Consider the following 57,671-nt stretch of genomic DNA (forward strand, 5'->3'; position numbering starts at 1 on the left):
ACCCTGACCGCTTACCTGCAACACTTTGGTGACCTGCAGCAATGTGCTAATGTACTTTTTATTCATCGAAATACCTTGCGCTATCGACTCGATAAAATCCAGCAGATCACTGGCACCAATATCAATCAACTCGATGGGTTATTGCAGCTCTATATAGGCCAAGTTATGCTTAAGCAAACTTAACAACGGGAACAAAATGACATTCGCCTCTACACGCAGAACAGGTTTTACCTTAATTGAAATGGTTGTGGTAATCATTGTGCTTGGGATCATAGCTGTTATTGCCCTACCAAAGTTTGTTAATTTTCACTCCGATAGTAAAGTCGCGACCCTAGATGGTATAGCTGCCGCAATGAAGAGCGGCTTAGATTTAGTTCATAGCAAAGCCGTAATTGAAGGTGAAGCTAAAGGCGCTGGCAGTATTGAGCATGCAGGCATTACGATCCCGCTCTATAACGGTTACCCCGCCGTCGATGGCACTGACAGCTTCGATGAGCTAAACCGGCAGGTACGCGCTTGGCTTGATATCGACTCTGTCTCGCTCACCACCATCAAGCTTGATAACAACGCAGCGCCGTTCTTTATCGACAAGTCCACTGCCAATAACCACATTTACATCTTTTTCTCTGAAGATCTAAATGATAAAAGCGTTAGCTTTAACTGCCATATTCGCTACGAAAATGCGATTAACAGCACTGAACCTGTGATTACCGTAAAGCACAGTGACTGCTAACAATTAAGTGCCGATTTGCGGCGCTTATCTCTTAATTAAGCTCCCCAGCGACTTACTGTGCAAATGCACAATAAAACTTTTTATTTCGGGTAAAAATCAGTGAGCTTCACCAAAGAATTATCCCCATCGGCACCGCATAATATTCCAGCCTGAAATACCTTGGTACGCTGTCTGTTTCAGTAATCCCAACTTGGCAAAAAAACCTTACATATAATAAAACATACCCATACAGGGACCCCTATGAGCCTAGTACTGATCTTATTGGCCGTGATTGTATTTATCGTCATTGCCACTGCAAAATTCAAATTACATCCGTTTTTAACCCTTATTCTGGCATCGTTTCTTGCCGCCTTTGCCTACGGCCTACCGAGCGCCGATATAGCTAAAACCATCACCTCGGGTTTCGGCGGGATCTTAGGCTACATTGGTCTAGTTATTGTATTAGGTACCATCATAGGTACTATCTTAGAAAAGAGTGGCGCGGCTATTACCATGGCTGATGTGGTGATTAAAGTCTTGGGGAAACGCTTTCCAACACTCACCATGTCGATTATTGGTTACATCGTTTCTATCCCGGTATTTTGTGACTCAGGCTTTGTGATCTTAAACTCGCTTAAGCAATCGATGGCCAATCGTATGAAGGTATCGAGTGTGTCGATGAGCGTAGCTCTAGCAACGGGTTTATACGCCACTCATACCTTTGTACCGCCAACGCCAGGTCCTATTGCCGCAGCGGGTAACTTAGGTCTCGAGTCGAATCTTGGCTTAGTGATTTTTGTCGGTATCTTTGTAGCTGCAGTTGCAGCCCTAGCCGGCACCCTATGGGCTAACCGTTTTGCCAATGTACAGCCTGACGGCGAAGATGCTGAAGAATTACTAAATCAGCAAGATGACTTTGATAATCTAAAGCAAGCTTACGGCGAGCTGCCAAGTGCGACTCGTGCATTTGCACCTATTTTCGTACCCATCTTGCTTATCTGCTTAGGGTCAATTGCTAACTTCCCATCGGCCCCTATTGGTGATGGCGTACTTTTCGAAATCCTATCCTTCTTAGGCCAACCTGTTAACGCACTAATGATCGGTCTATTCTTATCATTATCACTGCTAAAAGGCAGCGATAAGGTCAAGGAGTTTAGCGACCGTATTAGCCAAGGCTTAGTGGTTGCTGCACCTATTTTGCTTATCACTGGTGCGGGCGGCGCATTTGGCGCGGTTCTGAAAGCAACCGACATTGGTACATTCTTAGGTGAGTCACTTTCAGCATTGGGTATTGGCATCTTTATGCCTTTCGTGGTCGCTGCAGCGCTTAAATCAGCCCAAGGTTCATCAACGGTGGCACTTGTGGCAACCTCGGCGTTGGTTGCCCCTATGCTAGGCGATATTGGTCTTGCAACTGATATGGGCCGAGTACTGACTGTTATGGCGATCGGTGCGGGTGCAATGACAGTGTCACATGCTAACGACAGCTTCTTCTGGGTAGTGACTCAATTTAGCCGTATGAGCGTTAAGCAAGCCTATAAAGCCCAAACTATGGCAACGCTGATTCAAGGTGTTACCGCCATGGCATTAGTTTACCTACTCAGCTTAGTGTTGTTATAAACACTAGCTGCTGTGAATTAGGCGAGCATTAACATGCTCGCCTACTCTTAATCTCGCTAATGATGTAAACAGCGACTTTATGTGGCTGGTCTAAGTTCCCATACATACCAAGATTAGTCTGACTCAATTAATTAGATTTAGTCTTATAGGAAAACTGCATGAAAATTGTGATAGCCCCCGACTCTTTCAAAGAAAGCCTAAGCGCAATGGAAGTGGCTAATGAGATTGAACGTGGATTTCGCAGCGTACTCCCCACTGCAGAATATATCAAAGTTCCGGTTGCCGATGGCGGCGAAGGCACAGTGCAGTCGATGGTTGATGCCACCAAAGGCACGATTATCACCCTAGACGTCACAGGCCCATTAGGCGACAGAGTTAGCGCCTTTTATGGCATTTTGGGCTCGGGCTATCAGGGCAATAAAAAAACGGCCGTGATTGAAATGGCTGCAGCATCAGGGCTGCACTTAGTTGCCGAGGACAAACGTAACCCACTCATAACGACCAGCTATGGCACAGGTGAATTGATTGTCGATGCCCTTAATCGTGGCATTAAACATATCATCATAGGTCTTGGCGGCAGCGCCACTAATGATGGTGGGGCTGGTATGGCGCAGGCCATTGGTGCCCATTTACTCGACAGTAAAGGTAAAACCCTATCGGTGGGCGGCGCAGCCCTAAAGCAATTAGCCAAGCTCGACTTAAGAGACTTACATCCATTAATCAATGAGTGCAGCTTTGAGGTCGCCTGTGATGTAAATAACCCACTATGTGGAGACAAAGGTGCATCGGCTATATTTGGCCCACAAAAAGGTGCAACTCCAGCTATGGTTGCTCAGCTCGATACAGCACTAGGTCATTACGCCGATATCATCACAAGTGCTGGCATGGCGGATAATAGAGACATCCCCGGTGCTGGAGCCGCTGGCGGCATGGGGTTGGGCGTAATGAGTTTTTTAAATGCCGAGCTAAAACCTGGTATCGATATCGTGATGCAAACAGTCAATCTAGCTGAATTAGCTCAGGATGCCGATCTGGTCATCACTGGTGAAGGCCGCCTCGATAGCCAAACCCTACACGGTAAAACACCAATGGGCGTTGCCGGAGTTGCTAAGGCGCAGGGGATCAAAGTCATTGCCATCGCAGGCTGCGTCAGCGATGACGCCAACATACTACTTGAACATGGTATTGACGCGCTGTTCTCGATTACTCCAAGGGCTCTTCCGCTTGCAGAGGTGCTTAATAGCGCCAAGCATAACCTTTACAGTACAGCTAAAAATATCGCCGCGCTTTATGCGCTTTCGGCTGCTAAATAAAGCGTACATTAGCGGTAATGATGTTCACTTTAAGAAGTTAATCAGAGAAAACTTGATCACTTCGAAAGATCAGCATCGACCACAGACGACACGTAGAAAGAAAAAAAGCCATCCCGCGTATTTTCTTCTCTTCGTGTCTATTTCTTCAAGTACAAATCTTCAAGCCCTATTCTTCGAGTTCAGTTATTAGAGCCTAGTACTCAGTCCATTTATAAGAATCTCGAGCCCAGTTCTTCGAGTCATTTGCTTCATATCCTTTGTGTAGCAAATAAAGTGTAAGCGCTTCGTGGTTTATTGCCTTTAAAGCAAAGTATTCAGACACAAGAATGCTCCCTAAAGCCGCTATTTTTCGGCAATCAAGTCGCCACCATTAGTTTTCTACTTGATGCGCTATAAAGCATAAAGTAAAGTGACCGTCCGTTTCGATAGGCTGTTCAGCTCAGCAAAGCAGCGCGATTAGTAGAGAAATTTAGTCCCATGACAGCAAGAAAAGCCACCGCATCAGAAGAAGCGTTACTGCGAATTTTTACGGTTCCAGAAGCCCCAGACTCGACCCTCAGTGTCATTGAGCAAAATATCTCGCAAAATCTAATGGGTTTCTTGCAAGAAAGCGTTGTGGCTGTCGAGAAACCGCTTTCTGAAGTTGAACTGGACTTTCAACAGTACCATATTCCTGCTGCGCCGCAGTTTGTCTCCGATTATGCCGACAACATGATGCAGACCTTAGTGGCTCACTCTGTACACACCTCTGCGCCAAGCTTTATCGGTCACATGACATCAGCACTACCTTACTTTGTTTTGCCTCTATCTAAGATGATGGTAGGGCTTAATCAAAACTTGGTCAAAATAGAGACATCTAAGGCCTTTACCCCGCTAGAACGCCAAGTACTCGGCATGATGCATCATTTGATTTATGACCAAGATGAAAGCTTTTACCAAAGCTGGATGCACAGCGCCAATGTGTCTTTAGGCGCATTTTGCTCAGGTGGCACAGTCGCTAACATCACAGCCTTATGGACCGCACGCAACCAACTACTTAAGGCCGACGGTGACTTTAAAGGTATTGCCAAACAAGGCTTACTTAAAGGCCTACGCCATTATGGTTATGATGACTTAGCAATCTTGGTCTCAGAGCGCGGTCACTATTCGCTTGCAAAAACTGCAGACTTACTCGGTATTGGCCGAGAGAACATCATCCAAGTGCCTACATCAGACGATAACAAGGTCGATGTGCTTAAGATGCGAGAACTCGCTAAACAACTAGATGCAGACAATATTAAAGTCATGGCGATTGTTGGCGTTGCCGGCACCACAGAAACCGGTAATATCGACCCATTAAATGATTTGGCCGATCTCGCCACAGAGCTTAAGTGTCATTTCCATGTCGATGCAGCTTGGGGCGGTGCGAGCTTATTATCCAATAAGTACCGTCACCTGTTAGCAGGTATTGAGCGAGCCGATTCTGTCACCATCGATGCTCACAAACAGATGTATGTGCCTATGGGCGCGGGTATGGTGCTATTTAAAGACCCAACCTTTGCTAACGCCATTAAGCATCACGCCGAGTACATTTTACGTCAAGGTTCGAAAGACTTAGGCAGTCAGACTTTAGAGGGCTCTCGCCCTGGTATGGCAATGCTCGTGCATGCTTGCCTTAAAGTCATTGGTCGCGAAGGTTATGAGATCTTGATTAATAACAGCCTTGAAAAGGCGCGTTACTTTGCCGATTTGATTACCACAGAAACCGATTTTGAGCTGGTGTCTAAGCCTGAGCTTTGCTTACTTACCTATCGTTATGTGCCACAATCGGTACAGCTTGCGATGGCCAAAGCTCGTGAAATAGGTGATACAGCAACACTCGCACAGTTCAATGGTTTACTCGATGGCTTGACTAAGTTTGTGCAAAAAACTCAGCGCGAGCAAGGCACCTCATTTGTATCTCGAACCCGAATTAATCCTGAAAGCCACCAGCTAATGGATCTCAAAGCCGTGGTATTTAGAGTGGTATTAGCCAACCCACTAACTAGCCATGACATTTTGCAGCAAGTGTTAGCCGAGCAAGCCCAAATAGCCAAGAGTGAAACTCGTTATCTACCTCAGTTGCTCATACTGGCTCAAAGCTAAGCGGAAAAGCAATTCGCCCCCTCATTTGCTCCATGAGCCATAACTCTTTTCTATAACTCTTTGCTATAACGAAAAAAGCCCCAAAAGGGGCTTAATTCAACAGTTTTAATTACTGGTGCATCTTCTTAATTAGCGCTGCACGTTCGTCGTAATCTACTTTATGACAACCAGAACAACTGTCTTTTGAAGTATTCCAAGGCTGAACATACTTACCGTCTTTAGAGAAGTTTTCAGGGCTAGACGCTGGGTGTTCCAAATTAATCCTAAAGAAGTGCTTGTTGTTAGGCATATGGCAGCTTTCGCACTTAGCCATAAAACTATGCACCTCGAGCTCAGGTGTGAACGGCTTATCATAGTGACAATCAACACATTGCTTAACCATGGCATTTTCATGGCCCGGCTGGTCATCATTGATCTTAGATTGGTGCGGGTTATGACAAGTATGGCACGCCATATCATGTTTCTTACCCGTCACTACGCCCGTATCGGCATCCATTCCTAATAGTGCATCGCCAGCCACTCGACCACCAAGATCATAAGGTATGGTTCGGCCACCTATGGTATCGCCGCCAAAGTCTTGGTTATGCTCACTGATAAAAGTTGGAAACTTACGGTTGGTCTTTTTACTGTGACATTCAGAGCAGGTAATGGCCTTACCGAACGCCATATCCGCTTGCTGTAAATCTGATGTATAACGGCCCTGTGCAATACGGTCAATATCATCTGCTGACTGAGACTTAATATGCTTACCACCCGCGCCATGACACGCTTCACATTGAATTCCTGTCATCTCAAACGTACCTTCGATGCCAACTAAGCCATCTTGATGATTCGGGTTGAGTGGTGAGTCGGGCGTGTAATCTTTCCAGCCTGTTGTATGGCAGTGACCACAGTCAAATGAATGAGAGTCTGGATCACCACCCGGAGCATAGCCCATAATGTGGTCAATAGAGAAATCCTCACCATTTTCTGGTAATTCCGCTCGAACGCCTGTGCCAGACAGAATGTAGCCATTACTGTCTAGATACATTGCTGTACGATAATAGCCACCAATTACATAACTGACTTCATCCCAGCTATTCGGAGTGCCCACACTGTTATCTGCGCCATATAGCAACTCAACAGACCCCTCTAATGATGAGAAAGGAAACTGTGGCGCTTCGCCATTTTCAATCTTACTTAATTTAAAGTTGTGCCCTGTTTCTAAGAACGTTTCTTTATCGGTATGACAAGTTAAACAAGTTTGTGTTCCTACGAAACTGCCAGCTTCAGTAGCTTCCGACACCTCGATTGTCACTGTCGAGAAATCTGTCGCCCCTTCTGGATCAGCAACAGTATAACTAAACACTACTGTGCCTGGTTTCTCTGGAGTGAATAGTAGCTGGTTGTCCTTAATCACGCCCTCGCCACTACCTTCAGTTAACTCAACCTCTGTCAGCGTTAGCGCATCGCCATCAGGATCCGTGTCATTAGCGATGGCATCTACCATCACCGAAGTACCTACAATCGCGGTAGCCACTGTAGGCTGAGCAATAGGTGGGTTATTGTCGCTTGGCGCTGGTGGAACGACATCATTGTTGTCAGAGCCACAGCCCAACAAGATACTTATCATACTTGCCAGCAACACTTTTTTATATAAAGCGTTTAATTTGTTCATCATGATATTCCCTGCAAAATTATCATTGCACTTATATTTAATTTTTTATGTTTGCACAGCTAAAATCGATCACTACATTCAGAAAGTAGAAATGCTGATTTAATAAAATTAAGATGAAAGCAAATCATTCTACTGCTCGACATTTCTGCTAGAGAAGTTGAAAAAATTCTTATTTTCAATCTATTAAACTTTCATTAAGCCGTAAAAAACCATCCCGCCTGTATAGGACGCATAAAGGGTTAAAGAAAGAGTTAATTTGGTTATCTCAATTTTATTAAGTTGAAAATAGCTAATTAACAACCGAGCCGTAATGGACTTTTCATCCCTAAAATGGTGTTTTTCGTACCTAGCAACAACAATGTGAGCTTGATGGCTTTTTAATGGGTAGCATGCATCCTGACACAGGGTCTCTGCATCAATGTGTAATCGAGTGACTTAAAGAAATGAGTTAAGAGTTGGGTACTGCCGCATTGTCTTTAAATTGAGATGGAGTCAACTGAGTATGACGTTTAAAAAACTTCACAAAATAGGTCACGTCATCGAAACCCAAGTCATAGGCAATCTCTTGAATTTTAGCGCTACCGATAGTTAATCTTCGTTTTATCTCAAGAATGGCATGGGCATCAATCAGCTGCTTGGTTGTTTGGCCGCTGGCTTGCTTACAAAGTAGATTAAGTGATTTATATGAAATATGTAGCATTTCAGCGTAGTCTGATGCATCTCGGGTATGAGCAGCATTACTCTCGATAAGCAATAAAAACTGTTGAAAACGAAATGCCTGAGTTTCGCTTAAATGCTGCGCGTCGGCTCCTCTCTCCGTCGCTAAAGCAACTAATAATGACGAGAATAACAGTTGTACCAGTAGCAGAGACCCAGCTTCGTTCTCCTGTGCCTTATTTATCTCCAACAGTAGATTATTGCAGGTATCGACTAGTAACGAGCTCAGAGTCAAAAGCGGCTGTTGAGAGCTAACTAAGTGAGTGGGTGTAAAAAAGGGAATACGGATATTGGTTAAAATTGTATTTAAAAAGTCTTCGGTAATATTAATCATTTTTCCTTTTGGACGACTTTTCAAATCGAAGGCATGTACTTGGTGTTTATTGACAAAAATAAAACTACCTTGCTTAAAAGGGTGATATTTAAAATCAACAAAATGGCCCCCTTCGCCCTCCGCTATATAGATAAAGCAAAAGTAATTAATTCTATGAGGTTGAGACGGACAAAAATTACACTTAGATAGTTTTCTATAAAAATGCTCTAAATCTAATATCTCTAGACCTGCTTTGTGAATATTAGGCGCTCTAAACTCAATACTTGGAACACTCTTCATTAACTTAACCTACACCTCAAAACACACAGCGCTTGGGATAAAACATCAACAACTACTTTAGCGGACTATCTAATAATGAATCCAAAGAGGCAATAAACATGAGAACAAATCAATACCCAGCTCTCAATATTTAGTATAACTTCGATTGAAAATGGCTAAATTTAACACGCATGATTAACTATATGCCAACAATCGCTAAAGGCGAACGCTAGAAAGATAAAATGGAGAAAGAGGCAAGGATGACCAACCTAAACAATGGACTAAACAATGAGCTAATGCTTGAGTTAACAAGCCTTGGCTATCAGGTGGAAGAGCAAGGTAATAAGCTTAAAGTAAAGCTTGGAGGATTAGCCTATCCCATCTATATAGACTACGACTTGTGTAAAAATCAATTCATTGTAAACACACGCGATATCATTAACTCTGCCTTTTCAATTGCGTGGTTGTTTTTTGCACTCAACAATACTGGCTGGAAACAAGCGCTATTATTATGCATGGCAGTCTTTTATCTTTTAAGTCTAGTACTTACTGAGCTCAAGTCGCAGCCATTAAAGCAACGAGTCCGCCTATTTAACAAAGACTCTGTCGCCAAATTCTCCCCGCAATAAGCCGGGTTAGTCAACTAGCGTCTCCTCTTTGTTTTCATTAAATAAAAACTTATACACCTTGAATAAACAGCAATAAGCGAGCCGGTAATGAGTATTTAAACGAGGCAGATCTCATCTGCAAAAACAGCAGGAAGCTGATTAACCTTAGAGTGATACATGGCCATATCTGCTTCATTCAATATTTCTATCACTGTTCTAGGCTTGTTCGCATCATAACAACTAATACCAATACTCGAAGAGATAAAGAATGTCTTGCCTTCAGACTCGATTGGCGCTTCTATTAATTGCATAATAGAGACAGCAATCTCCTTCAATGTATCTCTGTTGTAATCCGTGATGATACTGATAATAAATTCATCGCCGCCTAGCCGATATACGCGTCCAAAGGCCCCAATGCTCTCGGTGATCCGCTGCGCAGTGGTTTGTAATACTTCATCTCCAGCTAAGTGGCCATAGTTATCATTGATGGCCTTAAAGCCATTAAGATCAAGCATCATAAAGGCAAACCTATCGTGTTTGTTATTCTCAACTTGCTGAACAAACTGATTAAACCGGACTCGGTTCGGGATCCCGGTCAATGCATCAGTCCGCAACTGCTGCTCAACAGACTCTCTCGCCGCAATTAGCTCACTGATATCCAATGCCGAACATTCGATTTCGTCTTTTATTCGCTCGGAATGATTAATTTGGAAATGCTTTACCGAGCCTTTAACTCTTATCGAGTATTCAAAACTATTCCCACCTTTGCTCTGTAGCAATTTGGACACAAACCGTTTCAACCTAGCTGCATGAACACGATTTATCGTGTCTACATCACTCACTAATTGAGTACATTTGTTATTAGCTCTAATTATTTTGCAGGTTTTGACATCTAGCACAAATAAACAGACCTGGGTCAAATTATAGGTTCGTGAGTAACGCTCTTCACTCTGCTTTAATTGATTTCTTGAGTTAAACAAACGCACTCGCATCATCTCTAAAGAGGAAAAAATCGCATCAATTTCAATAAATTTATTGTGTGTAGGGGGGGGAGTTTCAAACTCGCCACTGGCAACTAAGCGAGTAAAACGATGGACATCTTTAAACGGCTTTTTAAAGATGGAAAGTATTTTATGACTAAAGAGAAACGAGATAAAACTCACCAACACCACAAAAAATAGTGTCTTAGGTAAAACAGCAGAGTAAACATGTGAGCTTAGAGCGCCATTATCTTTATAAATCACTAACTGCCCAAGCCTGTTATCGGTAGAGTCTATAATCGGGTAGCTCAGTAATGTTAGTTTCTCCGAGTTAGTATTCGAATTAACGACCTCCGCCAAGGTCATGGAATAAAGCTCTGACTCCAACTTTACAGCTCGAATATAGTCTAAACGCGAGAAATCGTTAACAACGAGTTCAGCTAAAGGAAGGTTAAATTCTACGAGTGATTTTTCGGCATTGATTAGCTGCTGCAGTAAGACCTTATCATACAAACTCAGCCACTCATCCTGCTCTGCTAGCAAGCTCTTTGTAACGATAAAACCGCCAATAACCAGCATTGGAACCAGAGTTATCACTATGTATAACATAATGAGATGAGTAGAAAGCCTTTTCATCTTCCTATCTCACATTGTGTCGATATTTGACGGGAAACAGGATTGTTTTTGCCTTTAAGCTGAATGATAAGATCGTTAATTTGTTGTGTATCATCACTGCTTAAGCTGGCATTTTCAGGATTTACGGTGATTTCAATAATGCCTTGCTTGATGCCAAAATGCTTTTCGTTGCTATTCCAGATCCCATTTTTTAAAAACATCAATGCGGCAAAAATGGCTTTATCAGAACGCTTCTCAAATGAAGCCAGCAAGGTGTCTGGATATAGATGGTTACTATTAAAGTCGACTCCAAAACTATAGTGCCCAGCACCTGACTCTTTCATGCTATCCATGACCGCTTTACTCGCATTACCAGCGACAGGAAAAACAATATCGACCTGACGATTGACCATCTCTTCGGTTAACTTTCTAGCCGATTCGAAGTCATCCCAAGACAAGACCCCATTATTGATATAACGAGTAGATAAACGTGCCTTCGCATTGGCCTTTTTTAAACCAAGCTCATAGCCACAACGGAACCCCTCTATAACCGGAATGTCTATCGCACCGATGAAACCGACATTATTGGTTTTAGTTTTTAACCCCGCAATAAAGCCAATTACATAAGCCCCCTCAGCATGGTTAAAAGTAAGCCCTAAAATGTTGGGAATATCATAAGCCACATCTAAGGAGATGAATTTAGTGGCGGGATTCGCTTTTGCGATATTGCCAAAAGTCTCTATTGAATTTGAGTCTTGCACTACGATTGGACTAAAGCCTGCTAGAGCACTTTTTTCGAGCTCTTCAAGATAAAGACCGTTATCTCGTTTTAATCGCACTTGTTCCACAGGTATTGATGACACATTTTCAAAGTCTTTGATCCCTTGCTCAATCATATGTAGAAAAGATCCCTCAGCCACCTCTCCTTGGAAGAGTACTAAAGGTTTTATCTCTTCTTGCGTAGCCATGACATGGGAGGAAAACGTTGCGACCAAAAACAAGAACCAGGTTTTAATCATGAATAATGTCGACTATCTATTAGCCTTAATCCGAGGCCAATAAACTCAATACTTAATATATGGGGTAATGTTGTTGATTATAAGGATAAAAGAGGATTTGAAAAATGCTTACTGATTGGAATTTGTGAGCTCAAACTAGAAATAGATCACCGCTCAATAAAAACGACATCTATTTCTATGATATTGGACATTTTGCATCAATCTAATGTGGCAACGCGGCCTGGTGAGCTTTGATAAAACGATCCATTTCGGCCTGAGCTCTTTGCTGCACACTTGCTAAGCTGTCATCGACGCTCATAGATTCGACCACTTCGTAGTAACACTTAATTTTAGGCTCTGTTCCCGATGGTCTTACTATTACTCGTGCACCATTTTGCAAACGATAAATCAACACATCGCTGGCAGGTAGTGCTATATCTTCTACAGCGCCATCGCTATCTGCATCAGAAAAGAAGCGCTTACCAATACTGATATCGTCAGTCGAAACCACTTTGTGCCCTGCTATTTCCGTCGGTGGGTTATCACGCAAATAAGCACCGATATTGGGTGTCGTAGGTTTCAGTGCAATACTCACCTGAGCATTGAGATGGAAGCCATGCTCACGATAAATACACTCAAGCCTGTCCCAAATCGTTTGCCCTTGGCTGGCGAGCTCTGCAGCTAATTGCGCAAATGCAACCAAGGCTGATAAGCCATCTTTGTCCCACACCATAGAGCCTACTGTGTAACCCAGCGCCTCTTCGTAAGCGAACAAGAAACGATTATCATCAGTCTCTTCACTCATCCCCACGTTGGTTAACCACTTAAACCCCGTCAGTGTAGTTCTGCATGTCGCATGTAAACTCTGAGCAATTTTTGACAGTAAGCTTGACGACACAATGGTGGTACAGGTTAATCGCTCATTTTCACTGGCATGAGTCAGCAAATAATGGCCAAATAGCACACCAACCTGATCGCCTGTCAGCATTTGGTATTCGCCATCATCTTTTCGCACAGCAACCGCAAAACGGTCGGCGTCAGGATCGTTAGCGCAGGCAAGCATGGCGCCGTGTTTTTTCGCCTCAGCCATGACCATATCCATAGCGCCCTTCTCTTCCGGGTTTGGAAAATTCACCGTTGGGAAGTCACCATCAGGCTCAGCTTGTTCTGCAACGCTATACACTTTGGTAAACCCGGCATCGTTAAGCACATTCAGTGCCATCTCATTACCCACACCGTGCATTGCCGTGTAGGCTAAGCTAACCGAGTTGGGTTGAGTATGGTTTTGTAATACACCGGCTTGATTAACCCCTTGCCGATAAGCGTCATAAAAGTCATGTTCTAGCATCACTAACTGACTTGTTGCCTTGGCTTTATCTGCATCAAGCAATGCTATCGCAGCGGTCGCGGCTTTATCGATACAGGCGGCGATACCACTATCATGTGGCGGGATGATCTGCGCGCCGTTGCCCCAATAGACTTTATAGCCATTGTATTGTGGTGGGTTGTGGCTAGCGGTAACGACTATGCCCGCTGCGGCACCAAGATGTAACACACCAAAAGCCACCAGCGGAGTGGCTGCAACATTAGCGGTTAAGTAAACCTTAATCCCCATTGCGGTTAATACACCGGCCGCATCGTGAGCAAACTGTTTGGAATCATGACGGCCGTCGTAACCAATAATCACACCTCGGGTAGCAACATCACTAATTTGCGCCTTTAAATAAGCGCCAAGGCCGGCTGATGTTTGCTGAACGACTAAACGATTCATGCGAGTAGGACCCGCACCAACCACACCACGCAGCCCTGCGGTACCAAACTCCAGCCGTCCTGCAAAGCGTGCTTCGAGTTCTGCGCTATTATCTGAGTCTAATAGTGATTGCAGCTCCTGTCGCATCAAGGGATCGGGATCGCTCTGTATCCAATGCTTTACTCTCAATGATAATTGCGTATCCATAAATCGCTCCATTTATTGTCGATGAGGTAATGGCCACTGAATAAAGTTGAATCCGGTGTAGCGCATCACGGCTAAAATATGACTAAATACTAAATTAAACACTAAGCCTAGCAGTTAGCAAGAACAAGACAATTTGCATTAAATTTTCATCACATTAGAACCGCCCATTAGCCGCAAAAAAGTATTGCTGCGATTAGACGTTTTACTCATTGTTCCGACATTTAATAGAAAACAGTGAAGCAAGAGCCAAACGTCTGCTAATAGTGTAAAATTACCGACTTGCTCAATAACCCTTTGCTGCGAAACTCAATCATGACCCCGTTAAAAATAGAAACTCATATCAAAGTGCAATCTAGCGATGTTGATGCGGCAAGCTTGCTCGCTGAAGAAACGGGCTTATCTAAGCAAGTTATTAAGCAAGCGATGCAAAAAGGAGCGGTTTGGCATGGCCATGGTAAACAAACCAATCGACTTCGCCGCGCAAAAAAAGCCTTAAAGGCTGGCGATGAACTGCATCTTTATTACAACCAAGCCGTCTTAGATGAAACCGTGGCCGATGCAGAGCTCTTGTTTGATCAACAGCAGTATAGTATTTGGTACAAACCTTTTGGTATGCGCTGCCAAGGGTCGAAATGGAGCGACCACACCACCATTAATCGCTTTATAGAAACTCAGCTAACACCTACTCGTAACGCGTATATTATTCATCGACTCGACTTAGCCGCAACAGGCCTTATTGTACTGGGGCATAATAAAAAGGTGACTGCCGCTATTGCCAAACTCTTTGAGACCCGTGCACTAGATAAGTTTTATCAGGTGATTGTTGAAGGCCAATTTCCCGATGGTCAGATCAGCATAGATACCGATGTCGATAATAAAAAAGCCTTATCTCATGCCCATATTCTTGAGTACAACAGTGAACTTAACCAGTCCAAAGTGCAGGTAAAAATTGAATCTGGTCGTAAGCATCAAATTCGAATCCATATGGCGAGCCTTGGCCACCCCGTGGTCGGTGATAGGCAGCATGGTAATGGCAGCGAGCTCACGCCTAACTTGCAGCTCACATCCTGCCATTTAAGCTTTGCTTGCCCCGTTACAGGTGAAGATAAAGTCTTTGAATTGCCCCAAGCTTACCGCCCTGAGTTTCAATCGCGCTAAGATCTGGCTATGAGTGAAAACTAAAAGCCCACTTTAATGGCCAATGCCGTTCACTTAAGGACTTACTCAGAGAAAGCTGGGTTACTTAGAAAGATAAGAATCGACCACTGAGGACACGAAGAGCACGAAGAAAAGCTAGCCCAAGCTTTTTCTTTTCTTCGTTTCCTCTGTGTAGCAAACGAAGTGAGCGCTTCGTGGTTTATGGCCTGTAAAGCAAAGAGCCCTGTTTGTGCTGGGTTCTTAGCACTCTGTTTTGAATCAGCTTTGGGCTTAACTTATCGGCATTACACCTAAAATGGGCATTGTCTATTTCGACTCTTTGACTAATCGCGATTAAAGCTCTTACTCATCGACAGGCTTATCTTCAAGTCGTTTCTTACCTGAGAACATAGCAGAAACTATACCTGGCTGATGCTTAACTTCAGCGATGACTACTCCAATAATATGAATAAAAATCAGTAGCATCAACAAATAAGAACTATATAAGTGTACCTTTCCCGCCAAACTCTTATAAGGCTTCATCTGGGCAACTTTATCAGAGTTAACTCCAGTATCATCATAGGGTTTTAGCGAGATAGGATCGACACCGTCGGCAGCAATATAACTAGTGATTGTCGAGCCAAAAGGCGGATAAAAAACATCGGTTCCGGCTCTGAATAATCCCGTTGCAGCAATAATTATTAGTAATACAAATATCACGCTAACAGCAAGCTTACCGAGCGGGTTGTGGCCTAAATACTGTGGATTCTTGCCCGCCATTAATGCTTTTCGATAATCACTTGCAGCCTTAAAACTAGGCCTGATATGCGAAAGCTTGGCATAACCATTACCGATAACGCCCCATATCAAACGTACAAACAGATTAATGACAAAAAGATAGCCAATAACAATATGCACCTCTTTAAGTTTTATCTTCGCTGCTAAGCCGCTTATGCCAAGCTCGGCTTTAAACAACATGACTAAACCGACAAACATCAGGCAAGTGATTAGAATCACGTTAACCCAATGGAATATGCGCACAGGTTTATCCCACACTTGATAAATGGTTACCACTTCAGTATGACTTTGTTGCTTATCACTCATCGACTTTCCCCCGAAAATCTTGGTTCACAGAACATTTAAAATTCAACAATAATTATCCCGATAGGATACGCCTGTAAGCGTTTTTTTCAGTAAATAATTGTTTAAAGAAGAGAGATGTTCTAAGTAAAGCATAACATCCGTCCTAGCGCTCAACATGCTAATTCCGTGCGCACTAAAAAGCGTAAAACCATATAAAAGAAACTAAGTTCGATTCGAAAAAATGACCTGCTCTCTAAGCTGTGACCATAATGGGTATTTAGCCATGACTTTGCTAAACATTGGACTTTGCAGATAGCTGTTTAACCACTGCCTAACATTCGGGTAAGGAGAAGCTAGGTACCATTGGCGTTCAACCCGTGCAAATTGGCGAATAAAGGGCATGATGGCGAGATCGGCAAGACTGGGGCTTGTGGTAAATAGATATGGATTGGTTGTTAGCCTCTGCTCCAAAATGTATATGTAACGCTCGCAGGCCTGTCGAGCACTGGGCAAATCTTGATCATGATAACGTTTAGCGCTGCGATACAAGTCTAAACTCTGCTTAAAGTCTGTATCAAAAAGCGCTATCAAGTCGAACATATCATCCCGCAGAGTAAGATCGAATGACATTAGATAATTAGCTGAGTCGTCATGTTCAAATGCCCACAACATAATATCTAAGCTCTGCTCTAAAACCTCACCGCTTGGGAGTACTAAAACAGGAACTGTGCCTTTAGGAGAAGCCAAAAGCAATTGACTGGGCTTATCGGTTAACACTAACTCCCTAAGCTGTACCGATTGACCTGACACATAAATCGCCATTCTAGCCCGCATCGCGTAGGGGCAATTTCGCAAAGTGTATAGCACTGGTAAAGTCGCAGGTGGACACATTTCGCTTTGACTCCTTAGTGACAGCAAACATTTTCAAATTGACAGTTTAATTCAATCTCTATCGAGTAATCTGTCCAGTAGTGACTAACTTGTTTTTTATCTATGATAACCTTAGAGTTATCTATTATCTGCAATAAAGATTAAATCACTCACTGACGACGATTTATCTACCAGCATTGCAACCATTTACAAGCGTCGAAAGAGGGTTTCGTGGATAAACTTACCATCGCAGTGGATTTTTTGTTAAACCATAAACTGCTACTAACCGTACTCGTTATTGTCTTAATCTCAATGATTAAGCGTCTGGTCATTTCCCAAATCCGCGGTGATGTAGCATTCTTAACTGAAGTCCAACGTAAGTGGATGTCACGCACCAAAAACGGCACTTTCATCTTAATCATCGTTATTTTATTTATGTTATGGCAAACCGAGATCAATAAATTTGCCCTATCAGTAACCGCAATTGCTATTGCCTTTGTGGTCGCATCAAAAGAAATTATTCTATGTTTTACAGGCTCAATCCAAAGAGCCAGTTCACGCTCATTTGTGATTGGTGACTGGATTGAGGTTGGCAAGATCTGTGGTGAAGTGATTGAGCACAACTTAATGGCAACGGTTATTCAAGAAATTGATTTACACCATGGTCAATATCACTTCACCGGTAAAACCGCGACTCTACCTAATAGTATGTTCTTTAGTTATGCGGTTAAAAATCTCAACTTTATGAAACGCTATGTTTATCATGACTTCTGTATTACCGTAGTTGAATTTGTGAATTTGTACCCGCTGTTTCCTGAGTTACACGAGAAGATTGAAGCCCATTGTGAAGACTTTAATGAAGTAGCCAAACGTTATAACGGTGTAATTGAAAAACACGCAGGTGTCGACTTACCGGGCTCAGAGCCGCATATTCATATCAGTAGCGGCATAAACGGTGAGCAATTTGTGCATATTATGATTTTCTGTCCTACTGAACGCGCCATTCATTTAGAGCAGCTTATTCGTGAAGACTTTATGATTGCCTACCACGAGACATTTGGTAAAGACAGATTGCTCTAATCACTAAGTGATTAGTACTAAAGAATAAAAGACGTAGCATTTTATCAATGCTACGTCTTTTATTTTTGGCTAGCTTGTTATTTACCTTGTACAGAGACGTGGCTAAAGGATCAGTCCAGCTTTAACCAGAATTCTTGCTCCTTCAACTCACCATTTTCTGTGCGCTCTGTGCGCCACTCTTTTCCCTCTATGATATAAGTAAACGCGAAGGACTCTCCTGCTTTTACACCAAATGAATTCAAATGCGGATATTCAATATAATCAGTAGCCGTAAATTGATAATAACCAGTGGCAGCCGCCCAGAACTCAAGTTCGGGCTTCGCCTCGGAACCGATATTTTTCATCGTTGTGAAACTAAAGTGATTAGCGGAGATCACCTTGATTGAGCTGAGCTTGAGATCTGCGTATTCAACCCATTGGCCTTTACCATCTAAGTACTTTCCGGAAATTAACTTCCAGCTGCCAATGAATGGGTTAATCTGCTCAGCAGCCTTCAAGGGAGTGCAAATAACAACAAATGCCAGCAAAACCTGACTTAACAACACCAAAAACGATTTCATAACTCCTCCATGAATCTCAATGCTTTTTTAATATCCACTCATATAGTAAATTAATCGTAAACGCTATTAATAACCAGTCAGTCTAGCCTATTATAAAAGTGCAAAACCAATTCACACATAGGGTCACCAACAAGGTGAATATTGAGCAGACCACAACTCAGTTAAAACATAATATAGCTTTATATCAGTCAGTTGATAAACAAATCTTATTTTCCCAATAAAAAAACAGCAAATATATTGCTGCTTTTACATTCATGAGTTTCGAGTATTATCTAGGCCTGCTTTATTGTAAAGACGCCTTAAGCTGCACCATTCCCTCATCGATACTGACTAATGCTTGGTAGCCCAGATCGCGTTTAGCGGCGCTAATATTGAAGTAGTGACTAGTCGAAAGCTGCTTTGCGACAAAGCGGGTCATGATGGGTTCATCTTTTTTACCTAGCAAAACATATACAGACTCAAGGACACAGCCAGCAATATAAGCAATCTGGCTTGGTACCCTTTTAGTCACCGGCGGTAGATTTTTACAGGCAAGTATTTTATTGAGCATGGCCGCCATTGTGATCGGCTCATCGTTACTCAAGTAATAGGCTTTCCCCGCGCAAGCGGCCTGGTTCGCTTTGTCATTTTGACTCAGTGTTAATGCCGCCAAAATATGTGCATATGCCGCGTTACCCACGTAGATGGTATCGACTAACTTATCCTCATTTCCTACCAGTTTGAGCCTGCCCGCCTCGGCGCGCTCAATCACTCGTGGCACTAGGTGTGGATCCCTTGGCCCCCAAATGAGATGTGGCCTTAACGCTGTAGTCCCCAAAAGCTTGCCATTAGCAAGCTCATCGCCATTGGCGCTGAGCATCATCTGCTCGGCTATTGCCTTTGACTCACCGTAATAATTAAGATACCTCTCAGCATAAGGCGCAGACTCATCATTACCCGCCTCATCCACACCTGCAAAAGTCACGCTCGGGGTGCTGGTATAAACTAGACGTGCAACATTGCAGCTTTTACAGGCATCAATAACATGCCGAGCACCATCAACATTGGGTGAGAAGTAACTCTGTTTGCTGCCCCAAACTCCGGCTTTCGAAGCAACATGAAACACCAAGTCACAGCCTCCCATAGCCTCGAGCAGTGCGCGTTCATCAACAATATCTCCTTTTACCATCTTCACGCCCATGGCGCTCAATGCAGAATATTCTCCGCGAGCAAAGCCTATAACCTCAATGCCAACGGCTAACAGCCGCTCACAAATTGCTTTACCTAAAAAGCCTCCCGCACCAGTCACAAAGGCGCGAGTCACATTTTGCTTAAGTGCTAAAAGTGCGGCTTGCTCTTGAGGTAAATAGTCGTCCAGTGCAGGAGTTTGATGCTTGATAGCGAATGACAAAATACACTACTCCTTTATCTGCTTTTGCGCCCAAACAGCTAACTTTTCACGAAAAATCTTAGCGTTGTGGCGAATATCTACAGGGAAGTCAGGATGAATGAGAAAGCGCTCAATCCCTTGAGTCTGCTCATGCTGCTCTGCAATTGCTCTAAGCTCACTGTAAAGCACTGCCGATAGCGTGCAGGCAACAGATTGCTTAAGCTCTATACAGATAAGCGGCGTGACTTTACCTGCCACCATCACCCCCACTAAAGCACTACGCTTCACATCCTTGTGGGTATTAAAAATACGCTCACAAGGAATAGAGTGATACCGTTTGGCTGTATTATTAGTTGCAGGTAAAGCATCAGCATCGACTCGATGAGCCTTGCGGCCACACATCCACAGTAAGCCGTCATTATCGAGGTAACCTAAGTCACCCATGCGGTGGCGAATACTGTCACCATCTTGGATTTTTGCCACTTGGGTTGCGCTGTCTCGCTGATAATAGCTACGGCTCACCATAGGGCCTTTTACAACGATTTCGCCAATGGCATCGGCTGGTAAACGTAAACTGTCATCCCATTGCTCAATCGGCTGTTCATCAATCTTAATAATGGCGATATCGACGCCATCGACAGCCTTACCGACACAAATTCCACCGCCGTTATTTGTCTCTGTTGTGGTATCAAACAACGCCTTACTGCCAATTTTACTAATAGGTAGCGATTCGGTCGCGCCGTAGGAGTTAAGCACCTCAACGCCATGGTTTAGCATCTGACTAAAGCGTTTAATCGACGATATAGTCGCTGGAGCACCCGCTGAAATCACGCGTTTAATGCTGCTAAGTTTATGCTGATTAACTGCGCCAGCTTGACCGAGACGCTCTATCAAAGCTGGGTTCACAAACATATTACTGCATTGATACTTTGCAATAGCAGCAAAGATAAACTCAGGGTTAGCGGTAATAGGTTTGCTGGCATCCATATCTGGCACGATAGATGCCATACCTAGAGCTGGGCCAAACAATGAAAATAGTGGAAAAGTGGCTAAGTCTCGCTCACCAGGTCTAATAGCGTAATCATGTTTAAGTGCGGTAATTTGCGCTTCAAACATCTTATGGGAATAGACCACCCCCTTTGGCGTACCAGTACTGCCACTGGTAAACAAAATTGCCGCCATGGCGTCTTTATCGAGCCACTGCATGTTAAATGGCTCTGTTGCTGCCGACGAATTGGCCTTTAATAAATTCTCTAAACTAATGCCGCCTGAGAGTACTTTGGCCAGAGCGTTACCGCCTACATTAATCAGGTGCTTAACCGTAGGCTTGCCCCAGCCAAATAAGCGTCTAGCAATATGTGCTTTGGGGATCCCAATAAAGGCATCGGGTTTTGCCTCAATGAAACACTGCTTAAGGTTTTTAACCCCCATGCCGGGATCAACCAAGATTGGAATAATACCAGCCTTAAACAACGCAAAGGTTAAGCAGAAGAAATCTATGCTAGGCGTGACCATCAACACCGCCTTCATGCCAGGCGTTAAGCCGTGGTTTACCAGCGCGCTAGCTAGCTCGTCACTTTTGGCATTGAGGGTTTGAAAGTCCATCTCTTGATAATGCAAGCCAGCGACAGATTTTCCATTGGCTTGCTGTACTGCAACCGCCAGTGAGTTGGGAATTGACTGGGCAGCACTAACTAAATGACGGCACAAGTTTGCGCCGTCATTGTTTTGAATCAACTGACTTACCATGAAGTTTAAGCTACCGATTCTGTGGGAGTTTGCTTTTCAGTTTTTTCCATAAAGGCTTTAATGTGGCCAATCACTTCGTCACTGGCATCTTCCAAAATATAGTGACCACAATCGGCAAACTCATGCACCTCTGCGTGAGGCATTCTCTGCTTCCACTCAGTTAAGAAGTGCTTATCGAATACAAAATCTTGTAGCCCCCAACAGATCACTGTTGGCACATTTTGAAATTGACTTAAGCTCGCAGCGATATCAGATACCAAATCATAGTTGCGATCGCCTGGCTTTAACGGAATATCCTGCACAAAACGCAAAGTTGAAATTCGGTTAGCCCAAGAGTTAAACGGTGCGACATAGGCTTCACGGATGTCTTTATGCATCGGCTTACGCTTTACGCCAACATAAGATGCTGCCGATGAAAAAGCGTTAAAACCACGAACCAAGAATGTACCCAACATGGTATTACGGCAAATTGATAGCGCCCATGGGAACGGCTTGCTAACCGGTAGGTGGAAGGCACCGGTATTGAGAATAACCAAACGCTTGATGCGTTCAGGGTAACGCGCCGCATAGCCCATGCCTATCATGCCGCCCCAGTCGTGTACGACTAGAGTGATATTTTCTTTTACACCTAAGTGTTCGAGTAAGGCTTCTAGATCATCGATACGATTTTTAAGGGTGTAGTCATAGCCACTGTCGTCAGGCTTATCTGATAAGCCGCAACCAATATGATCCGGTACGATACACTGATGCTTATCGCTTAATGCGCTAATAAGGTTTCGGTAATAAAAAGACCAACTAGGATTGCCGTGAACCATAACTACTGGCTCACCTTGGCCTTCGTTCACATACTGTAGCTTGTTGCCATTTCTGTCTAAATAATTGCGCTTAAATGGGTGCAGGGTGTCTAGCATGACGTTTCCTATCATTCTTATACTTAAGGTGTAACTGGGTTAGCCGAGGAAATAAAAAAGCCTACGCAATAAGCCGTAGGCTTAATTTTATTACCACTTAAGGCCTAACATCATGCAGTTCAAACCACTGCCTATGCCTAAGAAGCTCACTTGATCGCCACTTTTCAAGAAACCTTGATCGTGAGCCATTGCCGCAGTAACAGGCAGTGAAACCGTGCCCATGTTGCCAAGGAGCTTATAGGTTGGAAACTCTTTTTCTTCTGGGATGTTTAACGCATTCAAAACATTACGACGGTTTGAGGCGCCAACCTGATGGCAGATAACCTTATCGACTTGTTCAACCAACCAGTTACGCTGCTCAAGGAAGTGACTCCAGGTATGACGAGCAAGCTCAACGCCTTCTTTAAGCAATGCCACGCCATTGGTACGCATAAACTCACGGTACAGTTGTGGACCCGCTTCTTCTAAGCCCCATTGACACAAGTCGTAGTGTTCAGGTGCTGACAAGTGGCTTGCCCCTAGAAGTTGATGATGACGGTTACCTTTGAGATTTAAACTGCCATCTGTAAGCAATACCGCCACTGCACCTGAGCCACCGGTTAAGGTTGCCAAAGACTGGGCGTAATTTTGCATGGTAGGCTCAGCCAGCATCTTATCGATTGTGATATCAACAATATGACGAGCCGATTCACAAGAAACTACCAGACCGGCTTTAATTTGGCCAAGCTCGATGCGATTTGCGATATCTAAAATGCCGGAAAGCACGCCAAGACAGGCATTGCTAATATCGTAAATCGCGGTGTCTTTAGAGACTCCAAGCTTTGCAGCGATACGACATGCCGTAGCAGGCTCGTGTTGGTCACGACACACTCCGGTATAGACTACTGCGCCCAGATCGCTGATCTGTACGCCCGTTTCATCGATAGCCTTATGGGCCGCGGCTAGAGCACCATCGGATAAACGGTGCCCTTTAGGCCACCAGCGTCTTTCATGGATCCCGGTTAAGGTGGCAAGCTGCCCCATTGGAATACGGAATTTTTGGTATAAAGGCGCTAAACGAGACTCTAGTTCCGAAGTCGACACAACTTCAGGCGCTAGCTCGTAGGCCATACTATTAATAAAAACGCGGGAATATTTCATGAAACTGCTTTTAATCGCTCACAAGATTGGCGGATTTACAGCCTATCTAGATTGTTATTTATTATTAACCAGCCATTTGAGCAAGAAAAAGCCGATGATTCAATAAAAAACCTCATTGCTGAGATGTTTTAATCCAATCGAACCTAGGCTTTACTCGTAAAATGGCGTCACTCTGGCGGCGGATTCAATCACAGCTAACTTAATTACAACTTAATAAACAATTTGTTACGACAAGATTAAATTAAATTACTGTGAAAATTCTATTTAAATGCGTGAATTAACGCGTTTCGTGGTGTAATACTGTTTGAACAAAATTCACTCAGCTCAACTTTGTAACCTCGCTCTTGAAGAAAGCAAACTCTGTCAAGTAATAGCCACTGCTCAAGTAGAGCCCTAAAAAGATGAGCCACCAGATCAACTCGCCGAGTTAAGCGTTGACGCTGCTCACCAATTGCCTGATAGGCTTGAAAATCAATATCAGTTGCTAATATTACCCCTTTCGCCTCTGCAGCCCATAAACAAAAATCGCTAAAGCCTCCATTTAACTGGCTCTGTTTTACTGCAGGGACTGGCAGGTACTCATTACAACCACGCACCTTACGTTGCAGCGCGTCAAAACCTAAACGCCAAGCCATCTCCTGTAATCTGTAGCCTTTATGTTTATCGTTGGCGATAACACTTTGCTGTAGAGGAAGCTGCAAGTCGGCACGGTTCAATGTTAGTGCACTACTTTTAGCGACTCTAGAGAGCGGTTGGTACTGCTTCGCTTGAATTAAATGGTAACAACAAGGAGAGATCACTAACTGCTTAGTCCCCGCTTCACTTGCGTGTTGCAGTAGCTTTACATGTAAATCACCACAAGCATGCAGCGCTACCGCTAGCAGCTCGGTGTGTAATTGCTCACTTTGCCCTGCAAAGGCATCTGCGCAAATAAAAGTTTGCGGCAACTGCCATTTAGCCGCAAATTGCTCACCAGCTTCACATAGGCTTTGCTGCCACTCAAGGCTGACGACCTCTCTATGATGCGCCTTGGCAATCAAACGCCCCAAATGCCCCTTTCCTGCGCACCACTCCAGTACCGGAGTATTTTCATAAGGTAGTTTGGCAACAAAGGCATTAATCTGCTGCCACTTACGGCCTTTAATATGAGCGCTAAAATGTGGTTCATCCTCAGCCTTGAGTAATGATTGTGGATGACTTTCTGTTATTGAATCAGTGATCTCTGCGCCGATGGCAGATTGCTCAAATAACGCTAATGGCCACTGCACGCCTTGAGCATTTAAATCTGCAGCCAATGCTGGTAGCAGTGCTCGATTAAGCCTCTGTTGGCATGCATCGATTGATTCAAGTGAGTCATCACTTAGTTGCCAAACTGCCTCGGCTAAATGAGGAAACGCTTGGCTCCAAGGTAATTGTTGGCATTCAAAGCTCCGACAACGCCACAATGCCTGACTGCTAGTTAATAAATCATCGATCTGTCTAAGCTGTGCAGCAGCATTAAGCATATTGTTCATATCAAAATTTGGAGTTTGCTCGGCAGTTTTTTTCATCTTTAATAGGCAGTTACAGTTAGTAGGCTGTGATATCGGCTAAAATAGAAGCCACGAAAACAAAACGAGCACCGTCAGTAGGTGCTCGTCAGTTTAACATGTGAAGGCAATATACCTTTAGGCTTTTTGCTCTTGAGTAGCGCTGCTAGCTTGTTTCTTTAGTTGCATGCGTTTACCTAACCAGACACCTAGGCCTAGCGGAGCAAAGAAGACCACCACTAAGAAGAGTACAAAGTATAAAATCAGGCTCTTTAGCGTTTTAGTTATCTCTTGAAACACCACTTCAACCGTGCGCTGAGATAACTGCTCTAAATCAACAGCGACCGCGGCACGCTCGCGAGCCACCATAGCTTCAAGCGCCATACGCTCATTTTTAACCATAAGCTCTAATGCCTGACGCTCTACCGACAGTTGATTAAGCTTATCGTCCGTTGTCGCACTCAACTCTGCTAGTAGAGGCGTCAATTCTGTACGCATATCGACAGCTAAGCTCTGCATCATCTCAGGGCTTTGCGCCATTAATTGCTGAAACTTAGCCGAAGTATCACTGATGCTCATTAAGGTTCGCTGAATTTCATCGGCATTAATATTTGAATGCAAGGCATAAAGCTCAGCCTTCCAACCCAAAATCTTAGGCATCTGCTCGGCTATCATCGCCATTCTGTCCGAGATGTCACTCATCACTTCCGGCACAGTACCAAAAGTAGTGATGGCATCAAACTCGCTGATTTGATGGAATTCCAACCAATCGGTAAACGCCGACTCACGGGCAAATGCCATATCTTTAATAGGATGGCTGGCAACATATTGCTGTACAAATTCTTGGTTCTTTTTAAAGTTGGCGGTGCCAAACTTCTTAATAGTACGCTCGAATTGATCGCGTAATTTAATACTCGCGTCTACAGCAACTTGCTGCTGTTCTGCAAACAGATTTTTGCCTGCTCCACTTTCAAAGAACTGTAACATCTGCTCGGTAAAAACCCAGGTATCGACCATAGCTGCAGTTGGCGAGGCTTGGAAAATCGTATGCTGCAGATTTTGCTCGGCATTAATTTTCCACATCAAGGTATTAGACTGGATAGGAATACTGTCGGTATTGCGTTCGATAAGATCCGCAGCACTCTCAACCTGACTATAAAAAACGGTACTGAAATCGCGGCTAAACACCCGCATGTTAAGCTGATCTTTTGGCAGAGGTTCAATACCACTTTCCAACTTAATTTCTAACAGTGAACAAGCGCTCGTTAGTGTTGCCACAACAGCTAACAAACAAAAGCGAAACATCGCCTTCATAACTCCTCCAAAAATCACACAATTCATTGAATATTTTGGTAAAATATACCTAAGAAATAATTCTAACACTGCATATCTACAATACCTATCGCTATGTCTACTATCGCTTATTAACAGCTTTGATAAATAGGGTTCTCTGCCCGCTTTAAACTATTTTCACTTGTAAGCTAATTCTAGCTAACTTAAAATCTGCCGCAAATTCGAACAACAAATCTGATACCTTACTTTATGAAGCAATCACCTTGTGTAGCCCAATGTGGCCTAAATGATGAAGATTATTGTATGGGTTGCTATCGTCATATCGATGAGATTGTCGGTTGGGGAAGTGCTAGCGATGAGCGAAAATCTCAAATCTGGCAAAGTCTAACTGAGCGAAAAGCCTTGATGCAAGGTGGGCAAAATAGCGCTATTTTGAGCAGAGCTAAATGGCTAGAAGCAGAGCAAAGATTAAAGCCAGCTAAGCCAGACGAGAGCCTGTAGAAAACAAAAAAGCCGCTATAAGCGGCTCTTTTATAAGTTACTTTTGATAAAAAGCTGTCGCGACTACTTTTTCAGCATACTCTTTAAATCCGCAAACGGATTATAAGTCGCTGCTTCCACTTTAGTTTCAGTGGTTGAGCCATATTGAATCAACTCTTCAAACTTTGAGTGTTCGTTGTCATGGCAGTAAAGACATAACAGCTCCCAGTTAGAGCCATCTGATGGGTTATTATCGTGATTATGATCGCGATGATGTACCGTCAACTCTCTTAGGTTGGCATTGTTAAATTCTCGAGTACAACGACCACAAACCCATGGATAGAGTTTAAGCGCCTGTTCACGATAACCGACTTCACGCTTTGCTTTATATTCTCTAGCCTCAGCCAATACTCTATCTAACTTACTTTGCCCTTGATTGGTCGACATGCTCTTTCTCATTTAAAGTTTGTTACCTAGAGCCAATTGTATCACTGACTCTAGGGAAGTTTCACTGCAAATTACTGACTAACGTTTTACCAATAATGGCGACTAAGCGTTAGTTTCACTGCTTAGATACTCTGAACTTGATAGGTGTAAGTAATGTAAGTATTTCTCATACTGAGTCACCACATCCGCCAAGATCTGTTCTTGAGTAAAGCCCATCACGTCATAGTGCTGACCGCCGTGCTCTAAGAACACTTCTACACGGTAGTAGAAGTTATCACCATCATCATTACTAACATCACTGTCTAACGGATTCGAAATGGTATAAGCACGAATACGTAGGCCGTAAACAAAGTCATTATGCTCTTCACTATGGACCACGAAACGCACACGATTGTCGAAGTTTAAGATCTCTGCCGAAATCGAGCGACTTAGGAAGCTTTCACATACTTTTGATAATGCTGGTTGTGCGACATCATCTAAGAAGTCTTGGGCTTCTTGCTGACTTGGGTGAGACAGCAAGACATCGATATGTGATTCCCAACTTACATTGGTTTTAGTGAACTGCACGCTAGTATTATGAGACTGAACGCTGTTGATCTTAAGCCAGTCATCTTTAAGCGCTTTGTACAGACCAAAACACATCAATAACATCACGATTAAGAAAGGTAGCGCACTGGCAATAGCTGCGGTTTGTAGGGCTTGTAAGCCACCAGCTAACAATAGCACCGATGCCACCACACCTTGCATTAAGGCCCAAAAAATACGCTGCCATACAGGCGCGTTATGATCGCCACCCGATGTCAGGTTATCAATAACCAATGAGCCTGAGTCTGATGATGTCACGAAGAAAGTAACAACTAGACACAGTGCAATCGTCGACAGCAAGGTTGAGAACGGTAAATGCTCAAAAAATACGAACAGAGCAACCGATACATCAGATGATACTGCGTCAGACAGATAGGTTCCGCCATTTGAAATCACATCAATCGCGCTATTACCAAAGCCTGTCATCCACAGGAAGGTCAGCGCAGACGGTACAAACAATACACCCACTAAAAATTCACGAATGGTACGTCCGCGAGAAACACGAGCAATAAAAGTACCGACAAATGGAGACCATGAGATCCACCAGCCCCAGTAAAGTAACGTCCAACCACCAATCCAGTCATTCTTCTGCTCGTAAGCATATAAGTTAAATGTCTTACCGACGATATCACTTAAGTACGCACCGGTGTTTTGAACAAATGCTTGCAAAAGTTCAACCGTTGGACCAAATACAAGCACAAACAATAACAGCAGTACTGCTAGCAGCAGGTTTAATTCACTTAAGCGCTTTACGCCTTTGTCTAGACCTGAGAATACCGATACGGTAGCAATTAGACACACGCCGATGATCAAACCGACTTGAACAGTCGTGCTAACAGGCACACCTAAAAGATAGTTAAGTCCGGAGTTAAGCTGTAGTACACCAAAGCCTAATGAGGTAGCGACACCGAACATGGTACCAAGTACCGCAAAGGTATCGACAGCATGACCAATTGGGCCATAAATTTTGTCACCAATTAACGGATACAAGGCACTTCTTGGCAGCAAAGGTAACTTATGACGATATGAGAAATATGCCAAACTTAATGCCACTACCGCATAAATAGCCCATGCATGAACTCCCCAGTGAAAGAAGGTGATCTTCATGGCATCTTTTGCCGCTTGAATCGTTAATGGGTCCGCATCAGGCGGTGACATGTAGTGCATCACAGGCTCTGCCACACCGAAGAACATCAAGCCTATCCCCATGCCTGCTGAAAACAGCATTGCAATCCAGCTCTTATAGGTGTAGTCAGGCTCAGCGTGATCAGGGCCTAGTTTGATGTCACCAAAACGGCTAACCATCACGAAAATGATAAAGATAAGAAATACCGCTACGCCCAAAATGTATAGCCAACCAGCTTTAAGCTCGAACCATGATTGGGCTGTTTTAAATACATCTTGTGACTGAGTGGGCCAAATGGCGCAAACTGCGACCATTAAAGTTATTAAAATGACTGAAGAGAAAAAAACAGGTGGATTAATACTCGATTTTATCGACATATAGTTACCGCGATTAATGAAGTACACGCACTAATTCTAGCTTTACGTGACAGGGCCGCCAGAGGTTAAAGCGTATTATCTAATATAAAAATACACTGGCGGGATTATTTTTTGTTGTTAAACCCGTAAGTAATACTCACCTTAGAGATGTTCATAAAACCTAGAGGCTTATCTTTAATATAGATGAGTCTTTTGGTTAATTAACATCTAATACCAATCATGGTAAATAATTACCTTATGCCTAGTAACCAAGGTCAACTAGAACATAAGCACTTACTTACCGTGAAAGGCACACAAATCACATTGAATAGCTAAACCCTAGAATGCCCTGTTAGAGGGTAGCTCAGCTATTAAATAGAATTTGACGTACGGGTTATAACAACACAATATTTACTTACACCATACATTATTTCCCGTGTTAATGATTTCGTCTATAGCGCATAAACATAAAAAGCAGCTTATCGCTGCTTTTTTGTTTAAGTTAAGTCAACATTTAATGGAAAACGTGAACTCAATCGCATTGCGATTTTTTAACATTTAGATTGGATTGGCAAACAAATGCTCAAAAACCTTAAAGGTTTAAATCTTTTTCCATCTCTTCATAAGAGATATGGCGCACATCTTTGCCCTTCACATAGTAGATGATGTACTCACAAATGTTCTGACAACGGTCACCCACACGTTCTACTGCACGGGCAGCCCAAAGTACATCTAACACTTCAGGAATTGAACGCGGATCCGCCATCATGTAAGTCATCAACTGACGAATAATGCCTTCATATTCTTTGTCTAGTTTGCTGTCTTCTTTGTGCAACTCAAACGCCACATCGGCATCCATACGCGCTAATGCGTCAAGTGTTGAGTGCAAAGTACGGGTAGCATGACGCCCCATGTTTTCGATACTGACAAGCAGAGGTTGTTGATTCTTAGAACGCTTATCCATTGCCGCTTTAGCAATCTTCACGCAAGCATCACCAATGCGCTCAAGATCGGTAATGGTTTTAGAAATGGCTAACACTAGACGCAAATCACTTGCTGCTGGCTGACGCTTAGCGATGATACGGGTACACTCTTCATCAATAGCCACTTCCATGCCATTGACCTTGTGGTCACCATCTATCACCTTTTGAGCGAGCTCAGCATCTAGAGCACTTAACGCATCTAATGACTGCTCTAGTTGACGCTCTACTAGGCCTCCCATTGCCAGCACTCGATTGCGAATATCATCCAACTCAGCGTTAAACTGACCCGAGATATGTTTGTTTAAATTCATGTTTTCCATTGCAGTTATTCCCTATCTCTATTAACCGTAACGGCCAGTAATATAATCTTCGGTTTTCTTCTGCTTAGGCGTGGTGAATATGGTGTTGGTGTCAGCATATTCAATAAGTTCGCCCATATACATAAATGCAGTTTGATCCGATACTCGCGCAGCCTGTTGCATGTTATGCGTCACAATCACTACGGTATATTTAGATTTAAGATCGGTGATCAACTCTTCAATGGTCAAAGTTGAAATCGGATCCAGCGCCGATGTCGGTTCATCGAGCAATAACACCTCTGGCTCAATGGCAATGGCGCGTGCAATCACAAGACGCTGCTGCTGACCACCGGACAAACCAAAGGCATTGTCGTGTAATCTGTCTTTAACTTCATCCCAGATTGCAGCACCGCGCAGTGAGCGCTCAGCGGCATCATCAAGCTCGCGGCGGTTATTCACGCCTTGCAGACGCAAACCGTACACCACATTTTCGTAGATTGACTTAGGGAAAGGATTAGGGCGCTGGAACACCATGCCGACATTACGACGAAGCGCTGCCACATCTACCCTTTTATCGTAAATATTCTGTCCGTGTAACATGATCTCACCGCCAATATGGCAGTTATCGACCAGGTCATTCATACGGTTAATACAGCGAAGTAACGTCGACTTACCACAACCACTTGGGCCGATGAATGCCGTCACCTTTTTCTTAGGGATCTTCATAGACACATCGAACAGTGCCTGCTTATCACCATATTTAAGATCTAGGTTACGGATCTCTAGGGCTGTTTGTTCTGCTGTTAAGTTTTCTAGGTCTAGCATATCAGTCTTCATTACCGATTGATCTATTGAAATCATGTTCTTTCCTACTGCTTAGGATAATCGTCAATTAGTGCTCAAGCGAACGATATTTTTCGCGTAAGTGGTTTCGTACACCGATGGCGGTTAAATTAAGTGCCACAATTACCGAGACCAAAAGGAATGAAGTAGCGTATACCAGTGGACGCGCTGCTTCTACGTTAGGGCTTTGGAATCCCACATCATAGATATGGAAACCTAAGTGCATAAACTTACGTTCTAGATGCACAAATGGGAAATTCATGTCTATTGGCAGTGTCGGTGCAAGCTTTACCACACCCACCAACATCAAAGGTGCGACCTCACCTGCTGCACGGGCAACAGCCAGAATCAAACCTGTCATAATGGCAGGACTTGCCATTGGGATAATAATGCGCCACAGAGTTTCAGCCTTTGTCGCGCCGAGTGCCAAGCTACCTTGACGTACTGAACTTGGAATACGACTCAAGCCTTCCTCTGTCGATACAATCACCACAGGCAAGGTTAAAATAGCCAAGGTCAATGCTGACCAGATCACCCCTGGTGAACCAAATGTCGGAGCGGGCAGCGCTTCAGGGTAGAACAACTGATCTAATGTGCCACCAAACATATATACGAAGAAGCCGAGGCCAAAGACACCGTACACAATTGATGGTACGCCGGCTAAATTAATCACCGCGATGCGAACCATCTTAGTAATTGGGCCTTTTTTAGCATATTCATGTAAGTAGATAGCTGCGATAACCCCGAACGGCGTCACGATTACAGCCATCAGCATCACCATAAACACTGTGCCGAAAATCGCAGGGAAAACACCACCTTCGGTGTTTGCTTCACGTGGGTCATCACTAACAAACTTACCCACACCAATAAACCAGTGGCCAATTCTACCCATTAGCCCCAATCGGTTGGCGTAAGTCACATCTAAGATAGTGTCTAATTTGAGTGTCACTTCTTCGCCGCGCATATCGCGAATAACCACAGAATCTCTGCCAGCTTCAGTCTTAAGTGCAAAGAACTCCTTCTCTACAATAAGATATTCGGCGTTGAGCTTGGCACGCGCAGCTTCAATTTCCGCTTTGCGTGTCTCTGTTAATGCGTTATCCAGCTCATAGCGACGTGACTTTAAACGTAGATTCTCAAGATCATAGTTAATCGAGCCAATCGATCCTTTTTGAATATCGAGTGCTTCATCGTTAAGCTCAACGGCGCGATCGATGTGAGATTGGAAATCAGCCTCGATATCTTGTGACGTTAATCGCTTGCCATCTTCGATAATCGCCACAGGGAAACCATAAAAGTCACCATTTTTACTGCGCTCGATAACTGCAATGTTTTCAGGCTGTGAGCGAGAGATAATATCTGTTGCCAAAATCCAACGGAAATCCAGTCCCACGAACTCACGGTTACCAGTCTTAACCAAATAACGGGTCACGGTATCACCGACTTCGGTCTCGAACTTATGTCCCGCAGCAAGTAAGCGCTCTGTTGGCACTTCTTCTTTATCGTAGACTTCACCAATAAGCGTATAACGCTCACCTTGTTGGTTCTTCATCTCCCACTGATAAATGTCTGCAGGCCAGAAGTAACTCAGACCACGCCAGGCAATTAGCAGCAAAAGCCCAAGTACCGCAATCAAACACACGCTTACTGCGCCACTGGTCATCCAAATCCAAGGAGAACCTGATTTAAACCACTTACCCATTAGCTAAACCTCTTAAGGCTACTGCCGAAATAGCATTTAGTGAAATTGTATTAAACATCATTTTCTTATCATCCATAACAATGGGTTTAAAGTGAGCTGTAACGTTCACGTAGACGCTGTCTCACCACTTCCGCAATCGTGTTGAAGAAGAAAGTAAAGATAAATAAAACAAAGGCAGCCAAGAACAGCACTCGATAGTGGGAGCTACCAATTGCTGACTCAGGCATTTCTACCGCGATGTTTGCAGCTAGGGTTCTCATTCCCTCAAACACACTCCATTCCATAATCGCAGTGTTACCTGTCGCCATCAGTACAATCATGGTCTCACCGACAGCGCGGCCAAGCCCCATCATGACCGCAGAGAAAATACCTGGGCTTGCCGTAAGCAATACGACGCGCGTTAGGGTCTGCCAAGTCGTTGCCCCTAGTGCCAAACTTCCGTTTGATAGGTGACGTGGCACAGAGAACACAGCATCTTCTGCAATAGAGAAAATCGTAGGAATAACCGCAAAGCCCATGGCAATACCTACTACTAAGGCATTACGCTGATCGAAGGTGATCCCAAGTTCGTTAGTGATAAACATTCGGGTATCACCGTCGAATAGAGCCAACTCAAGAGTGGGACTAATTGCAAATGAGAACCAACCGACAAAAATAATGACAGGCAACAGCATCAGCTCTTGATAAGTCTCTGGTAGACGTTGTTTCCAGTTGGCTGGCATCTTGTGCCAAGCAAAGGCCGTACTTAAAATTGAGACAGGAAGCAGCACTAATAAGGTGATGATCCCGGGCAAGTTATCTTCAATGAGAGGAGCTAACCATAGACCCGCTAAGAAACCCAAGATAACCGTAGGCAGCGCTTCCATGATCTCAATAGTCGGTTTAACAATGGCGCGCACTTTAGGCGACATGAAGTAAGCGGTATACACGGCGCCAGCAATGGCTAACGGCGTAGCAAATAACATGGCATAAAGCGCAGCTTTCATGGTACCAAATGCCAATGGCATTAAGCTTAGTTTGGCTTCGAAATCGTCAGAGCCTGATGTCGACTGCCACACATACATTGGTTCAGGATAACCTTCGTACCAAACCTTCTCCCACATAGCGCTCCAAGATACTTCTGGATGAGTATTTGATACGCTAAATAAGTTCAGCTTACCCTCCGCCTCAACGATTAGCGCATTTGAACGTGGACTAAATCCTACTGTACCTGGATTATTAAGACTGAATTTCTCGGAGAAGAGTTTTCTTTCACTGGTAGTGTAAAGTAGGCTTAGCTCGCCATTTTCTGTAATGGTAACAAAACTCTTACGGTAAAATTCAGAGGCCACACTTTTGATATCGCCCTTGCCTTTAAAGTCTCGTATCTCTTGATATTGACGCCCTTGCTCTCCATTCACCTGAAAATACTGCTGTACTAAGCCAGTATCATAACTCACCAGTAATGAGCTAGCTCCGGCCAATAAGGTCACATTTGTTACCTTGGCGTTTGCGCGCCCTAGTGACAGAACTTGGCTCAATTGCACCGCTTCAGCATCACGGATATCGTAGATGAACAGCTTGTTATCAGAGCTTAAAATCAGTTGACGTTGATCTGGCGTCATCAACTGCTGTTGAACATTGACCGGAGAATCAGGAATGGTGCTTTGATAAGACAGCCACTCCACCTCTTCTGTCATCATGTTTTCTTCACCTTCTTGGCGAGAAAGATGCCAGACTTTATCGTCGGTTTGATACACGAAGCTCATTTTGTCGCTACTATAGTCGAACACTAAGTTGTTTAATGCACGTCCTTGAGAGTCAACGGTTAACGGTTCATTGCCGTTAGAAAAGCGAACTTTTGGTGTGATTAAGCGTTTATCATCTGGGTAAGTCACCCCAAATTCGACGCCTGCAATAATCACCTGGCCATTATTTAAACCTAATGCAAAACGTTGCTCACTCGGCATGGCCGCAGAGCTACTAACCACATGAGTGCCCGCGGGTGTATTGATTTGTTCAGTTCTTAATAGCTGAGATGTATGTGTATCATAAAAATCAACCTTACCAAGTTGTGATACTCGATACATGATTTCATTTTGCTCGTCGCTACCGACCATTAAGGCTGGCTTGCTGTCGTGATACTCAGCACTCACAACAGGCGCAACTTCCGCACTATCGAAGATTGGCTTTACCACATAAAGTAGATAAAAGAAGATCAGTAGCAGCGCAACAAATACCATGGTTCCACCAACGGTGACACCAATTTGTGCTGCTTTATCCTTGATTGCTCTGCGCGAAGTACCATTGTTTATCAATAGGTTTTTCGCAGCAGGTCCAGGCTGAGATACCTGAGTTTCCATTAAGAACCTCGATTATTATAAAGCCAGTCAAATTTTAACTGGGATTGTATTAACGACTATGCTAACACTAGGGATATATAGTGTTTTATAACAACATCTACGCACTCGTATTTTAATGTTGAGCATTATATGACGCAAAAATGACACTAGTGTTACAGCGATGAACTAAAAGCAGATCGATTTAGCATCAATTTTTGTGCTAAAAACTAGGGAAACTGAGTCTATCTCTTTAAGATCTAGCAAGAATATACGCATTGGCATGATAAATAATGGAGTAATATCAAATGTTAAGATATCTAGTTACCCTGCAAGCAAAGGATAGAGAAGGCTTAGTAGAACAAATCGCTCATTCAGTCAGTCGCCATGGTGGCCATTGGCTTGACTCTGAACTGCGCCATATAGATGGGATTTTTGCCGCGATATTACTGTTAGAGGTCCCCTCCGCGAGCTGGGATGAACTTATCGAAAGTTTAGAGCTTCTAGACGGAATATCCTTAACCTACGCCAAAACCACTAAGCCTCCAGCTAAAAATAAACATGTCAGTTACTCATTAGTGGCATACGACAGACCCGGTTTAGTACATGAAATATCCAATAAGATTAGTGCGCTCGGTATTAATATCGAACATATGAGTACTCGCTATGAAAGCGCAAGTCATACGGGGATTGCACTATTTAGAGCAGATTTTAATGTGAGTATGAAAGATGCCCTCGATGGTGAGCGGTTAACTCAATCCCTTCACAGTATTGGAGATGATGTCGTACTCGATAATCTGTCACTGTAACTGTAGTGCTAGCCAGAGCTAACACTTTCTGGCTAGCATAACCTTTCAAGTAATGCCAATAGAAATGGAATGTCATCGGCCGCACCAGCACCACTGCGGGCGCGGTTCAATTCAACGAAGTATCTCAACTTACTCTCTAAGGCTGTGGACACTCTGGACAATCAGGGCAAAGCTTACAACTCGCTTCAGCCTCCATAGACTCTACTGCTTCTCCAAAGAATGTGTCACCAGTTGCTTTTACTGTATCTACGAAAGCTCTCACCATATCGCCTGAAACCCCCTCTTCAGGAAGCTCATTCAATTCAGGGAGAGGGACATAGTTACCTGAGTAATCTTCACAAGCACCAGGAGCAAGAACGTCGACCATATGAATAACTTCAGTCATATTGCCGTGGGTCTCTTCAACCACGATATCCTTGATAAGTACATTTGAGTCGTTACAAACATCCCCTCCATAGTTAACTTGGAGGCCGTAATCACCGTAACCATTTTGCACAACGACAGTGGAGCACTCTTTTGTCACATTCAACTTGCCAGGGAATGTTTCTACTGGACAGTCAAACTCGTTGCTATCACCGGCTATAACTGTACCGCCACTTTCAACAGCAGCCTTAGCCTCCGCAGAACCACTAATCCCATTGATATCTGTGATAAAAGAGCTGTCAAATGTTTTTGATTCACCAACAGCGAGCGTGCCCTTGATAAACTCCTCGTCAGAAACATCTGTTTTCGCAACAATATCAAATAATTGAAGTGAACCAGTATTTTCTACTTTAAGTAAATAGTCGTATTTAATTGCACTACCACCGTCTACAAGCGTTCCGCCTTCACAGGTGAGATTAACTTTCAATTCGGGCTTACCTGGTATGTAACAAAATGAAATATGACTGAGTCCATAGAATTTATTACTTGCCTTTTCCGGCGCATGTAAACCAGCATCAGAGCTAGTAAACGACCCCATGTAATTATAAAGGTTACCTCCAGGCCCCCCTTTAACAAATACGCCAAGCATGATCACGGCACTGTCTCCTTGGTCCCACGACAATGTTTTAGCGCCTTTTTGTACATCAAGAGTGACTGATAGCTCACCATCATAATCCGAATATGTACCATCATAGACAGGCTCAACTTTTAGCTCTCTTAAATCTTCGTTATTAAAAAATTCGGAACAGGTTGGATTTCCCGCAAACTCTTGCGGTTGAAATCCTCCTGCAGAGGGTGATCCAGCATCTGAACGTACAACTTGAAGACTGAGAACAGCACTGATAACCAGCAGTAAAGCCAATTGTTTAAAAAATTTACTCCTTACTACGTCAATGAGCATAGTTTGGCAACATGACCTAGCAGAGTCGAAAAGTGTTAAGTTCATTAGGTTATCTCCTTGAAGTGATAATTAATGCCCTTATCCCATGCTAACTAAAGGACATCCTAGCCAAGGTGTAGCAACTCCCGAGCCAAGACGTAAACGACTGAAAATATTTAGTTTTAAATCCGTATCGCAGCAATAAATGTTCAAGGTGAACAGATGTACATTACAGAGTGTTACTCTCCCTAGACAATTCGTTAAGCTAGTGGTTTGCAAATTAAGTGAGTAAGAGCAGTTATCAAGCATCGCCGAAATCTAGCAAAAGTTATTAACCTTTAAGCTTGAAAGAACACATCGTTGATAATGGATAAAATCAAGAAGAGCAATCAAGGATTTCATCAATAGCAATCGATAAAACCATTCCAAATGTGGCTTAACAATCTGTTAGACTAAAGCCAAATATTGATAAAAATAGAAATGTCATGCTTGGAACATTAAGAAAAATGCGCAGCCACTTAGATGAGAATAACGTGGTGCAATATCAACTGCCTGTTGGCGAAGAGTTATTGGATCTCAATCCATTAATTGGTCAACAACTTACGCTCACTCATACCGGTAAAATCCTCTGCTGTAGCTGTGGTAAGAAAACCAAAAAGAGTTACTCTCAGGGTCACTGCTACGTATGCATGCAAAAGCTAGCAAGTTGCGACATGTGCATCATGAAGCCTGAAACTTGTCACTATGCAGCAGGCACCTGCCGCGAGCCATCATGGGGTGAGGCTAATTGTTTTGTACCTCACTATGTCTACTTATCTAATACTTCTGGCGTGAAGGTGGGGATTACCCGCCACACTCAGCTGCCTACCCGCTGGATTGACCAAGGTGCTACCCAAGGTTTGCCTATTTTTAAAGTTGAAACTCGTCTTCTATCAGGTTTAATTGAAACCGCGCTAGCTGAAATGATTGCAGATAAGACTAACTGGCGCACTATGCTTAAGGGTAACGCTGACGATCTGGATCTTAAACAACAAGCAGAAGTGCTTATTCCGCACATTAGCGAACGTTTAAAAGAGATCACCTCTGAGCACGGTGAGTTTGCAGTGTCGCAGCTCGATGAACCAATTCAAGCGATTAACTATCCAGTAAGCGAGTTTCCAACCAAAATTAGTTCGCATAACTTTGATAAAAACCCTGAAGTATCTGGGATTTTGAAAGGCATAAAAGGCCAGTATTTAATCTTCGATACCGGCGTAATCAACATGCGTAAATTTGGCTCTTACGAGATAAGTGTCAGCTACTAAAAGTTTTTAATAAAATAGCTTATTTTAACTCAATAAAAATGCCCCGCATTAGCAGGGCATTTTTATTTAATCACTCATAATAAGTATAGAGTTACTCAAGTGAAGATTCAGAAACTAAACTGCGGGTACAGATTGAAGCATAGTCGATAATAAACGCTCGAAACGTTGCTCACGTTGCAGAGGACTATTGTCCAAATCGGTAAAGCCTTGCGCTAATACACGCCACACTGGCACAGGATTATAAGGAGAAAATAACGCAACTAAAACAGACCCTTTTTCATATTCATCATCAACACCTGCGGTCGATAAGCCTGCCACTAAGCCAGCCTTTTTCAAAATTTCTTTATCACTCATTTCAGATTCAAGTGCTAAGCCAAAACCAACTAACACACTCGGTGTCTCATGAGACTTGGCTAAATGGTAACCTTTTGCCTGCATTGCCTGAGTAATCGCTGCTTGCATATGCTTAATCACAACCTCATTATCAACCTCATCACTGGCGTGAACAGCAAACATAGTCGGGTGCCAGGAAAATGCTTTTGAAGATTGGCTTAGCATTGTCAAATCGCCAGTGGTCACCATAGTCGTACGCGTTGCCGCCACCTCAGCTTCAGCACTATCGGTTGTACTGCAACCTGCCAATAGTAATAATCCACTCAATAGCAGTAAGACATATTGTTTAATCATAAGTTGAAAATCCTTCTTTTAGCTCGCTCCAGCGTAACACCTTAAACATTAACCTAACCTGACTAATAAGCTGCTGTCGACAGTAAAAGCTAATTTAGCTAAGGTATTTTTTAATCCCAAATAAAAAGCCGACTCATAAAGAGTCGGCTTAATTACTTACTTTGGCTTGTTAAAGTCGTACTTACTTAATGTTAACCACTAAGCTTGCACCTTCACTTGATGGCGCGCCATCAGCACTGATGTAATACCAACCTTCTGCAGGAGCATTAATCGTTAGGCTTTCAACATTTCCTTGGCTCTCAGACTTAACTTCATAAGAGTTAGGACCTGCCCAAGTTTGGCTGTTACCGTAAAGGTCTACGTTACCTGTACCGTTAGCACTTGCAACACTGACTTCTTCTGTTCCTGTTGGTACGTAGAAGTAGTAGCTTGAATGACCATCTTCAATACATATTGCTTCACCAAACTCAACTCCGCCATAGCCATATGGAGATTGGGTCGCACAGGCATCTGCAACTGTTGTTGGTGGAGTAACCGTATCGCCGCCATCAGACAGGCTTACTTTAAGGCTTACACCTTCAAAATCTTGATATGCTAACAAGCTCACATATACCCAACCTCGGTTGGCAATAACGCTAATTGACTCTTCGTTACCATCATTTTCTGAGCGCGCATCAAAATCTTGTGGCTTAGCCCAAATATCTTGGTTGAAGAACAAGTCAACATCACCTTCACCACCTGAAGTAGTTAGATAAAGCTGTGTGTTGTCTTCTTCGATATAGGTGTAGAAGTAGTTGATATCCGTACCTTCAACACACTCAACCTTATCGTGAGTTAGCTTGCCATCTCTAATGGTTGCTGCACCACAATTCTCAATAGGTTCACTTGGACCATCAACGTCAGCATTGTCACCAATTCCATCACCATCTGAATCAGCCCACTCAGTAGGATCTGTTGGGAAAGCATCGGCATTATCACCTACACCATCGCCATCGGTATCGCGAGTTTCAGACGCGTCTGTAGGGAACTCATCAGCGTTATCACCTACACCATCGTTATCTGTATCATGAGTTTCAGATGGATCATTCGGGAATGCATCTTGTGAATCAGGTACACCATCGCCATCTGAGTCGACAGGTTGTGGCACAATACCTGTGCTGATTGTGTCATTATTACTTGTTACTGACTCTAACCATGCATACCACTCATCGTTATAGTTTTCACCAATCGTGTTGTCGATATACGTCAACCAACCATCGGCATCGCCACCACGAGCAAGAACCAGTAGAGCATCAACATCGCTTCTATGTTTTTCAAATAAGAAACGCACAGCTAGATAGCCCCAGCTATAAACACGGTCTGAACCACTGTTATAAGTGTTACCAAGGATCTCAGCTAAGCTATATTCCTTAGAACGGCCCATATCAACAGCGCCATCGTTACGATTTTGCTTAGAAATATACTCTGCTAGACCTTCTGTCCACCATACCGACTTACCTGTATCGATATCGAAGTAGTTAAACGCACCGTAAAGGTTAAAGCGACCATCTAGATAATGCACATATTCGTGCTTCAAATTCCAAACTAGAATATCTTCAGTCCATGTTGCTTCATGGGCAATAAAGCGGGCTTGGTTACCTTCTTGTGATGGCGTCCCCTCCAGGTACATACCACCGTTGTTGGTACTGATCCCAAAAATCACCCCAGCGTACTGAGCGTAGTCGTCGTAGCTGTCAAAGATGTTGACTTCTAAGCTTTCGTTGTAATCATCCGCAACAGGCTGGTTGCCAGTCCCAAGTACGTCATGGAATAACACTTCCTCTGCGCCCATTAGATCACAAGATTGTTGTAGCTCGTCATTAGTTAGCTGTTGGGCACGAATATAAATGGTATCGCTACAGCTGTAGTTAATTGGTAGCGCTGCTTGCTCTAGCTCTTCTTCCCAACCACAAATGCCAAAACTTTCACAATCGCCAGGGTTATAGTAATCAAGGTAACCCGCTGCATCTGCCCACTCTGCAGAAGCACGTTCAAACTTATTCATGTACTGCTGAACGCCATCATTCAAACGTGTTTTAAAGCTTTCAGGTAGATCCCAGTACGCTTGATATTCATAAAAACGGCCAAACTCATGAAACGCATCTGTTGATTCATACTGGTAATCAGAATTAATAATATAATCAGATGTGGCAATTTTAAGCAGCGCATCAATCAGCTCACCGTGCTCTAGTGCTTTGCTATTGTAATCTTCTGCCCAACTACCGTAATAAAGAGTTGTTAATGCACTCGTCATTGCTGCGCGGTGACGGTTACTTGCTAAAAAGTCTGCATTAAACATCTGTAAGTAATCGGTGATCACCGGCACACTTTCTAGGATATGATCGGCACTCGCCCATGATGTAAAGAACTCCATCAAGGTGTCGCCAGCTGAATGAGTAATTTCAAACAACTTTGGATTCTTCGAATACTCTACTAATGCGCCATAAAGAGCGTCTGCAGCTTGAGTGTCGCTATAGTTTAGGTCGTCGTTGTAGAACTCAATATAAAATGCACCACGTAAGTAATAGAACAAGTTACGCAGTTCATAACCTGTGCTGCTGTCATAGGTTGCAGCCATAGATGCTGTAAGATTTGCAACAGCAACAATATTCTCGCTCTGGAAAGCTGCAACTGATACTGCATCGTTACGTGAATAAAGCGCAGAGATACATGAAATATCGGCTTCTCTCACATAATCAAACAAGTCTTGACCACTTAAGGCTGAAAGTTCTGCGCTACATACTTCAGCGTCAGTTTCAGCAGCAGGGCCGACTGCACCAATAGCCCCTGCTGGTGCTTCTACTTTTTTAGCTTGGCTCTTATCAATGTTCTGACGCTGTGTTTTCTCTGCATCTTTTTGTGTACCTGGTACATTTGCACCTTTATCGAAACGGTTTTTAAGTTCAGTACCATGAGGAGCTTTAGATGCTTCTTTAGTTGAAGGTGCACTCTCACTATGAGCAATTGCAGCTCCTGGAAACAAAATAGCAGAACAAGCAAGTGCTAAAGCATGAACTTTAAACTGACCTTTTCTAGCTTGTGACTTAGATGATTTGATTGACATGTTTGACTCCAATTATTCGCGACTATGTCGTTAAACCACCTAATACAGGGAAGTGATAATCAGACTGATACAAGGTTTTACTTGTCGCGCTTGCTGTTGCGATATTTTTATATTTGTTAATCTTTCGTTAAAAAGATGATCCAATTTATAATTTATACAATATCCACATGCAAGCAAAAAAATCACTCAAATATTGGTAAGTATGCACATATACAAAGATTTAGTGAATGAACATTCAAGTGTCAAAAACTTTACTCCAGTTAAACAGTTACAATCACCATGCTAAAACTGATAACAAGTCACTGAGTAAGCCATGATGGTGCTATCAGTTAACGCTAAACAACCGAAACTAAATATGTTTCCCTCTATTTGAGCAACATCTAAATATCTAGGATTTTCTCAGTAGAACATAAAGTTAGCACTAAAGTCGTAGAGTGCACTATCGCAATGGATAATGAGTGATGGTAGCCCCTAGCCGTCATGATATTTATGACTTTAGGATTCAGTTATTTTATCATCGTCAAAAAATAACCTAGTGAAAGCCAAGCAGGTATAAGGTTGTTAATAACCCATTCAAAGTGACTAAAAATTCAATATTAAATTATTATGAAGTACGTATAACAAAAAGAAATAACATATTTCTAAGTGGTTATAAGCAAAGCGATAAAAATTAGACTTTTACGCCTGTAGTCTGATCACGCTACTATTGACCTTCTTTTTACTATTTAGCCCTTTCGAGCCACAGAACATGGGCATGTAGCAGGTATTGACGCTGTATATGGAACTTATTCTAACAATTGCACTTTTCGCATTTTCTTCAGGGATCACCCCAGGTCCAAATAACATCATGTTAATGTCTTCTGGCGTTAACTTCGGGGTAAAACGCAGCCTGCCTCACCTGTTTGGGATCTGCATAGGGTTTCCTGCAATGGTGCTAGCAATAGGCTTAGGCTTAAGTGCGGTATTTGTCAGCTTTCCTATACTGCACACCGTCATCAAATATGTTGGCATTAGTTATATGCTGTATTTAGCATGGCTAATTGCTAATAGCAGCGCCAAAATGAACGGAAAAGATACTCCCTCTCCTCTCACCTTTATTCAAGCTGCTGCATTTCAATGGGTTAATCCTAAAGCATGGATAATGGGGATCGGCGCTGTTGCGGCTTTTACTAGCATGAGCCAAACACTAGCGCCTCAGGTATTAACCATCTCTTTAGTCTTTTTTGTAGTCGCCCTACCTAGCGCCTTTGTTTGGCTAGGATTTGGCGTAGCGCTAAAACGCATATTAAAGAATCAAAAACAGCAAAAAATCTTTAATGTCACTATGGCGCTCTTGCTTGTACTATCGATCCTACCTATGATCCGGCCATAACTTATCAAAGGCAGCATCTGATGACTCAGGTAATCACTCCCGAATTACAAGCGTACGCAACAGAAACCGAAAACTGGGTAAAACAGGTGATTATGAAATATAACATCTGTCCTTTTGCTAGACGCGAAGTCGAGCGCGCCAGTATCAGATATGCCGTCATCGATGAGTCTCGCATGCAGGATGTACTGCAAGCACTAATCGATGAGTGTGTTTTTCTCGATGAACACACCGATATTGAAACGACCTTATTTATTCTGCCTAGAGGCTTTGAGGGCTTTTACCTCTATCTCGACTTAGTCGATATCGCTAATGACCTGCTTATCGAACAAGGCTATGAAGGTGAATATCAACTGGCAAGCTTTCACCCAGACTATTGCTTTGAAGATGAAGCTCAAGACTCGGCAGCTAATTATACCAACCGCTCACCTTATCCAACTTTACATATTATTCGTGAAGCGAGCATGGAGTTGGCGCTCGCCACTTACGATGAGCCAGAGACTATCCCTGAGCGCAACATCGCTTTTGCCGAGCGTAAAGGCAGTGAGTTCTTTGTTAACTTGCTCGCACACTGCAAGAAGAGCAAATAACAATCTCTTTCTATGGCTACCTGGTTATGGTGGCCAAATAATTATTCCCCAGAATTAGGACATAAGCTGCATGGCTAAAAAGTATTACGTAGTATGGGCTGGCCGTGAAACCGGTATTTTTACCAGCTGGGATTACACCAAAAAGCAGGTCGACAAATTTCCTCAGGCCAAATATAAGTCTTTCCCTACGGAAGCCGAAGCCAAGGCAGCCTTTGCCAAAGCGCCGAGTTACAGCAGTGCGACTAAAAAAGCGACATCAGGTCCTGCCAAAGCCAAAACTGCCGCTAAAGCCAGCCTAGATATCAACCTAAACCGCTGTGATGTGTCTATTTTTACCGATGGCGGCTGTGAGCCTAATCCTGGCAAAGCGGGCTCAGGAGTGGCTGTTTATCGTAATGCCGTACTTTCAGAGCTGTATTACGGCCTCTATAACGCTAATGGCACCAATAACTCTGCCGAGCTAAACGCTTTACATCAAGCACTATTAATTGCCGAAAATGCTCTTAAACAAGGCTTAACTGTGCAGGTTTTAAGTGACTCGCAGTACTCAATCAACTGCATCACAAACTGGGCTTACGGCTGGAAAACCAAGGGTTGGAAGCGTAAAGTTGCTGGCGATATCAAAAACTTAGATATCATTCAGCAGTCTCATGCGCTGTATGACTCACTAAAAGATAAACTCAACATTCAACACGTTGCCGCTCACGTTGGTATCGAAGGTAACGAACTGGCTGACCGCATGTCGATTTACGCTATCGACCAAAAAGATCCAGCGTTTTGCCGTTATCCAGACCCGATTGTACTGGCTGATATTCTTAGCCTACGTGCAGGTTAGTATTTAGACATTAGTCGGTGTTTTGTATTTATTAAGTCTAAAAAATAGGTTTAAAGCATCGACTATGCGACAATCCACGCCATGAAAATCTACGTCCACTTACATAAAGCCCCTATTCGCGTTATCCGTATCGGTAAGCGTCGATTCTGGCTGCGCCTAAAGCGCGACATGTTGGTGTTAAAAGATGCGCTTTCTCAAGAGAAACAGGAGACTAAAGATATGTTAGTCACCTACAAGCGCTACACACGTAGACAAGCTTCGAACGAAGAGCTTACTCAAGCTAATAAGCAGTTTGCAGATCTCCTAAAAGGTCTTGGGTTAGGCATGTTTGCCGTATTACCCTTTGCCCCAGTCACCATACCTGTGGTGGTCAAACTTGGTAAAATTGTCGGCGTCGATGTTTTACCTAGCTCGTTTAATAACATGTCTGAACGTAAAGCGAATATGAGGCGTGTCGCTAGCCAAACAAGGCTACAATCTAGCTCTGAACAAACAAAATAATTCCTGGTCCGCTTTTATTTAGCAACCTATGCTTAACAAGTCGCCTAAATATAAGTAAGATTCAAGTCTAGCGCTAAATTTCCGTCGTCACCTTTCTCCTAAGAGTATTGCCTGATACTCTACCCCTAAGCAATTTAATAACAAAAATGAGTCCTTACATGAGCAACCTTATTATCTCTGGTGCTTCTGGCATCCCTTTATCTATTTTCAATAGCGGATCATTCAACAACTGGCGTGAGCAGCAAGCTCCGCGTATTCAAAACTGGCTTAATAGCACCCAATTCAAAGGCAAAGGCGCAAGTTTAATTCCAAGCGCCGAGGGTGACTTAGAGCAAGTGATTTTTGTCAGCGACAGCGAGGATTCATACTGGCTGTGTGGCGACTTAGTTAATCAACTGCCGGCAGGTCAATATGAACTTCAAGGCGATGAACAGCTAATAAGAACGGCTGCATTTAGCTGGGGGCTAGGAGCATATCAGTTCGACCGTTATAAAAAGAGCCAAAAACAGTTCCCTGTGTTAGTCGTGCCCACTCAGGCTCAGGCCGATGAAGCCAATAAGTTTATTCGCTCAGTATCTTTGGTGCGAGATCTAGTCAACACCCCAGCTGCCGATATGATGCCGCAACATTTAGGGGACATCATGCTGGCTATGGCAGAGGAATTTGGTGCATGCATAAGTCAAATAGTAGGCGATGAACTGCTTGAGCAAAACTACCCAACGATTCATATGGTTGGCCGCGCCAGTGAAAATCTGCCACGGTTAATCGATCTTACTTGGGGCGATGAATCCGCGCCAAAACTGACCTTAGTCGGCAAAGGAGTCTGTTTTGATTCTGGCGGGCTCGATATCAAACCGGTTTCAGGCATGCGCTTAATGAAGAAAGACATGGGCGGCGCAGCCCATGTTATCGGTCTAGCTCAGCTCATCATGGCGCATAACTTACCAGTACGATTACGCGTGCTAGTACCTGCGGTTGAAAACGCAGTATCGGCGAACGCCTTTAGACCCGGTGATGTGATCACCACTCGTAAAGGCATTACCGTAGAAATAGACAATACCGATGCCGAAGGTCGTTTAGTCTTGTGTGACGCATTAGCTGAAGCCAACAACGACAAACCTGAACTGATTATCGACTTTGCCACCCTTACAGGCGCTATGCGTATTGCATTAGGTACAGAGTTGCCCGGCTTTTTCAGTAATGACGAAGAAGTAGCAGCAGGCTTTACTGCATCAGGCCTAAAGGTTGATGACCCTGTGTGGCGTATGCCTCTGCATAAGCCTTATATGGCGCTGACTGGCAGCGATATTGCCGATATTGCCAACTGCGCAACCACACCGTTCGGCGGCGCAATTACCGCAGCACTTTATTTAGAAGAATTTGTCGATAAAGATATTAGCTGGAGCCATTTTGACGTTATGGCCTACAATGTGCGTAAATTACCAGGGCGCCCAGTGGGCGGTGAAGCATTTGGTATCCGTGCAGTATTTGATTATCTGCAAAATCGTTTTACTGCAATTTAGCGATTGCCGACAAATCAACATAAAGACCCGTGGATTACGGGTCTTTTCTTTTAAAACAGATTTAAAAATAGCTAAACTCTCGCTGAGCAATCAAACCTTTATACTAATTGGTATTAACAGACTGCCAACAAATAAACTGGCTATTGAAATGATGCTATTTAAGATCATTTTCCAGACCACGAAAAGCTTAAAAAGTTCCCTTCAAAATATCACCTAGTTCACAATATTAATCAATCGATGCTATGTCACTACTATGATTGCGTATTCAGTCACAATATCCTACCCAAATATAGATATTATTTAGCCCGTAAATCCAATGTCGGATTATAAACGAGAATAAAAAGTGAAAAAGTTAAAGTTATCTATTTTAATTGGAGCGCTACTTGGCGCCCCTACGGTTGTAATGGCAGATGAATTCAAACCTTCAGTGGATATTGGCGGCGCAGTTAAAGTTAAATACTTTATTGATGATGCTAATGAGTCTTCAAAATCAAATGGCGGCACCTTCGCATTTGACGCATTAGAACTTGATATTGATAGCGAGATTAGTGAAAACTGGTCTGCAAGTGCTAAGTATGTTTTCAAAAACTCTTCAAGCAACCATTTCATCAAGTACGCCTATGCAGCTTACGATGGTGTTGAAGATTGGCAGTTCCAGGGTGGTGTTGTTGGTAAGCCATTTGGTAACAAGAGCTTTATCTCTCACAACTGGTGGGAAAGTATCAACTACTACATGGGCTTTGAAGATGACTACGATCTAGGTCTAAAAGCTATCTACAACAGCGGCGCTTGGACATCTGAAATCGCCTTCTTCAAGAACAGTGAATACGGCGCATCTGATAAGCGCGGTTACGCGGCTGACGCTTATACTGGGACCGTAAATGGTACTGAGTATAACAATGAAGAAACCAACACATTTAACATTCGTCAGTCTTACGTTCTAGACTTTGACGAGTTAACAGTACAACTAGGTGCATCATTAGAGTACGGTCAGCTATATGACACAGTTCATGATGACAACGGTACTTCTACTGCTTATGCGTTAAGCTTAGATGCACAGTACAGTGGTTATCAGTTACAACTACAGATGGTTGACTACGACTACGATCAGTACGATAGCAAGAGCAATGGCCTATACGCGATGAAAATGGCAGAAGGCGCTTATGAAGTAGCCGCTAAAGGTCAAATCTTCGCTGCTAACATCGCTAAGTCTATCGGTTATGACTGGGGTACTGTGACTCTGTACAACGACTACAGCCACTTAACTCCTGATACTGATGTGAATGCTAAACTGAATGACTCAGTTATTAACACTACAGGTATGAGCATTGCGGTTTCTGATTTCTACATCTTCGTAGACCACATCTACGGCAAGAACGCTGTATGGATCGGTGGCCAACAAGGTCTAGGAATCGAACATGAAAATGACGATTTCCACTCACTATTTAACGTTAGTGTTAGCTACTACTTCTAATATTAATGACTAGTATTGATAACTAGTATAGATGACTAGTATTGATAACTTGGCGACTTGCTAATTTGAGTCGCTGTCACATAGGGTTAATAACGGTTTCTAACCCAGTTAACCCTGTGTGAACTCCCCCCCTAGCCTCTCGGCCTTTTTACCATCTAGCGACTCATCTTTTACCAGTTACCAATCCCTTTGACTAACACCAGTTACTAACACCAATGACTAACTCCTGTCACTAACGCCTGTAAATAATACTTATAACTAATACCTATAACGGCTGCCAGTAACTATTTCCTACAGCCTATTTTAGTCATTCACTGAATAAGACAAATCGAGTGTAAACTATCTAATTATTAAGCAATGAGATAATTTACAGGTTAAGGTAAAGTAAGCTGTCATAGCTCTTTTCAAGCTTACAGTTCTAAGGTGGTAATATGATTAGCTGTAACCAATATGACTATATCGAAATCGTCTGCTTATACCATTATCCAGTAAAAATCCGCTTAAAAGACGCTACTATCTTAAATGGCGTAGCGATAGATACTGTTAGGGATGAGCTTAAGCAAGAGTGCATTAAGCTTGGTAAAGCTAAAGACGAAGGCGCTGCGGCAGAACAACTGGTTATTCTCGATGATATCGCCAGCCTTGAGGTGTGTATCGACAACCCACACTTACACTATATTGAGTTTAATCCCTAACAACCGTTCCTTAATGGCATAGTCAAAGCGGTATTCAACCTCGACACTAAATTTACCTTTAACTTCAAACTACTGTGCTTTATTGTGTTGCCTTGTTAATCGCTTACGGCGAGTCTCAATCCATTTTTCCACTCACTTATAACTAGCAGGATGCTCATTATGAAACTCGCATTACTTCCTCTATTAGCCACGTTTGCCTTTTCTCACAATGCCTTTGCCGAGCAAGCCTCTGCTGAAAGTGTAAAACACCTGATGAATAAGACTGGCGCAGGAGAACTTGGTGTACAAGCAATGAATCAAATGCTCCCCGCGCTGAAAAACCTGATCCCCGATGCCCCTGAAGCCTTTTGGACCGACTATTTGTCGGAGTTTAATCCTGAAGACTTAGTTGAAATGACTGTGCCTATTTACCAGAAATACCTAACAGAAGAGGAAGTTCAAGCGCTAAATGACTTCTATGATACTCCTGCGGGTAAAAAGCTTATCAAGGTACAGCCTCTTATCATGCAGGAGTCGATGATGGCTGGCCAGCAATGGGGACAAGCCGTAGCGCAAGATGTAATGACTAAATATCAAATACAGAAACAATAGGTAAGCTAGCTAGAACAAAGGGCTAAAGCTGCCTAAATAACTGCAAATAAATTAATAAAATAAATTAACAAAAAGAGCAGCTAAGCTGCTCTTTTTGTTATGTCACACCCATAAGTCGCCTGACCATTTAAATGACAATCGATGCCACATTATAGGCTAATAAAAATACCTGCCAGAGCGGCACTCATTAAGTTTGCCAAAGTTGCGGCTAATACCGCTTTTAAGCCCAAGTTAGCCACTTCGCTACGACGCTCTGGTGCCATCACCCCGATACTACCTAACTGAATTGCAATCGAGCCAATGTTAGCAAAACCACATAAAGCGAAGGTAATGATCACTTGAGAATGCATTGATAATTGTTCTTTAACTTCGGTGAAATCCATAAAGGCTACAAACTCGTTAAGGATTAGCTTTTGGCCGATAAAGCTACCCGCCTGCATCATCTCACTAACTGGCACACCAATTAAAAACGCCACAGGTGCAAAAATGTAACCCAGCAAGCTTTGCATGGTCACACCTTCAAGATTAAACCAGGTGCCCACTTGCTCAAGACCTGCGTTAAACATGGCTATAACACTGATAAAGGCTAATAGCATGGTACCGATAGCCACTGCCACACGCATACCATTCATCGCACCAGAGGCTAGTGCATCAATCACGTTACCGTGTTCACTCTGACTCATATCAACACTTTGCTGCGACTGTGGAGAGGTTGTTTCCGGCACCAATAGTTTTGCCATCATCAAGCTACCAGGCGCCGCCATAAAGCTTGCCGCAATCAGGTATTTAAGCTCAACGCCCAACCCCGCATAGCCACCTAAAACGCTGCCAGCCACCGATGCCATACCGCCCGTCATCACCGCAAATAACTCTGAACGTGTCATCTTAGGTAAGAAAGGTTTAACCAGCAGCGGCGATTCACCTTGGCTTAAAAAGATATTACCTGTGGTCACCAGTGATTCAGCACGGCTTATACCAAGGACTTTCTGCAAGCCTCCGCCAATAATTTTAATCACCCACTGCATGATACCGAAGTAATACAGCATAGAGATTAAGGCGCTGATAAAGATAACCAGAGGAAGCACTCGAATAGCGAATACAAAGCTATTAGTGGCAAGGTCGCCAAATAAAAAGTTAATCCCTTCATCGGCAAAACTTAAGACAGAGGCAACTCCCTGACTCACTGAGCCTAGAATGTTTTGCCCCATAGGCACATACAAGACTAAGGCTGCTAGCGAAGCTTGCAAGGCAAATGCGCCTAGCACTGTTCGCCATTTAATCGCATGGCGATTTTCAGAGAAAACCCAACCACAGAGAACGAGAAAAGAAATTCCAACTAAACTGATCAACAACTGCATAATTTATCTCAATTTTTATATATAAAGAGTTATTACCGAACAGTATAAGAAAGTGATCTACTCAGAGTTTTTTTGGCCAACTAATTCAAGGCGAATGACTAACGGAATGTTTGTTTCCTTGTGAAGTCATTCAACGCTGAAGTAGGCAGCAAAAACACTCCTAAAAGGCGATTACATCTTTATACAGATTGGTATAGCAGGCGGTCGCAAATGTATAGATTATGGGGAATGCTTAAATGAAAGCGACATTTGACGTCGACTAACGAGCTAGGAATATTCCAGCCATTTAGCGTCGAGCGATTTGAGTGTCCGGCCATTGATACAAGAATGAAGCACCTAAAAACTTACAAAAGTTTCGCCGGTCCAACTCCGTGGGTTGATCACATATCCATGTAGCGGCTTGTATTAACGTGGCAATGAACTAAGCGTTCTAGCCGGAACGGAATTATACAAATGCTAGCTTACATTAAAAGATGTTAATCTAATAAAATTACAGAATGTGCTGCCAAAGCGATCTACCAACCACAGGTATGAGATCGCGATCACGTAAGTTAGTAACAGCTAAACATTTAAAGCTTATTTCGGCAGCTCTGCATTGTTGTTATGGTTTATAGGGTTTGTGTAAGCAAAGGGACATTATTATCCCAAAACAAATGCCTTGAGTGATCATGGCTGTACCACCATAGCTAAAAAAGGGTAATGGACTGCCCATTACCGGTAGTAATCCGCTCACCATCCCCATATTAATAAACGCATATAAGAAAAAACTTAGCGCAAACGCAGCGCTTACTAGGCGATTGAATGACGATTTACATTGGTACGCTAACCAAATGACTCGCCCTGTAATAAACAAGTACAGCCCGACTAAGAGTAAGCAGCCTATAAAGCCCCATTGCTCTGCATAAGTTGAAAAAATAAAGTCTGTATGACTCTCCGGAATAAAGCCAAGTTGCCCCTGTGTAGCATTTGACCAACCTTTGCCATGCATCCCACCTGAACCTATTGCAATCAATGATTGAATAATCTGGTAACCCGAACCTAAAGGATCTGATTCTGGATCCAGAAATTGAGTGACTCGTTTTTTCTGGTAGGCCTCCATAACAAACACCCACAAAACGGGGATAGTAATCGCGACACCGCCGAGAAATGAACCGATAATTTTCCAGCTCATACCTGCAAAATACAAAACAAATAGTGCATAAATAACTGTAAATATAGCCCCATCTAAATCGGGCTGAATAAATATCAATCCAGCTGGAAACGCAGTAACCAGCAAACAGATAAGGATCTTTTTAATATCTGGACGGCCACCTTCAACAACTAGAATCCAAGCAACCATCAAAGGAATAGCCACCTTGACTAACTCTGAAGGCTGGAATCGAATCGGACCAATAGCCAACCATCGTTGAGAACCATTAGTGCTATCACCAACCAAAATGACGCCAAGCAGAAGAATTACCGCCGATGCGTATAGATATGGAGTTGCTAGTTTATAACTTAGCGGTGGGACAACAGACATAACAACAATGGCGCCGATGGCAATAAAGGCTCGAAACAGATGACGCTCTAGTATTGACTCACTAAAACCACTGGCACTCCACACTGTGAGTGAACCTAGTAAAATCAACAACGAAATAGCCAGTAATAAAGGGAAGTCAACTCGGGGGGTATATTTAAACATCTCTATCTTCATTCAACATAAAACAGCAAATATCACCCAAAGAGATAAACAAAGTGGTGATCAGAATTCCGGGGAGTATAAACCGTTTTTAATTATAAAAATCTTCTTGTTAAGTTAATTTTTGTCCATATTTCACCGCACTGAACAGTTAAGCGGCGGCTCAATCTTACTAATGATTTTTAAAGAGGATTATTTAATCTATAACATTCGACGAGTAATGCCGCTAACTTGATGCAAAGCTGATACTTTAAGCTCTCGACAGTTAAAAGGCCCTCAGCCACGACGCTTAAGCAGTCCTACTAAATCACTGACTGCCATGGATTGGTGGAAATGCCAACAAAATGTAGGGAACATTTGTGGCCCTGATTTAGAAGCTTGCACCGCACTATCAGCAAACCTCACGTATCACTTAAGTTACTAAGCTATGTTTAAGTGAACTTATAAGTCGTAAATCCATAACGTCGTTGAAAATACTTCAGGCAGAGCCTAATGGATGATAACCATCTACTGAAGTAGGTGGTTTAGGGCTAAAAATAAAAAAGGACTAGCTGGTGCTAATCCTTTTTTATTTTACTGTTGACCAATTTAAAAGCCGGCTATTTCAGCATAGTCTGTTTATGCCCTACCCATTTAACGACTTCGCAATGAACTACTCGTAGTCAGAGGCGTATGTTTCTTCATAAGTATGAGAGTACAGTTCAAACAAGTTACCAAATGGGTCTTCTAAATAAACCATTTTGGCTTGCTTGCTATCGTCCTCTGGGTGATATCGCATGATATCCATACGTACCTTACCGCCAAACTCTTCAGTACGCTTAATTGCACCAGCAAAGTCATCTGTCTGTAGTGAAAAGTGGAAAATACCAATACGTGAAAAATCGACTTCATGTCGTTCTTGGCGATCAACCATCTCAAACAATTCAACGCCAATGCCATCTGTCGTCACTAAGTGAGCAATATTAAAGCCTTTAAAGCCTTCACCGAACACGGCAATACACATTCTACCAATCGCAGTCTCACGCTCTTCAACCACTTTGGTGTTATCCATCACCAGCTTTAAGCCCAGAGCTTTGGTATAAAACTCAACGGCTTTATCCATATCACCGACCATAATACCTACATGACTCATCTTCATAATTTTGCTCCACACTTATCTGTGTAATGGGTTACTCGTTTCGATGGAGAGATTATAGGTAGCGCAGATGAAAACTTAAAATTATCATTACTTATGAAAATGATAATATTTATTTATAGTGGAGTGCAGTAGTTGGTTTTATGCTTGTTGATTAATAAGCGTTAGTACTTGTTACTATTAAGACTGTTAATTCAATTTTGGACAAAAGTTTTTCACCACTGAGGACACGAAGATCGCGAAGAAGAGCAACAGAGAAAAGCAACAGCGAGGTCAGTAAAGCTCTAACCTTTCCCTCCGTGAACTTAGTGAAAGCGAAGCGCTCCGTGGTGAGATTAGCTCTTTGTAAAGACACAAAAAAGCCCGATTGCTCGGGCTTTTATTTTTTAGGTTTACTTACCAAGGTTAATTAACCTTCAATACCTTTGCTCGCTAGGAACTCATCGTATGTGCCTTTGAAATCATTCACGCCATTTGGTGTGATTTCAAGGATACGGTTCGCTAGTGACGATACGAATGCACGGTCATGACTGACGAACAACAATGTACCTTCGTACATTTCAAGTGCGTTGTTTAATGACTCGATTGATTCCATATCCATGTGGTTGGTTGGTTCATCAAGTAATAGGATGTTTGGCTTTTGCATAATAAGCTTACCAAACAACATACGACCCTTTTCACCACCAGATAGCACTTTAACTGACTTCTTGATGTCGTCAGAACCAAACAGCATACGGCCTAAGTAACCACGAACTGATTGGTCGTCATCTTCTGGTTTGCGCCACTGGCTCATCCACTCAAACAATGTCATGTCGTTAGCAAAGTCTGACTCGTGATCCTGTGCGTAGTAACCAATCGCTGAGTTTTCAGACCATTGAATCGTACCGCTGTCTTGTGGAATATCGTGTACTAAAGTACGTAGCAGTGTTGTTTTACCCACACCGTTATCACCCAAGATCGCGATACGCTCGCCTACTTCAGCGATAATGTTAAGATCTTTAAACAGGTTATGCTCGAAACCTTTAGACAAGTCTTCAACCACCAAGGCATTACGGAACAATTTCTTCTCTTGTTCGAAACGAATGAATGGGTTAACACGACTAGATGCTTTGATTTCGTCAAGTTTGATCTTATCGATTAACTTAGCGCGTGATGTTGCTTGCTTAGCTTTAGAAGCGTTAGCAGAGAAACGTGCAACGAAGCCTTGAAGCTCAGCAATTTGTGCCTTCTTCTTAGCGTTGTCAGACATCAAACGCTCACGTGACTGCTGTGCAGCCATCATGTATTCATCATAGTTACCTGGGAATACGCGGATATCACCGTAATCCAAGTCAGCCATATGAGTACAAACAGAGTTCAAGAAATATCTATCGTGCGAGATGATAATCATGGTGCTGTTACGTTGGTTTAGCATTTCTTGTAACCAACGAATGGTGTCGATGTCCAAGTTGTTGGTTGGTTCGTCAAGAAGCAGTACGTCTGGATCTGAGAACAATGCTTGAGCCAAAAGAACACGTAGCTTAAAGCCTGGCGCGATTTCGCTCATCAGACCGAAATGCTGCTCAACACCAATACCTACGCCCATTAACAGTTCGCCCGCGCGAGATTCTGCGGTATAACCGTCCATCTCAGCGAATTCCATCTCAAGATCAGCAACCTTGATACCATCTTCTTCAGACATTTCTGGTAACGAGTAGATACGGTCACGTTCTTGCTTCACTTTCCAAAGTTCAGCGTGGCCCATGATTACGGTATCAACTACGTTGAACTCTTCGTAACCAAATTGGTTCTGGCTCAATTTACCTAAACGTTCGTTCACGTCTAATGAAACGTTACCGCCAGTTGGCTCTAAATCACCAGCAAGGATTTTCATGAAGGTTGATTTACCACAACCGTTGGCACCGATCAGACCGTATCTGTTTCCGCCGCCAAACTTAATTGAGATGTTTTCAAACAGTGGCTTAGCGCCAAACTGCATGGTGATATTAGCTGTAGTAATCAAAGTGACAATTCCGCTTTTGGTTATATGATTAACGTCATCATAGATAAAACAAAAACCAGTAAATCGATACCAAGTTCTACTCAGTACCAACCTACTGGCCGAAGGTTGACGCCATCGGGCATCAAGCCTGTAAAATTAAGCGCGATACTATAGCATTTTAGCCTAATTTATCAACTGTCAAAGGGGCGTTCAGATGACATTTTAGTTAATTTGACTATAAACACTCGCCTGTAAAATACAGAACAGCATACTTAGCTAAAATTTCTCGCCCGATTAACAGTCAATTGAACAAAAGGGTTACAGTTTAACCCTGCGTAATCGATTGGCATTTGTCACCACGGTTAACGAAGACAGCGCCATTGCAGCCCCTGCCACCACAGGACTTAATAACATTCCGGTAAATGGGAACAATAACCCTGCCGCGACCGGGATCCCTAGGCTGTTATAAATAAACGCACCAAATAGGTTTTGCTTAATATTGGTCATACTGGCCTTAGCTAACGACAGGCTATCATTTATCACCATTAAGCGTGATGACAATAAGGTAAAATCTGCACTTTCAATAGCAATTTCAGTGCCGGCTCCTATAGCAAATCCAACATCGGCGCTCACGAGTGCTGGCGCATCATTAATGCCATCTCCCACCATCGCCACGACCTCACCCGCTTGCTGTAACTCAAGCACTTTAGCTTGCTTTTGCTCAGGCAACACATTGGCAAACACAGTTTCAATCCCCACTTTTTGCGCTACTGCATTAGCTGTAATCTGGTTATCACCAGTGAGCATAATCACTTTCAAGCCTTTCGCCTTCATGGCGCTAATGGCTTCTGTAGCATCGGTTTTTATTGGATCTGCAATCGCCAGTATCGCAACAAACTGCTTATCTACTGCGACAAATATTGGCGTTTTTGCTTGGCTTGCAAGCTCTGCACTTAGCTGCTCGCAATCTGTCGGTTCAGCA

The 57,671-nt window shown here is 43.2% G+C and carries 47 protein-coding genes (2 of these 47 cut by a window edge); 19 read left to right on the forward strand and 28 right to left on the reverse strand.

The window, feature by feature from the left end; genetic code table 11:
- The 5 genes from K5Q73_RS09095 to panP form a co-directional block, all read left to right on the forward strand.
- Positions 1-183, forward strand: partial view of a sugar diacid recognition domain-containing protein gene (locus K5Q73_RS09095; protein WP_220760391.1) — the 3' portion only. The gene continues 969 nt to the left of window position 1, outside the view; the window shows 183 of its 1,152 coding nt (coding positions 970-1,152); the start codon falls outside the window, past its left edge; the stop codon is at positions 181-183.
- A gap of 13 nt (positions 184-196) precedes the next feature.
- Positions 197-733 carry a prepilin-type N-terminal cleavage/methylation domain-containing protein gene (locus K5Q73_RS09100; RefSeq protein ID WP_220760389.1) on the forward strand — a complete coding sequence of 179 codons (537 nt, stop codon included), beginning with the start codon at positions 197-199 and terminating at the stop codon, positions 731-733.
- Positions 734-973: 240 nt separating this feature from the next.
- Positions 974-2,332 (forward strand): GntP family permease, encoded by a 1,359-nt coding sequence (locus K5Q73_RS09105; RefSeq protein ID WP_220760387.1) that lies wholly within the window; start codon positions 974-976, stop codon positions 2,330-2,332.
- A gap of 158 nt (positions 2,333-2,490) precedes the next feature.
- Entirely contained in the window at positions 2,491-3,645 is a 1,155-nt protein-coding gene (locus K5Q73_RS09110) for a glycerate kinase (protein WP_220760385.1), read from the forward strand.
- Between the two features lie 477 nt (positions 3,646-4,122).
- Entirely contained in the window at positions 4,123-5,769 is a 1,647-nt protein-coding gene (panP, locus tag K5Q73_RS09115; protein WP_220760383.1) for a pyridoxal-dependent aspartate 1-decarboxylase PanP, read from the forward strand.
- A 109-nt stretch (positions 5,770-5,878) separates the two neighbouring features.
- On the opposite strand, the gene K5Q73_RS09120 is transcribed toward panP, so the two are convergent.
- Entirely contained in the window at positions 5,879-7,429 is a 1,551-nt protein-coding gene (locus K5Q73_RS09120; RefSeq protein WP_220760381.1) for an Ig-like domain-containing protein, read from the reverse strand.
- Positions 7,430-7,874: 445 nt separating this feature from the next.
- Positions 7,875-8,756, reverse strand: coding sequence for a helix-turn-helix transcriptional regulator (locus tag K5Q73_RS09125; RefSeq protein ID WP_220760379.1), 882 nt, complete (start codon positions 8,754-8,756; stop codon positions 7,875-7,877).
- 239 nt (positions 8,757-8,995) lie between these two features.
- On the opposite strand from K5Q73_RS09125, the gene K5Q73_RS09130 reads away from it, so the two are divergent.
- Complete coding sequence (locus K5Q73_RS09130) at positions 8,996-9,364, forward strand: hypothetical protein (RefSeq protein ID WP_220760377.1); 369 nt, start codon at positions 8,996-8,998, stop codon at positions 9,362-9,364.
- A gap of 95 nt (positions 9,365-9,459) precedes the next feature.
- On the opposite strand, the gene K5Q73_RS09135 is transcribed toward K5Q73_RS09130, so the two are convergent.
- The 3 genes from K5Q73_RS09135 to K5Q73_RS09145 all read right to left on the reverse strand — a co-directional run bounded on the left by K5Q73_RS09135 (position 9,460) and on the right by K5Q73_RS09145 (position 13,893).
- The gene (locus K5Q73_RS09135; RefSeq protein ID WP_220760375.1) at positions 9,460-10,959 is read right to left on the reverse strand and encodes a GGDEF domain-containing protein; all 1,500 of its coding nucleotides are present in this window, start codon (positions 10,957-10,959) and stop codon (positions 9,460-9,462) included.
- Positions 10,956-11,957, reverse strand: coding sequence for a BMP family ABC transporter substrate-binding protein (locus K5Q73_RS09140; protein ID WP_220760373.1), 1,002 nt, complete (start codon positions 11,955-11,957; stop codon positions 10,956-10,958). Before K5Q73_RS09140 ends, K5Q73_RS09135 begins: the two co-directional genes overlap by 4 nt.
- Before the next feature lie 202 nt (positions 11,958-12,159).
- On the reverse strand, positions 12,160-13,893 hold the full coding sequence (locus tag K5Q73_RS09145; RefSeq protein WP_220760372.1) for a phospho-sugar mutase: 1,734 nt from the start codon (positions 13,891-13,893) through the stop codon (positions 12,160-12,162).
- A 312-nt stretch (positions 13,894-14,205) separates the two neighbouring features.
- On the opposite strand from K5Q73_RS09145, the gene K5Q73_RS09150 reads away from it, so the two are divergent.
- A complete protein-coding gene (locus tag K5Q73_RS09150; protein ID WP_220760370.1) occupies positions 14,206-15,051 on the forward strand; it encodes an RNA pseudouridine synthase in 846 nt (281 codons plus the stop codon).
- A 342-nt stretch (positions 15,052-15,393) separates the two neighbouring features.
- Here K5Q73_RS09150 and K5Q73_RS09155 read toward each other — a convergent pair whose 3' ends face one another.
- Positions 15,394-16,134, reverse strand: a complete 741-nt coding sequence (locus K5Q73_RS09155; protein WP_220760368.1) for a cytochrome b/b6 domain-containing protein — start codon at positions 16,132-16,134, stop codon at positions 15,394-15,396.
- Between the two features lie 201 nt (positions 16,135-16,335).
- A complete protein-coding gene (locus K5Q73_RS09160; RefSeq protein ID WP_220760366.1) occupies positions 16,336-17,004 on the reverse strand; it encodes a glutathione S-transferase in 669 nt (222 codons plus the stop codon).
- Positions 17,005-17,214: 210 nt separating this feature from the next.
- Here K5Q73_RS09160 and K5Q73_RS09165 point away from each other — a divergent pair, with 210 nt between their 5' ends.
- Positions 17,215-18,063, forward strand: coding sequence for a mechanosensitive ion channel family protein (locus tag K5Q73_RS09165; protein WP_220760364.1), 849 nt, complete (start codon positions 17,215-17,217; stop codon positions 18,061-18,063).
- 110 nt (positions 18,064-18,173) lie between these two features.
- On the opposite strand, the gene K5Q73_RS09170 is transcribed toward K5Q73_RS09165, so the two are convergent.
- The 7 genes from K5Q73_RS09170 to K5Q73_RS09200 all read right to left on the reverse strand — a co-directional run bounded on the left by K5Q73_RS09170 (position 18,174) and on the right by K5Q73_RS09200 (position 26,635).
- On the reverse strand, positions 18,174-18,623 hold the full coding sequence (locus K5Q73_RS09170; RefSeq protein ID WP_220760362.1) for a hypothetical protein: 450 nt from the start codon (positions 18,621-18,623) through the stop codon (positions 18,174-18,176).
- 283 nt (positions 18,624-18,906) lie between these two features.
- On the reverse strand, positions 18,907-20,013 hold the full coding sequence (gene oleD, locus K5Q73_RS09175; RefSeq protein WP_220760360.1) for a 2-alkyl-3-oxoalkanoate reductase: 1,107 nt from the start codon (positions 20,011-20,013) through the stop codon (positions 18,907-18,909).
- Between the two features lie 6 nt (positions 20,014-20,019).
- Positions 20,020-21,741 (reverse strand): olefin beta-lactone synthetase, encoded by a 1,722-nt coding sequence (gene oleC, locus K5Q73_RS09180; protein ID WP_220760358.1) that lies wholly within the window; start codon positions 21,739-21,741, stop codon positions 20,020-20,022.
- Between the two features lie 5 nt (positions 21,742-21,746).
- Positions 21,747-22,652 (reverse strand): alpha/beta fold hydrolase, encoded by a 906-nt coding sequence (locus K5Q73_RS09185; RefSeq protein WP_220760357.1) that lies wholly within the window; start codon positions 22,650-22,652, stop codon positions 21,747-21,749.
- Positions 22,653-22,742: 90 nt separating this feature from the next.
- Entirely contained in the window at positions 22,743-23,792 is a 1,050-nt protein-coding gene (locus K5Q73_RS09190; RefSeq protein ID WP_220760355.1) for a 3-oxoacyl-ACP synthase III, read from the reverse strand.
- A 260-nt stretch (positions 23,793-24,052) separates the two neighbouring features.
- On the reverse strand, positions 24,053-25,342 hold the full coding sequence (locus K5Q73_RS09195) for a methyltransferase (protein WP_374706832.1): 1,290 nt from the start codon (positions 25,340-25,342) through the stop codon (positions 24,053-24,055).
- 117 nt (positions 25,343-25,459) lie between these two features.
- Positions 25,460-26,635 carry a chemotaxis protein gene (locus tag K5Q73_RS09200; RefSeq protein ID WP_220760353.1) on the reverse strand — a complete coding sequence of 392 codons (1,176 nt, stop codon included), beginning with the start codon at positions 26,633-26,635 and terminating at the stop codon, positions 25,460-25,462.
- A gap of 228 nt (positions 26,636-26,863) precedes the next feature.
- Between K5Q73_RS09200 and K5Q73_RS09205 the strand changes: the two genes are divergently transcribed.
- The gene (locus K5Q73_RS09205; protein ID WP_220760351.1) at positions 26,864-27,115 is read left to right on the forward strand and encodes a DUF1289 domain-containing protein; all 252 of its coding nucleotides are present in this window, start codon (positions 26,864-26,866) and stop codon (positions 27,113-27,115) included.
- Between the two features lie 63 nt (positions 27,116-27,178).
- On the opposite strand, the gene K5Q73_RS09210 is transcribed toward K5Q73_RS09205, so the two are convergent.
- The 6 genes from K5Q73_RS09210 to K5Q73_RS09235 all read right to left on the reverse strand — a co-directional run bounded on the left by K5Q73_RS09210 (position 27,179) and on the right by K5Q73_RS09235 (position 35,777).
- Positions 27,179-27,541 carry a YajD family HNH nuclease gene (locus tag K5Q73_RS09210; protein ID WP_041410992.1) on the reverse strand — a complete coding sequence of 121 codons (363 nt, stop codon included), beginning with the start codon at positions 27,539-27,541 and terminating at the stop codon, positions 27,179-27,181.
- A gap of 102 nt (positions 27,542-27,643) precedes the next feature.
- Positions 27,644-29,629: a BCCT family transporter gene (locus K5Q73_RS09215; RefSeq protein ID WP_220760466.1), complete on the reverse strand. Its 1,986-nt coding sequence runs from the start codon at positions 29,627-29,629 to the stop codon at positions 27,644-27,646.
- 571 nt (positions 29,630-30,200) lie between these two features.
- Positions 30,201-30,911, reverse strand: coding sequence for a phosphate signaling complex protein PhoU (gene phoU, locus K5Q73_RS09220; protein ID WP_220760349.1), 711 nt, complete (start codon positions 30,909-30,911; stop codon positions 30,201-30,203).
- Between the two features lie 21 nt (positions 30,912-30,932).
- Positions 30,933-31,751: a phosphate ABC transporter ATP-binding protein PstB gene (gene pstB / locus K5Q73_RS09225; RefSeq protein WP_220760348.1), complete on the reverse strand. Its 819-nt coding sequence runs from the start codon at positions 31,749-31,751 to the stop codon at positions 30,933-30,935.
- Between the two features lie 31 nt (positions 31,752-31,782).
- A complete protein-coding gene (gene pstA, locus K5Q73_RS09230) occupies positions 31,783-33,435 on the reverse strand; it encodes a phosphate ABC transporter permease PstA (RefSeq protein WP_220760346.1) in 1,653 nt (550 codons plus the stop codon).
- An 86-nt stretch (positions 33,436-33,521) separates the two neighbouring features.
- On the reverse strand, positions 33,522-35,777 hold the full coding sequence (locus K5Q73_RS09235) for an ABC transporter permease subunit (protein ID WP_220760344.1): 2,256 nt from the start codon (positions 35,775-35,777) through the stop codon (positions 33,522-33,524).
- Positions 35,778-36,061: 284 nt separating this feature from the next.
- Here K5Q73_RS09235 and K5Q73_RS09240 point away from each other — a divergent pair, with 284 nt between their 5' ends.
- Positions 36,062-36,562 (forward strand): glycine cleavage system protein R, encoded by a 501-nt coding sequence (locus K5Q73_RS09240; RefSeq protein ID WP_220760342.1) that lies wholly within the window; start codon positions 36,062-36,064, stop codon positions 36,560-36,562.
- A 136-nt stretch (positions 36,563-36,698) separates the two neighbouring features.
- On the opposite strand, the gene K5Q73_RS09245 is transcribed toward K5Q73_RS09240, so the two are convergent.
- Positions 36,699-37,931, reverse strand: coding sequence for a hypothetical protein (locus K5Q73_RS09245; protein WP_220760340.1), 1,233 nt, complete (start codon positions 37,929-37,931; stop codon positions 36,699-36,701).
- A 419-nt stretch (positions 37,932-38,350) separates the two neighbouring features.
- Between K5Q73_RS09245 and K5Q73_RS09250 the strand changes: the two genes are divergently transcribed.
- Positions 38,351-39,169, forward strand: coding sequence for a DUF2797 domain-containing protein (locus K5Q73_RS09250; RefSeq protein WP_220760338.1), 819 nt, complete (start codon positions 38,351-38,353; stop codon positions 39,167-39,169).
- Between the two features lie 114 nt (positions 39,170-39,283).
- Here the strand turns inward: K5Q73_RS09250 and K5Q73_RS09255 are convergent, their stop codons facing one another.
- On the reverse strand, positions 39,284-39,856 hold the full coding sequence (locus tag K5Q73_RS09255; RefSeq protein ID WP_220760336.1) for a DUF4136 domain-containing protein: 573 nt from the start codon (positions 39,854-39,856) through the stop codon (positions 39,284-39,286).
- Positions 39,857-40,037: 181 nt separating this feature from the next.
- Positions 40,038-42,959 carry a M9 family metallopeptidase gene (locus K5Q73_RS09260; protein WP_220760334.1) on the reverse strand — a complete coding sequence of 974 codons (2,922 nt, stop codon included), beginning with the start codon at positions 42,957-42,959 and terminating at the stop codon, positions 40,038-40,040.
- A gap of 778 nt (positions 42,960-43,737) precedes the next feature.
- Between K5Q73_RS09260 and K5Q73_RS09265 the strand changes: the two genes are divergently transcribed.
- The 8 genes from K5Q73_RS09265 (at position 43,738) to K5Q73_RS09300 (ending at position 50,537) form a co-directional block, all read left to right on the forward strand.
- The gene (locus K5Q73_RS09265) at positions 43,738-44,331 is read left to right on the forward strand and encodes a LysE family translocator (RefSeq protein WP_220760332.1); all 594 of its coding nucleotides are present in this window, start codon (positions 43,738-43,740) and stop codon (positions 44,329-44,331) included.
- Positions 44,332-44,351: 20 nt separating this feature from the next.
- Positions 44,352-44,918, forward strand: a complete 567-nt coding sequence (locus tag K5Q73_RS09270; RefSeq protein WP_220760330.1) for a DUF1415 domain-containing protein — start codon at positions 44,352-44,354, stop codon at positions 44,916-44,918.
- Between the two features lie 70 nt (positions 44,919-44,988).
- Complete coding sequence (locus K5Q73_RS09275; RefSeq protein ID WP_220760328.1) at positions 44,989-45,753, forward strand: ribonuclease H family protein; 765 nt, start codon at positions 44,989-44,991, stop codon at positions 45,751-45,753.
- Positions 45,754-45,834: 81 nt separating this feature from the next.
- Positions 45,835-46,254, forward strand: a complete 420-nt coding sequence (locus K5Q73_RS09280) for a hypothetical protein (protein ID WP_220760326.1) — start codon at positions 45,835-45,837, stop codon at positions 46,252-46,254.
- Positions 46,255-46,412: 158 nt separating this feature from the next.
- A complete protein-coding gene (locus K5Q73_RS09285) occupies positions 46,413-47,777 on the forward strand; it encodes a M17 family metallopeptidase (protein ID WP_220760324.1) in 1,365 nt (454 codons plus the stop codon).
- Positions 47,778-48,120: 343 nt separating this feature from the next.
- Positions 48,121-49,251 carry a hypothetical protein gene (locus tag K5Q73_RS09290; RefSeq protein ID WP_259650730.1) on the forward strand — a complete coding sequence of 377 codons (1,131 nt, stop codon included), beginning with the start codon at positions 48,121-48,123 and terminating at the stop codon, positions 49,249-49,251.
- A gap of 431 nt (positions 49,252-49,682) precedes the next feature.
- Positions 49,683-49,946, forward strand: coding sequence for a Rho-binding antiterminator (locus K5Q73_RS09295; protein WP_220760322.1), 264 nt, complete (start codon positions 49,683-49,685; stop codon positions 49,944-49,946).
- Between the two features lie 159 nt (positions 49,947-50,105).
- Complete coding sequence (locus K5Q73_RS09300) at positions 50,106-50,537, forward strand: DUF2059 domain-containing protein (RefSeq protein ID WP_220760320.1); 432 nt, start codon at positions 50,106-50,108, stop codon at positions 50,535-50,537.
- A gap of 149 nt (positions 50,538-50,686) precedes the next feature.
- On the opposite strand, the gene K5Q73_RS09305 is transcribed toward K5Q73_RS09300, so the two are convergent.
- The 5 genes from K5Q73_RS09305 to K5Q73_RS09325 all read right to left on the reverse strand — a co-directional run.
- Entirely contained in the window at positions 50,687-51,895 is a 1,209-nt protein-coding gene (locus K5Q73_RS09305) for a NupC/NupG family nucleoside CNT transporter (RefSeq protein ID WP_220760318.1), read from the reverse strand.
- 601 nt (positions 51,896-52,496) lie between these two features.
- Complete coding sequence (gene rodA / locus K5Q73_RS09310) at positions 52,497-53,576, reverse strand: rod shape-determining protein RodA (RefSeq protein WP_259650729.1); 1,080 nt, start codon at positions 53,574-53,576, stop codon at positions 52,497-52,499.
- Positions 53,577-54,225: 649 nt separating this feature from the next.
- The gene (locus K5Q73_RS09315; protein WP_220760314.1) at positions 54,226-54,711 is read right to left on the reverse strand and encodes a VOC family protein; all 486 of its coding nucleotides are present in this window, start codon (positions 54,709-54,711) and stop codon (positions 54,226-54,228) included.
- 406 nt (positions 54,712-55,117) lie between these two features.
- Complete coding sequence (locus K5Q73_RS09320; RefSeq protein WP_220760312.1) at positions 55,118-56,710, reverse strand: ABC-F family ATPase; 1,593 nt, start codon at positions 56,708-56,710, stop codon at positions 55,118-55,120.
- 297 nt (positions 56,711-57,007) lie between these two features.
- Positions 57,008-57,671, reverse strand: the 3' end of a protein-coding gene (locus tag K5Q73_RS09325; protein ID WP_220760310.1) for a heavy metal translocating P-type ATPase. Its footprint extends 1,586 nt past the window's final position; 664 of the gene's 2,250 nt are visible here — the last part of the coding sequence; its start codon lies beyond the right edge, outside the window; its stop codon occupies positions 57,008-57,010.

The sequence above is a fragment of the Shewanella sp. MBTL60-112-B2 genome (genome assembly GCF_019655055.1).
Taxonomy (GTDB): Bacteria; Pseudomonadota; Gammaproteobacteria; order Enterobacterales; family Shewanellaceae; genus Shewanella.

What these genes read in the sequence shown, in the direction of transcription:
- K5Q73_RS09110 (WP_220760385.1), top strand. Translation starts at nt 2,491, where the DNA reads ATGAAAATTGTGATAGCCCCCGACTCTTTCAAAGAAAGCCTAAGCGCA.
- K5Q73_RS09130 (WP_220760377.1), top strand. Translation starts at nt 8,996, where the DNA reads ATGACCAACCTAAACAATGGACTAAACAATGAGCTAATGCTTGAGTTA.
- K5Q73_RS09200 (WP_220760353.1), bottom strand. Translation starts at nt 26,635, where the DNA reads ATGAAGGCGATGTTTCGCTTTTGTTTGTTAGCTGTTGTGGCAACACTA.
- K5Q73_RS09240 (WP_220760342.1), top strand. Translation starts at nt 36,062, where the DNA reads ATGTTAAGATATCTAGTTACCCTGCAAGCAAAGGATAGAGAAGGCTTA.
- K5Q73_RS09205 (WP_220760351.1), top strand. Translation starts at nt 26,864, where the DNA reads ATGAAGCAATCACCTTGTGTAGCCCAATGTGGCCTAAATGATGAAGAT.
- K5Q73_RS09235 (WP_220760344.1), bottom strand. Translation starts at nt 35,777, where the DNA reads ATGGAAACTCAGGTATCTCAGCCTGGACCTGCTGCGAAAAACCTATTG.
- K5Q73_RS09280 (WP_220760326.1), top strand. Translation starts at nt 45,835, where the DNA reads ATGAAAATCTACGTCCACTTACATAAAGCCCCTATTCGCGTTATCCGT.
- K5Q73_RS09260 (WP_220760334.1), bottom strand. Translation starts at nt 42,959, where the DNA reads ATGTCAATCAAATCATCTAAGTCACAAGCTAGAAAAGGTCAGTTTAAA.
- K5Q73_RS09300 (WP_220760320.1), top strand. Translation starts at nt 50,106, where the DNA reads ATGAAACTCGCATTACTTCCTCTATTAGCCACGTTTGCCTTTTCTCAC.
- K5Q73_RS09275 (WP_220760328.1), top strand. Translation starts at nt 44,989, where the DNA reads ATGGCTAAAAAGTATTACGTAGTATGGGCTGGCCGTGAAACCGGTATT.
- pstB (WP_220760348.1), bottom strand. Translation starts at nt 31,751, where the DNA reads ATGATTTCAATAGATCAATCGGTAATGAAGACTGATATGCTAGACCTA.
- K5Q73_RS09170 (WP_220760362.1), bottom strand. Translation starts at nt 18,623, where the DNA reads ATGAAATCGTTTTTGGTGTTGTTAAGTCAGGTTTTGCTGGCATTTGTT.
- rodA (WP_259650729.1), bottom strand. Translation starts at nt 53,576, where the DNA reads ATGTTTAAATATACCCCCCGAGTTGACTTCCCTTTATTACTGGCTATT.
- K5Q73_RS09265 (WP_220760332.1), top strand. Translation starts at nt 43,738, where the DNA reads ATGGAACTTATTCTAACAATTGCACTTTTCGCATTTTCTTCAGGGATC.
- K5Q73_RS09125 (WP_220760379.1), bottom strand. Translation starts at nt 8,756, where the DNA reads ATGAAGAGTGTTCCAAGTATTGAGTTTAGAGCGCCTAATATTCACAAA.
- K5Q73_RS09190 (WP_220760355.1), bottom strand. Translation starts at nt 23,792, where the DNA reads ATGAAATATTCCCGCGTTTTTATTAATAGTATGGCCTACGAGCTAGCG.
- K5Q73_RS09245 (WP_220760340.1), bottom strand. Translation starts at nt 37,931, where the DNA reads ATGAACTTAACACTTTTCGACTCTGCTAGGTCATGTTGCCAAACTATG.
- K5Q73_RS09135 (WP_220760375.1), bottom strand. Translation starts at nt 10,959, where the DNA reads ATGAAAAGGCTTTCTACTCATCTCATTATGTTATACATAGTGATAACT.
- K5Q73_RS09195 (WP_374706832.1), bottom strand. Translation starts at nt 25,342, where the DNA reads ATGAAAAAAACTGCCGAGCAAACTCCAAATTTTGATATGAACAATATG.
- K5Q73_RS09255 (WP_220760336.1), bottom strand. Translation starts at nt 39,856, where the DNA reads ATGATTAAACAATATGTCTTACTGCTATTGAGTGGATTATTACTATTG.
- K5Q73_RS09150 (WP_220760370.1), top strand. Translation starts at nt 14,206, where the DNA reads ATGACCCCGTTAAAAATAGAAACTCATATCAAAGTGCAATCTAGCGAT.
- K5Q73_RS09315 (WP_220760314.1), bottom strand. Translation starts at nt 54,711, where the DNA reads ATGAAGATGAGTCATGTAGGTATTATGGTCGGTGATATGGATAAAGCC.
- pstA (WP_220760346.1), bottom strand. Translation starts at nt 33,435, where the DNA reads ATGGGTAAGTGGTTTAAATCAGGTTCTCCTTGGATTTGGATGACCAGT.
- phoU (WP_220760349.1), bottom strand. Translation starts at nt 30,911, where the DNA reads ATGGAAAACATGAATTTAAACAAACATATCTCGGGTCAGTTTAACGCT.
- K5Q73_RS09215 (WP_220760466.1), bottom strand. Translation starts at nt 29,629, where the DNA reads ATGTCGATAAAATCGAGTATTAATCCACCTGTTTTTTTCTCTTCAGTC.
- oleC (WP_220760358.1), bottom strand. Translation starts at nt 21,741, where the DNA reads ATGGTAAGTCAGTTGATTCAAAACAATGACGGCGCAAACTTGTGCCGT.
- K5Q73_RS09145 (WP_220760372.1), bottom strand. Translation starts at nt 13,893, where the DNA reads ATGGATACGCAATTATCATTGAGAGTAAAGCATTGGATACAGAGCGAT.
- K5Q73_RS09160 (WP_220760366.1), bottom strand. Translation starts at nt 17,004, where the DNA reads ATGTGTCCACCTGCGACTTTACCAGTGCTATACACTTTGCGAAATTGC.
- K5Q73_RS09120 (WP_220760381.1), bottom strand. Translation starts at nt 7,429, where the DNA reads ATGATGAACAAATTAAACGCTTTATATAAAAAAGTGTTGCTGGCAAGT.
- K5Q73_RS09185 (WP_220760357.1), bottom strand. Translation starts at nt 22,652, where the DNA reads ATGCTAGACACCCTGCACCCATTTAAGCGCAATTATTTAGACAGAAAT.
- K5Q73_RS09100 (WP_220760389.1), top strand. Translation starts at nt 197, where the DNA reads ATGACATTCGCCTCTACACGCAGAACAGGTTTTACCTTAATTGAAATG.
- K5Q73_RS09270 (WP_220760330.1), top strand. Translation starts at nt 44,352, where the DNA reads ATGACTCAGGTAATCACTCCCGAATTACAAGCGTACGCAACAGAAACC.
- K5Q73_RS09295 (WP_220760322.1), top strand. Translation starts at nt 49,683, where the DNA reads ATGATTAGCTGTAACCAATATGACTATATCGAAATCGTCTGCTTATAC.
- K5Q73_RS09140 (WP_220760373.1), bottom strand. Translation starts at nt 11,957, where the DNA reads ATGATTAAAACCTGGTTCTTGTTTTTGGTCGCAACGTTTTCCTCCCAT.
- panP (WP_220760383.1), top strand. Translation starts at nt 4,123, where the DNA reads ATGACAGCAAGAAAAGCCACCGCATCAGAAGAAGCGTTACTGCGAATT.
- K5Q73_RS09285 (WP_220760324.1), top strand. Translation starts at nt 46,413, where the DNA reads ATGAGCAACCTTATTATCTCTGGTGCTTCTGGCATCCCTTTATCTATT.
- K5Q73_RS09250 (WP_220760338.1), top strand. Translation starts at nt 38,351, where the DNA reads ATGCTTGGAACATTAAGAAAAATGCGCAGCCACTTAGATGAGAATAAC.
- K5Q73_RS09155 (WP_220760368.1), bottom strand. Translation starts at nt 16,134, where the DNA reads ATGAGTGATAAGCAACAAAGTCATACTGAAGTGGTAACCATTTATCAA.
- K5Q73_RS09105 (WP_220760387.1), top strand. Translation starts at nt 974, where the DNA reads ATGAGCCTAGTACTGATCTTATTGGCCGTGATTGTATTTATCGTCATT.
- K5Q73_RS09305 (WP_220760318.1), bottom strand. Translation starts at nt 51,895, where the DNA reads ATGCAGTTGTTGATCAGTTTAGTTGGAATTTCTTTTCTCGTTCTCTGT.
- K5Q73_RS09210 (WP_041410992.1), bottom strand. Translation starts at nt 27,541, where the DNA reads ATGTCGACCAATCAAGGGCAAAGTAAGTTAGATAGAGTATTGGCTGAG.